The 56,109-nt window shown below is 69.8% G+C and carries 56 protein-coding genes (1 of these 56 only partly in view); 27 read left to right on the top strand and 29 right to left on the bottom strand.

Annotation, left to right across the window (positions count from 1 at the left end):
• The first annotated feature begins 165 nt into the window (after positions 1–165).
• The 4 genes from dapD (at position 166) to QH270_RS34200 (ending at position 3,942) form a co-directional block, all read left to right on the top strand.
• Positions 166–1,116, top strand: coding sequence for a 2,3,4,5-tetrahydropyridine-2,6-dicarboxylate N-succinyltransferase (dapD, locus tag QH270_RS34185; RefSeq protein ID WP_280348949.1), 951 nt, complete (start codon positions 166–168; stop codon positions 1,114–1,116).
• A gap of 124 nt (positions 1,117–1,240) precedes the next feature.
• Entirely contained in the window at positions 1,241–2,320 is a 1,080-nt protein-coding gene (locus QH270_RS34190; protein WP_280348951.1) for an NAD(P)/FAD-dependent oxidoreductase, read from the top strand.
• Positions 2,269–3,189 carry an RNA polymerase sigma-70 factor gene (locus tag QH270_RS34195; RefSeq protein WP_280348953.1) on the top strand — a complete coding sequence of 307 codons (921 nt, stop codon included), beginning with the start codon at positions 2,269–2,271 and terminating at the stop codon, positions 3,187–3,189. The genes QH270_RS34190 and QH270_RS34195 overlap by 52 nt, the downstream gene beginning before the upstream one ends.
• A gap of 93 nt (positions 3,190–3,282) precedes the next feature.
• On the top strand, positions 3,283–3,942 hold the full coding sequence (locus QH270_RS34200; protein ID WP_280348956.1) for a molybdopterin-dependent oxidoreductase: 660 nt from the start codon (positions 3,283–3,285) through the stop codon (positions 3,940–3,942).
• On the opposite strand, the gene QH270_RS34205 is transcribed toward QH270_RS34200, so the two are convergent.
• On the bottom strand, positions 3,943–5,364 hold the full coding sequence (locus QH270_RS34205) for an acyl-CoA synthetase (protein ID WP_280348958.1): 1,422 nt from the start codon (positions 5,362–5,364) through the stop codon (positions 3,943–3,945).
• A gap of 116 nt (positions 5,365–5,480) precedes the next feature.
• On the opposite strand from QH270_RS34205, the gene QH270_RS34210 reads away from it, so the two are divergent.
• On the top strand, positions 5,481–6,332 hold the full coding sequence (locus QH270_RS34210; RefSeq protein WP_280348960.1) for an oxygenase MpaB family protein: 852 nt from the start codon (positions 5,481–5,483) through the stop codon (positions 6,330–6,332).
• Here the strand turns inward: QH270_RS34210 and pruA are convergent.
• From pruA to QH270_RS34240, 6 genes are all read right to left on the bottom strand, one after another.
• Complete coding sequence (gene pruA / locus QH270_RS34215) at positions 6,329–7,960, bottom strand: L-glutamate gamma-semialdehyde dehydrogenase (RefSeq protein ID WP_280348962.1); 1,632 nt, start codon at positions 7,958–7,960, stop codon at positions 6,329–6,331. The two genes, QH270_RS34210 and pruA, sit on opposite strands and share 4 nt — an antisense overlap.
• A 200-nt stretch (positions 7,961–8,160) precedes the next feature.
• Positions 8,161–9,954: a serine/threonine-protein kinase gene (locus QH270_RS34220; protein ID WP_280348964.1), complete on the bottom strand. Its 1,794-nt coding sequence runs from the start codon at positions 9,952–9,954 to the stop codon at positions 8,161–8,163.
• 74 nt (positions 9,955–10,028) lie between these two features.
• Positions 10,029–11,669 (bottom strand): GMC oxidoreductase, encoded by a 1,641-nt coding sequence (locus QH270_RS34225; protein ID WP_280348965.1) that lies wholly within the window; start codon positions 11,667–11,669, stop codon positions 10,029–10,031.
• A gap of 123 nt (positions 11,670–11,792) precedes the next feature.
• The gene (gene dapC / locus QH270_RS34230; protein WP_280348967.1) at positions 11,793–12,884 is read right to left on the bottom strand and encodes a succinyldiaminopimelate transaminase; all 1,092 of its coding nucleotides are present in this window, start codon (positions 12,882–12,884) and stop codon (positions 11,793–11,795) included.
• Positions 12,881–13,204 (bottom strand): ferredoxin, encoded by a 324-nt coding sequence (fdxA, locus tag QH270_RS34235; protein ID WP_110036615.1) that lies wholly within the window; start codon positions 13,202–13,204, stop codon positions 12,881–12,883. The genes dapC and fdxA overlap by 4 nt, the downstream gene beginning before the upstream one ends.
• A 109-nt stretch (positions 13,205–13,313) precedes the next feature.
• Entirely contained in the window at positions 13,314–15,914 is a 2,601-nt protein-coding gene (locus tag QH270_RS34240; RefSeq protein WP_280348969.1) for a bifunctional FO biosynthesis protein CofGH, read from the bottom strand.
• A gap of 152 nt (positions 15,915–16,066) precedes the next feature.
• On the opposite strand from QH270_RS34240, the gene QH270_RS34245 reads away from it, so the two are divergent.
• A complete protein-coding gene (locus QH270_RS34245) occupies positions 16,067–16,567 on the top strand; it encodes a PH domain-containing protein (protein WP_280348970.1) in 501 nt (166 codons plus the stop codon).
• Positions 16,568–16,614: 47 nt separating this feature from the next.
• Positions 16,615–18,411, top strand: a complete 1,797-nt coding sequence (locus QH270_RS34250; RefSeq protein WP_280349043.1) for a PH domain-containing protein — start codon at positions 16,615–16,617, stop codon at positions 18,409–18,411.
• A 6-nt stretch (positions 18,412–18,417) separates the two neighbouring features.
• Here QH270_RS34250 and QH270_RS34255 read toward each other — a convergent pair whose 3' ends face one another.
• The 4 genes from QH270_RS34255 to QH270_RS34270 form a co-directional block, all read right to left on the bottom strand.
• Positions 18,418–18,930 carry an SRPBCC family protein gene (locus QH270_RS34255; RefSeq protein ID WP_280348971.1) on the bottom strand — a complete coding sequence of 171 codons (513 nt, stop codon included), beginning with the start codon at positions 18,928–18,930 and terminating at the stop codon, positions 18,418–18,420.
• 105 nt (positions 18,931–19,035) lie between these two features.
• Entirely contained in the window at positions 19,036–20,253 is a 1,218-nt protein-coding gene (locus QH270_RS34260) for an RNA polymerase sigma factor (protein ID WP_280348973.1), read from the bottom strand.
• Complete coding sequence (locus tag QH270_RS34265) at positions 20,250–20,585, bottom strand: YciI family protein (protein WP_280348975.1); 336 nt, start codon at positions 20,583–20,585, stop codon at positions 20,250–20,252. Before QH270_RS34265 ends, QH270_RS34260 begins: the two co-directional genes overlap by 4 nt.
• Before the next feature lie 114 nt (positions 20,586–20,699).
• Positions 20,700–22,214 (bottom strand): MFS transporter, encoded by a 1,515-nt coding sequence (locus tag QH270_RS34270; RefSeq protein WP_280348977.1) that lies wholly within the window; start codon positions 22,212–22,214, stop codon positions 20,700–20,702.
• Positions 22,215–22,371: 157 nt separating this feature from the next.
• On the opposite strand from QH270_RS34270, the gene QH270_RS34275 reads away from it, so the two are divergent.
• The gene (locus QH270_RS34275) at positions 22,372–23,091 is read left to right on the top strand and encodes a TetR/AcrR family transcriptional regulator (protein WP_280348979.1); all 720 of its coding nucleotides are present in this window, start codon (positions 22,372–22,374) and stop codon (positions 23,089–23,091) included.
• 6 nt (positions 23,092–23,097) lie between these two features.
• Here the strand turns inward: QH270_RS34275 and QH270_RS34280 are convergent, their stop codons facing one another.
• The 4 genes from QH270_RS34280 to typA form a co-directional block, all read right to left on the bottom strand.
• Positions 23,098–23,532, bottom strand: coding sequence for a hypothetical protein (locus QH270_RS34280; protein ID WP_280348981.1), 435 nt, complete (start codon positions 23,530–23,532; stop codon positions 23,098–23,100).
• A 57-nt stretch (positions 23,533–23,589) separates the two neighbouring features.
• The gene (gene mshB, locus QH270_RS34285; RefSeq protein WP_280348982.1) at positions 23,590–24,477 is read right to left on the bottom strand and encodes an N-acetyl-1-D-myo-inositol-2-amino-2-deoxy-alpha-D-glucopyranoside deacetylase; all 888 of its coding nucleotides are present in this window, start codon (positions 24,475–24,477) and stop codon (positions 23,590–23,592) included.
• A complete protein-coding gene (locus tag QH270_RS34290) occupies positions 24,474–26,195 on the bottom strand; it encodes an ABC transporter family substrate-binding protein (RefSeq protein ID WP_280348984.1) in 1,722 nt (573 codons plus the stop codon). The genes mshB and QH270_RS34290 overlap by 4 nt, the downstream gene beginning before the upstream one ends.
• A 150-nt stretch (positions 26,196–26,345) precedes the next feature.
• The gene (typA, locus tag QH270_RS34295) at positions 26,346–28,250 is read right to left on the bottom strand and encodes a translational GTPase TypA (RefSeq protein WP_280348986.1); all 1,905 of its coding nucleotides are present in this window, start codon (positions 28,248–28,250) and stop codon (positions 26,346–26,348) included.
• Between the two features lie 124 nt (positions 28,251–28,374).
• Between typA and QH270_RS34300 the strand changes: the two genes are divergently transcribed.
• Both QH270_RS34300 and QH270_RS34305 read left to right on the top strand, forming a co-directional pair.
• A complete protein-coding gene (locus tag QH270_RS34300; protein WP_167456179.1) occupies positions 28,375–28,551 on the top strand; it encodes a hypothetical protein in 177 nt (58 codons plus the stop codon).
• 51 nt (positions 28,552–28,602) lie between these two features.
• Complete coding sequence (locus QH270_RS34305) at positions 28,603–28,899, top strand: 4a-hydroxytetrahydrobiopterin dehydratase (RefSeq protein ID WP_110036626.1); 297 nt, start codon at positions 28,603–28,605, stop codon at positions 28,897–28,899.
• 3 nt (positions 28,900–28,902) lie between these two features.
• Here the strand turns inward: QH270_RS34305 and QH270_RS34310 are convergent, their stop codons facing one another.
• On the bottom strand, positions 28,903–30,183 hold the full coding sequence (locus QH270_RS34310) for a mannosyltransferase (RefSeq protein WP_432420474.1): 1,281 nt from the start codon (positions 30,181–30,183) through the stop codon (positions 28,903–28,905).
• Between the two features lie 318 nt (positions 30,184–30,501).
• Between QH270_RS34310 and QH270_RS34315 the strand changes: the two genes are divergently transcribed.
• Positions 30,502–31,221 carry an Rv1157c family protein gene (locus QH270_RS34315; RefSeq protein WP_280348988.1) on the top strand — a complete coding sequence of 240 codons (720 nt, stop codon included), beginning with the start codon at positions 30,502–30,504 and terminating at the stop codon, positions 31,219–31,221.
• 97 nt (positions 31,222–31,318) lie between these two features.
• Positions 31,319–31,681: a hypothetical protein gene (locus tag QH270_RS34320; RefSeq protein WP_280218518.1), complete on the top strand. Its 363-nt coding sequence runs from the start codon at positions 31,319–31,321 to the stop codon at positions 31,679–31,681.
• Positions 31,682–31,685: 4 nt separating this feature from the next.
• On the opposite strand, the gene QH270_RS34325 is transcribed toward QH270_RS34320, so the two are convergent.
• The 3 genes from QH270_RS34325 to QH270_RS34335 all read right to left on the bottom strand — a co-directional run bounded on the left by QH270_RS34325 (position 31,686) and on the right by QH270_RS34335 (position 34,445).
• Positions 31,686–32,396 (bottom strand): DUF1906 domain-containing protein, encoded by a 711-nt coding sequence (locus QH270_RS34325; RefSeq protein ID WP_280348990.1) that lies wholly within the window; start codon positions 32,394–32,396, stop codon positions 31,686–31,688.
• A gap of 160 nt (positions 32,397–32,556) precedes the next feature.
• A complete protein-coding gene (locus QH270_RS34330; protein WP_280348992.1) occupies positions 32,557–33,705 on the bottom strand; it encodes a hypothetical protein in 1,149 nt (382 codons plus the stop codon).
• Positions 33,706–33,863: 158 nt separating this feature from the next.
• Positions 33,864–34,445 (bottom strand): CHAP domain-containing protein, encoded by a 582-nt coding sequence (locus tag QH270_RS34335; protein WP_280348994.1) that lies wholly within the window; start codon positions 34,443–34,445, stop codon positions 33,864–33,866.
• Positions 34,446–34,828: 383 nt separating this feature from the next.
• On the opposite strand from QH270_RS34335, the gene QH270_RS34340 reads away from it, so the two are divergent.
• Positions 34,829–35,563 (top strand): helix-turn-helix domain-containing protein, encoded by a 735-nt coding sequence (locus tag QH270_RS34340; RefSeq protein WP_280348996.1) that lies wholly within the window; start codon positions 34,829–34,831, stop codon positions 35,561–35,563.
• Between the two features lie 45 nt (positions 35,564–35,608).
• Complete coding sequence (locus tag QH270_RS34345; RefSeq protein ID WP_280348998.1) at positions 35,609–36,343, top strand: helix-turn-helix domain-containing protein; 735 nt, start codon at positions 35,609–35,611, stop codon at positions 36,341–36,343.
• Between the two features lie 10 nt (positions 36,344–36,353).
• Here QH270_RS34345 and QH270_RS34350 read toward each other — a convergent pair whose 3' ends face one another.
• On the bottom strand, positions 36,354–37,073 hold the full coding sequence (locus tag QH270_RS34350; RefSeq protein WP_280349000.1) for an SDR family NAD(P)-dependent oxidoreductase: 720 nt from the start codon (positions 37,071–37,073) through the stop codon (positions 36,354–36,356).
• Positions 37,074–37,124: 51 nt separating this feature from the next.
• On the opposite strand from QH270_RS34350, the gene QH270_RS34355 reads away from it, so the two are divergent.
• The gene (locus QH270_RS34355; protein ID WP_280349002.1) at positions 37,125–37,676 is read left to right on the top strand and encodes a MarR family winged helix-turn-helix transcriptional regulator; all 552 of its coding nucleotides are present in this window, start codon (positions 37,125–37,127) and stop codon (positions 37,674–37,676) included.
• Here the strand turns inward: QH270_RS34355 and QH270_RS34360 are convergent, their stop codons facing one another.
• On the bottom strand, positions 37,677–39,107 hold the full coding sequence (locus QH270_RS34360) for an MFS transporter (RefSeq protein ID WP_432420476.1): 1,431 nt from the start codon (positions 39,105–39,107) through the stop codon (positions 37,677–37,679).
• Positions 39,108–39,175: 68 nt separating this feature from the next.
• Between QH270_RS34360 and QH270_RS34365 the strand changes: the two genes are divergently transcribed.
• Together QH270_RS34365 and QH270_RS34370 are read left to right on the top strand one after the other, a co-directional pair.
• A complete protein-coding gene (locus tag QH270_RS34365) occupies positions 39,176–39,667 on the top strand; it encodes a MarR family winged helix-turn-helix transcriptional regulator (RefSeq protein WP_280349003.1) in 492 nt (163 codons plus the stop codon).
• Positions 39,668–39,677: 10 nt separating this feature from the next.
• A complete protein-coding gene (locus tag QH270_RS34370) occupies positions 39,678–40,007 on the top strand; it encodes a hypothetical protein (RefSeq protein ID WP_280349005.1) in 330 nt (109 codons plus the stop codon).
• On the opposite strand, the gene QH270_RS34375 is transcribed toward QH270_RS34370, so the two are convergent.
• Positions 40,004–40,258: a hypothetical protein gene (locus tag QH270_RS34375; protein ID WP_280349007.1), complete on the bottom strand. Its 255-nt coding sequence runs from the start codon at positions 40,256–40,258 to the stop codon at positions 40,004–40,006. The two genes, QH270_RS34370 and QH270_RS34375, sit on opposite strands and share 4 nt — an antisense overlap.
• Positions 40,259–40,713: 455 nt before the next feature.
• Positions 40,714–41,832: a DoxX family membrane protein gene (locus QH270_RS34380; protein WP_280349009.1), complete on the bottom strand. Its 1,119-nt coding sequence runs from the start codon at positions 41,830–41,832 to the stop codon at positions 40,714–40,716.
• A 93-nt stretch (positions 41,833–41,925) separates the two neighbouring features.
• Between QH270_RS34380 and QH270_RS34385 the strand changes: the two genes are divergently transcribed.
• Complete coding sequence (locus QH270_RS34385; RefSeq protein WP_280349011.1) at positions 41,926–42,531, top strand: class I SAM-dependent methyltransferase; 606 nt, start codon at positions 41,926–41,928, stop codon at positions 42,529–42,531.
• A gap of 166 nt (positions 42,532–42,697) precedes the next feature.
• Here QH270_RS34385 and QH270_RS34390 read toward each other — a convergent pair whose 3' ends face one another.
• The 3 genes from QH270_RS34390 to QH270_RS34400 form a co-directional block, all read right to left on the bottom strand.
• Positions 42,698–43,651, bottom strand: coding sequence for an alpha/beta fold hydrolase (locus tag QH270_RS34390; protein ID WP_280349013.1), 954 nt, complete (start codon positions 43,649–43,651; stop codon positions 42,698–42,700).
• A gap of 243 nt (positions 43,652–43,894) precedes the next feature.
• Complete coding sequence (locus tag QH270_RS34395; protein ID WP_280349015.1) at positions 43,895–44,104, bottom strand: hypothetical protein; 210 nt, start codon at positions 44,102–44,104, stop codon at positions 43,895–43,897.
• Between the two features lie 148 nt (positions 44,105–44,252).
• Positions 44,253–44,615, bottom strand: coding sequence for a VOC family protein (locus QH270_RS34400; RefSeq protein WP_280349017.1), 363 nt, complete (start codon positions 44,613–44,615; stop codon positions 44,253–44,255).
• A gap of 460 nt (positions 44,616–45,075) precedes the next feature.
• Between QH270_RS34400 and QH270_RS34405 the strand changes: the two genes are divergently transcribed.
• Positions 45,076–45,396: a hypothetical protein gene (locus QH270_RS34405; protein ID WP_280349019.1), complete on the top strand. Its 321-nt coding sequence runs from the start codon at positions 45,076–45,078 to the stop codon at positions 45,394–45,396.
• Between the two features lie 20 nt (positions 45,397–45,416).
• Positions 45,417–45,872, top strand: a complete 456-nt coding sequence (locus QH270_RS34410) for a VOC family protein (RefSeq protein WP_280349021.1) — start codon at positions 45,417–45,419, stop codon at positions 45,870–45,872.
• A gap of 55 nt (positions 45,873–45,927) precedes the next feature.
• On the opposite strand, the gene ychF is transcribed toward QH270_RS34410, so the two are convergent.
• Positions 45,928–47,007 carry a redox-regulated ATPase YchF gene (gene ychF, locus QH270_RS34415; protein ID WP_280349023.1) on the bottom strand — a complete coding sequence of 360 codons (1,080 nt, stop codon included), beginning with the start codon at positions 47,005–47,007 and terminating at the stop codon, positions 45,928–45,930.
• Between the two features lie 80 nt (positions 47,008–47,087).
• Complete coding sequence (locus QH270_RS34420) at positions 47,088–48,005, bottom strand: quinone oxidoreductase family protein (protein WP_280349025.1); 918 nt, start codon at positions 48,003–48,005, stop codon at positions 47,088–47,090.
• Between the two features lie 163 nt (positions 48,006–48,168).
• Here QH270_RS34420 and QH270_RS34425 point away from each other — a divergent pair, with 163 nt between their 5' ends.
• From QH270_RS34425 to QH270_RS34455, 7 genes are all read left to right on the top strand, one after another.
• The gene (locus QH270_RS34425) at positions 48,169–49,011 is read left to right on the top strand and encodes an AraC family transcriptional regulator (RefSeq protein WP_280349027.1); all 843 of its coding nucleotides are present in this window, start codon (positions 48,169–48,171) and stop codon (positions 49,009–49,011) included.
• Positions 49,012–49,015: 4 nt separating this feature from the next.
• Positions 49,016–49,426, top strand: coding sequence for a VOC family protein (locus QH270_RS34430; protein ID WP_280349029.1), 411 nt, complete (start codon positions 49,016–49,018; stop codon positions 49,424–49,426).
• A gap of 125 nt (positions 49,427–49,551) precedes the next feature.
• Complete coding sequence (locus QH270_RS34435) at positions 49,552–51,804, top strand: carbon starvation CstA family protein (protein WP_280349031.1); 2,253 nt, start codon at positions 49,552–49,554, stop codon at positions 51,802–51,804.
• 98 nt (positions 51,805–51,902) lie between these two features.
• Positions 51,903–52,073 carry a YbdD/YjiX family protein gene (locus tag QH270_RS34440; protein ID WP_280349047.1) on the top strand — a complete coding sequence of 57 codons (171 nt, stop codon included), beginning with the start codon at positions 51,903–51,905 and terminating at the stop codon, positions 52,071–52,073.
• Between the two features lie 156 nt (positions 52,074–52,229).
• A complete protein-coding gene (locus tag QH270_RS34445) occupies positions 52,230–53,909 on the top strand; it encodes a DNA-3-methyladenine glycosylase 2 family protein (protein ID WP_280349049.1) in 1,680 nt (559 codons plus the stop codon).
• Positions 53,910–53,932: 23 nt separating this feature from the next.
• Positions 53,933–54,487, top strand: coding sequence for a methylated-DNA--[protein]-cysteine S-methyltransferase (locus QH270_RS34450; protein ID WP_280349033.1), 555 nt, complete (start codon positions 53,933–53,935; stop codon positions 54,485–54,487).
• Between the two features lie 50 nt (positions 54,488–54,537).
• A complete protein-coding gene (locus QH270_RS34455; protein ID WP_280349035.1) occupies positions 54,538–55,179 on the top strand; it encodes a YczE/YyaS/YitT family protein in 642 nt (213 codons plus the stop codon).
• 18 nt (positions 55,180–55,197) lie between these two features.
• Here the strand turns inward: QH270_RS34455 and QH270_RS34460 are convergent, their stop codons facing one another.
• Positions 55,198–56,109: the 3' portion of an aromatic ring-hydroxylating oxygenase subunit alpha gene (locus QH270_RS34460; RefSeq protein WP_432420475.1), read on the bottom strand. It continues 261 nt past the right edge of the window; the window shows 912 of its 1,173 coding nt (coding positions 262–1,173); its start codon lies off the right edge, out of view; it ends in the stop codon at positions 55,198–55,200.

The following is a 56,109-nucleotide window of genomic DNA, read 5'->3' on the forward strand; positions in this document are numbered from 1 at the left end:
GGGCGCCCCAGAATCCCCGGCCCCGGGTTACCGGGCCCCCCCCGGGCCCCCCCTCACCCGTAAGCGCGCCCCCGCCGGGGGGGGGGGGCCACCCCCGCCCGCCCCCCGGGGCGCTGTCCGGGGGTGGCCGACACAAACGCGCGCGCACCCGGCAAAATGACCGCTGTGAGTATTCAGGGAGCAACCGCAGTCGGAATCGCCAATGTGACCTCGGACGGCACCGTCCTCGACACCTGGTACCCCAGCCCCGAGCTGGGCGAATTCACCGAGACCGGCTCCAAGCGCGTCGACGCGGCCGAGGCGGGCGAATTCGCCGAGCTGCTCGGCACCGACGCGGCGCGCGGTGTCGAGGTGATCGCGGTGCGCACCACGATCGCCGATCTGTCGGCCGCGCCGGTCGACGCGCACGACGTGTACCTGCGCCTGCACCTGCTCTCGCACCGCCTCGTGCGGCCGCACGGGGTGAACCTCGACGGACAGTTCGGCCTGCTCAGCAATGTCGTGTGGACCAACCACGGCCCGTGCGCGGTGGAGGGCTTCGAGCAGACCCGGCTGAAGCTGCGGGCGCGCGGCCCGGTGACGGTGCTCAGCGTCGACAAGTTCCCCCGCATGGTCGACTACGTGGTGCCCACCGGCGTGCGCATCGGCGACGCCGACCGGGTCCGTCTCGGCGCCCACCTGGCCTCCGGCACCACCGTCATGCACGAGGGCTTCGTGAACTTCAACGCGGGCACCCTGGGCAATTCGATGGTGGAGGGCCGCATCTCGGCCGGTGTCGTGGTCGGTGACGGCTCCGATATCGGCGGCGGCGCCTCGACCATGGGCACCCTGTCCGGCGGCGGCACCACGGTCATCTCGGTCGGTGAGCGTTCGCTGCTCGGCGCCAACGCCGGTCTCGGCATCCCCCTCGGCGACGACTGCGTCCTGGAGGCGGGCCTGTACCTGACCGCGGGCACCAAGGTCACCGCGCCCGACGGCACCGTCGTCAAGGCCGCGACCCTGGCCGGCCGCAACAACCTGCTGTTCCGCCGCAACTCCACCACCGGCGCCGTCGAGGTGGTGCCGCGCACCGGCACGGGCATCGAGCTCAACGCCGCGCTGCACGCCAACGACTGAGTCGTTCTTCCCGGCGGCCCCGCACTCACCGAGTGCGGGGCCGCTGTGATTCAGCTCACCGTCACGAATCCCCGCGCTGCCGCATCCCATGATCGAGAAGCGGAATCCACAGCAGGAGGCTGAGATGAACGTCGTGGTGGTCGGAGCGGGATACGCGGGGGCGGTGGCGGCCAACCGGCTGGCAAAGAAGGTGACCGACGCGCGGATCACCGTGGTGAATCCCCGGCCGGATTTCGTGGAGCGGGTGCGCTTGCACGAACAACTCGCCGGGACCGGCGCGGCGGCGACGCCGCTGAGCGAGGTGCTCGCCGCGGGCATCACGGCCAGGCTGGCCGGCGTGGACAAGATCGGCGACGGCGTGGTCACCCTCGACGACGGCGACAGCCTCGACTTCGACCACCTCTTCCTCGCGGTGGGCAGCACGGTCGACCCCCTGCCCGGCACGATCGGCATCGGCACCTGGGAGGGCGCCGAGCAGGCCCGCGCGGCACTGGGCGCTCTGCCCGACGAGGCGGCGGTGACCGTGATCGGCGGCGGGCTCACCGGCATCGAGACCGCGGCGGAACTCGCCGAATCCCGCCCCGAGCTGCGAGTCCGATTGGTGGGCACCGAGATCGGCCCGAGCCTGTCCGCCGGTGGGCGGCGCCGGGTGCGGAAGGTGCTCGACCGGCTGGGGGTGGACGTGGTCATCGACGAGGTCGCCGCGATCACCGACGGGCGGGTGCTGCTGCGCTCGGGCGCGGGTCTCGACACCGCGCTGACGCTGTGGGCCGTCATCGGCGCCGTGCCCACGCTGGCCGCGCGCAGCGGCCTCGCCGTCGACGCCGACGGCAGGGCACTGGCCGACCCCTACCTGCGCAGCGTGAGCGATCCGCGCGTGTTCGCCATCGGCGACTGCGCCGCGGTTCCGGGCGCGCGGATGGCCTGCGCGACCGCCGCGCCGCAGGGCGCGCACGCCGCGGATACCCTCGTCAGGATGATCGCGGGACGCGAACCACGGCCCTACTCCATGGGATACAGCGGCCAGGCACTGAGCCTGGGCCGGCGAAACGCCCTGGTGCAGACCTCCCGCCGGGACGACTCGCCGCTGCCGGTGTCCTACGCGGGCCGGGCCGCGGCGTTCACCAAGGAACGCGTCGTCCGGTACGCGGCGTGGAGCGCGCGCTCGGGCATCAGCGTCTGGCTGCCGGGCCCGCGCGCGTGACACCGGCCGACGAGTTCGCCGAGAATCGCGGACTGCTGTTCTCGATCGCCTACGAGATCCTCGGCTCGGTCGTCGACGCCGAGGACGTGCTGCACGACAGCTATCTGCGCTGGTCGACCGTCGACCACGCGCGGGTCGAGCATCCGCGTGCCTATCTGGCCCAGATCGTCACCAGGCAGGCGATCGGGGTGCTGCGCGCGGCCGCGCGACGCCGCGAGGAGTACGTCGGGCAGTGGCTGCCCGAACCGCTCGCGGCGCCGTCGGACGACGGGGCCGAGCACGTGCTGACCGGCGAGGCGGTGACCACCGCGATGCTGCTGGTGCTCGAGACCCTGACCCCGCTCCAGCGCGCCGTGTTCGTGCTCCGCGAGGTCTTCGCGTTCAGCTACGCCGAGATCGCCGCGGCGGTCGGCAAGTCCGAAACCGCGGTGCGGCAACTCAATCAGCGTGCCAGGGCGCGGGTGCACGAGAAGCGGCACACGGCCGTCGCGACGCCGGAACAGGCCCGCTCGGTCGTCGAGCGATTCTCGGTCGCGGCCGCGACCGGCGACGTGCAGGCGCTGATGGACGTGTTGGCGCCCGACGTGGTGTACCTGGCCGACGGCGGCGGCGTGGTCAGCGCGGTTCGCCGACCGGTCGTCGGCCCCGACAAGGTCGCCAGGCTGCTCATCGGCCTGTTCCGCAAGGGCGCGCGGATGGGCGAACTCGGCGTGCACTTCGGCGTCTACAACGCCATGCCCTCGGTCGCCGCGACCATCGACGGCGTCCTCGATCAGGTGACCTCGGTCGAGGTCACCGGCGATCTGGTCACCGCCGTCTACTGCGTCCGCAATCCGGACAAGCTCGGGGCGGTCCGGATCCCGACCTGAGACCACGCTCACCTCGCCCGCCGAACCCTCGACTCGCTCCCGTTCGAGGGGCTACGCTCGACTTATACGGAACCGTATATTTGGAGGATCGGCATGACACTCCCCCCTGGTCAGCGGGCCATCGACGGATTTCCCCGCTTCGGAACGCATCTGCATCATCCGCCGCCGCCGGTTCCCGCGGAGCCGACGCTCGAGTTCGGTGGCGCGGTGGACGCGCCGTTCACCCTGACCCTCGACGAGCTCGCCACACTGCCCCGGCGTGAACTCGTCGCCGATTTCCACTGCGTGGCGGGTTGGTCGGCCACCGACCTGCGCTGGACGGGGATCCCGTTCGCCGAGTTCTACCGCTCGCGAATAGAGCCGATGCGCGCCGGGACGATCAGCCACGTCGTATTCGAGGGCCTGGACGGATTCCAGTCGGTCGTCCAGCTAGCGGACGCGCTGGGCGAGGACGTGCTCATCGCCGACCGGCTCGACGGGCGACCGCTGAACAGCGACCACGGCGCGCCGCTTCGGCTGGTGAGCCCGAGCCAGTACGGGTTCATCAATACGAAGCACCTGTGCCGCGTCGAATTCCACACCAGCGAGCCGCCCGACCCGGACCGGTTCTCGCCGCTGGCCGGGCATCGCCGAGCGCGGGCGTGGGCGGAGGAACGGCACCGCTATCTGCCCGGTCGCCTGGTGCGGCCGATCTACCACCGCCTGATCGAGCCGATCCGGCGGATGAGTGCCAAGGGCAGCACCGAGTCCTGATCAGCCGAGCAGCTTCTTCTGCACCTTGCCCATCGCGTTGCGCGGCAGGGAGTCGACGAAGCGGACCTCGCGCGGGCGCTTGTGCGCCGAAACCTGCGCACCCACATGGGCGATCAGTGCGGCGGCGTCGGCGGCACCGTCCCTGGCGACGACGAAGGCCACGATGCGCTGGCCGAGGTCGTCGTCGGGCAGGCCCACCACCGCCGCCTCGGCCACGGCCGGATGCCCGAGCAGCGCGGTCTCGATCTCGCCCGCGCCGATCCGGTAGCCGCCGGACTTGATCAGGTCGATGGACTCACGCCCGACGATGCGGTGGAAACCGTCGGGGTCGACGACGGCCACGTCGCCGGTGCGGAACCAGCCGTCCTCGGTCCAGTCGGCGGCGGTGGCGTCGGGCCGATTCAGGTAGCCGCTGAACAGCATCGGGCCGCGCACCTGCAGCCCGCCGATGCTCTCGCCGTCGTGCGGGACGGGCGCGCCGGACTCGTCCCGCAGCCGGGTCTCCACCCCGCGCACGGGCGTGCCGACCCAGCCGGGCCTGCGTTCGCCGTCGGCCCTGGTCGAGAGGGTGATCATCGTTTCGCTCATCCCGTACCGTTCCACCGGCGGCTGACCGGTGAGCTCGGCCAGCTTCTCGAACACCGGCACCGGCAGCGGCGCGCTCCCCGACACCAGCAGGCGGGCCTTGCCCAATTCCCTTGCCAGATCCGGCTGCTCGACGATCCGCGACCACACCGTCGGTACCCCGAAGTACAGACTGCCCCCGGCCGCCGCGTACGCCTCCGGCGTCGGCTTGCCGGTGTGGATCACCGGGCTGCCGACCCGCAGCGGCCCGAGCAACCCGAGGATCAGGCCGTGCACGTGGAACAGCGGAAGGCCGTGCACCAGCGTGTCTTTCCAGGTCCAGTCCCAGGCCTCGGCGAGCGCGTCGAGGCCCGCGGCGATGGCGGCGCGGCTGAGCATCACGCCCTTGGGCGCGCCGGTGGTACCCGAGGTGTAGAGGATGAAGGCGGTCGAGGTGGGATCGGGTTCGGGATAGCTGTGCCAGGACCGCGCGTGCAACCGCACCGGGACCACGGGCAGCGTGGTGCCCTCCGGCGCCGCGCCGAGCCAGGCCTGGGCGCCGGAATCGCGCAGGATGTGCTCGAGCTCGGCCGCGCCGGAGTCCGGCGGCACCGGCACGACGGTGACCCCGGCGATCAGGCAACCGACCACCGCGAGGACCGTGCGCACGGTCGGCTCCGCCAGCACCGCCACGCGGTCGGCGCGGGCGATCCGTTCGGCCACCGAGGTCGCCGCACCCAGCAGATCGGAGCGCGAGAGAGTGGCATCATCGATGGTGACGGCGTCGGGGATGTCGGCCCCGGCGGCGACGGCGATCGGATTCAGCGAGGCGAGCAGCAGCGGCGGACCGTAGGACATCCGTCCACGCTAACGCGACGAGGTTCTCCCGCGCCGCGCCGCCGTCCGTTGACACCCCGCCGACGTGATGAGACATTCTTCGTATAGTTCTCTCACCGATGAAAATGGGGTCAACGATGACCATCCTCGCTCGCTCACGTTCGCGTCAGAACGAACCGGCGGAATTCGATATCAGGGACTACATCGACGGAGCCGCCGCCATCTACGGCGCGACCGCCAATGTGATCATGCAGCTGAGCCTGGCCCCGGTCGGTTACGGCGTCGCGGAATCACGGGTACACAGCGGCAGCATCATGCGACACCCGGTGAAGCGCACGCGCACCACCCTCACCTACCTCGCGGTGGCGATGCTCGGCGACGACGCCGATCGCGCCGCCTACCGCACCGCCGTCAACGGTGCGCACAAATACGTCCACTCCACCGCCGACAGCCCGGTGAAGTACAACGCCTTCGACCGGAACCTGCAGATGTGGGTGGCCGCGTGTCTGTACTGGGGTTCGGTCGACGTGATGGACCGCCTCCACGGCCCCGTCGACGACGACATCGCCGACAGCTTCTACGCCTACGCCCACTACCTCGGCACCACCCTGCAGGTACCGCGCGAGATGTGGCCCGCCGACCGTACCGCGTTCGCCGCCTACTGGGCCGAGAACCTGCCCGAGACCAGCATCGACGCCACCATCAAGGCCTACTTCGACGACCTGCTCGATCTGAAGATGATCAGCCCGGCGCTGCGGCTGCCGTTCGCCCGGTTCCATCGCTGGTTCACCACCGGCCTGCTGCCGCAGCACCTGCGCGAGGAGATGGGCATGACCTGGACCGAACGCGACGAGCGCCGACTCAACCGGCTGATGCGCGCCACGGGCCGGGTGTCGGAGCGGATGCCGCGGGTGATCCGCAACTTCCCGTTCAACGCCACCCTGGCCGACATGCGCCGCCGTCAGCGCAGGGGCAAGCCGCTGATCTAGTCCATGTGCGGGTAGCGGTAGTCGGTCGGCGGCACGAAGGTCTCCTTGATCACGCGCGGCGCCACCCAGCGCAGCAGGTTGGTCGGCGAGCCCGCCTTGTCGTCGGTACCGGAGGCCCTGGCGCCGCCGAAGGGCTGCTGACCGACGACCGCGCCCGTCGGCTTGTCGTTGATGTAGAAGTTGCCCGCGGCGAAACGCAGTGCGGCACCGGCCTTCTCGATCACGGCGCGGTCCCTGGCGAAGATCGCGCCGGTGAGGGCGTACGGGGTGGCCGTGTCGACTTCGTCGAGCAGCACGTCGAAGGCGTCGGGCGCGTTGTCGTCGTAGACGTAGACGGTCAGGATCGGGGCGAAGTACTCGGTGCGGAACGCCTCGTCGCGCGGGTCGTCGGGCAGCAGCACCGTCGGGCGGACGAACCAGCCGACACTGTCGTCGTAGGTGCCGCCCGCCGCGATGGTGATGCCGGCGTCCCTGGCGCGTTCGATCGCGGCCACGCCCTTGTCGTAGGCGCGCTGATCGATCAGCGCGCCACCGAAATTCGTGAGATCGGTGACGTCGCCGTACTCGAGCAGACCCACGGTGGCCAGGAACTGTTCACCCATCGTCCGCCACAGCGAGCGCGGCACGTAGGCGCGCGACGCCGCCGAGCACTTCTGGCCCTGATATTCGAAGGCGCCGCGAATCATGGCCGTGGACAGCGCATCCGGGTCGGCCGACGGGTGGGCCAGGATGAAGTCCTTCCCGCCGGTCTCGCCGACCAGGCGCGGATAGCCGTGATAGCCGGCGATATTCGCGCCGACCCGCTGCCACAGATGCTGGAATGTCCGGGTCGACCCGGTGAAATGGATGCCGGCCAGACGCGGATCGGCCAGTGCGACCTCCGACAGATTCCCGCCGTCACCGGTGACCAGGTTGATCACCCCGGGCGGCAGGCCGGCCTCGAGCAGGATCCGCATCGTCACCCAGGCCGCGAGAGTCTGTGTGGGCGAAGGCTTCCAGATCACCGTATTACCCATGAGAGCGGGCGCGGTGGGCAGGTTGCCCGCGATGGCGCTGAAATTGAACGGGGTGATCGCGTAGACGAAGCCCTCCAGGGGGCGGTGATCCATCCGGTTCCAGACCCCGCGGCTCGACTGCGGCTGCGCCTCGAGGAGCTGTCGCGCGTAGGCCACATTGAAGCGCCAGAAGTCGACGAGCTCGCAGGGCGCGTCGATCTCGGCCTGCACCGCCGACTTCGACTGGCCGAGCATCGTGGCGGCCGCGACGGTCTCCCGCCACGGTCCCGCCATCAGATCGGCGGCCCGCAGCAGCACCGCGGCCCGCGCGTCTAACGACATCTCCCGCCACATCGGCGCGGCCGCGGTGGCCGCCTCGATCGCGTCGCTCGCCTCCTCGTGCGTCGTATCGGTGCAGGTCCCCAGCACCAGCGACCGCTGATGCGGCGCGACGATCGCATGCCGTTCCCCCGCCCCGGCGCGCTGCTCACCGCCGATCACCAGCGGCACGTCCACACACTCCCCCGCGACCTCCGCCAATCTCTTCCGCAGCCGCTCCCGCCCCGCCGTGCCCGGCGCATACGACTGCGCGGGCTCGTTCACCGGCACCGGAACCTCGGAGACAGCGTCCATACCTCGAGGCTATCGCCGATCCCCCATGATCGCCCGCAGGCCCAGCCCGCGCGGGCGAGCGACAAGCGGCCCCGTGTGTCGGTGTTCGAGCGGCGGCGTACGTGCGTAACGGGTGTTCAGCCAGCCCAGGGCTTCTGCCCAGGGCCTCCATTTCCGCCACCGGCAGCGGCCGTCCCGAGCCGGTACGGCCGGGTGGGCGCTCAGAACGGGGCAGCGGTGAACCAGTCGCCCCGAATGGTGTCGTAGGGGGCGCCGCCGACCTCGATGACGACCGGGTGGAGGGCGCCGTCGACGGTGCGCTGGACGGCGAGGGTGAAGGGTTCGTTCGGCCGGGCACCCCAGGCGGTGACGGTGCCGTTCGCGACCACGCGGGTGGTGGTGGGGTCCGGGGCGCCGTGGCGATTGAGGTAAGTGTCGGCGTCGGCCGCGGTGGCGTACTCGGTGTACCAGGCGGTGCGGTTCGCGGAGTCGGTGCAGGTGATCTGGCGGACCGGGACCGGGTCGCCGGGCTGGACGACCACCGCGCCGGTCGGGAAGCAGCGCGCCCCGCTCCACCCGGTGGCCGTCGGGTCCTTGGGCAGGACGCCGGCGTAGCTGTGGTAGACGGAGCTGTGTTCACCCCAGGTGGGCGGTGGCGCGATCCGGCCGGGGCGCACGAACTTCCAGTAGATCGCCCCCACCCCGACCACGCCCACCCCGGCCACCATCGCCAGCACGAGCAGACCCACCGCGAGCGCCCGCCACCGCGCCGACACCGCCTTCGGCGACGTCCGATCGACCGAGCCAACGGAACGCGGCTCGAGCCGACCGGCCGCCACCGCGTTCCCGTCCCCGTAGCCCGACAGCCGCGACGCCGCGTACTCCGGCGGCCCGATACGCGTCGCGGCGGCATCGAAGCGAGCTCCCTGGACCGGCGCAGGTGCCCACGAGCCAGCGGACGGTGCGCCTTCCCGCACGGTCACGCGATCTCGGATGCCATCAGCACCTACCCCGTCGGCAGGCGGTGCCGAGGCATCCCGGCCTCCGAACTGCCCCGGCCCGCCGCTCGATCCATCCGGGCGAGCCGCTGCGGCGCTCCGCCAACCAGGAACCGAAGGCTCGCGCGGCCCCGCAGCCAGCGGGAGGCCGGTCGTCACCGCCGTGTCACCGACGCGCGCCGAGGTCAGTGCGGCGACCGCCGATTCCGCGAATTCGATACAGCTGTCGAATCTTTCGGCGGGATTCTTCGCGAGGGCGCGGGCGATCACCGCGTCGAGTTCGCACGGCAGACCGGGCACCGCGCCGGAGACCGGCGGGACGGGCTTGCTCAGGTGGGCCGCGACCACCGCGCCGGGATTGTCGGCGGGGAACGGACTTTCGCCGGTGAGCAGGGTGAACAGCGTGCAGCCGAGGGAGTACTGGTCGGACCGGTGATCGACGGAGGCGCCGGAGAGCTGTTCCGGGGAGGCGTAGGCGAGGGTGGCCAGGAAGGCGCCGGTGCGGGTGAGCTGGCGGGCGTCGCCGCGCAACCGGGCGATGCCGAAATCGGTGAGCAGCACGCGGTCGCCCGACCGGGCCGCGGCCAGCAAGATGTTGGCGGGCTTCACATCCCGGTGCAGCACGCCGCGCTCATGGGCGTAGTCCAGAGCGTCCGCCGTCTGGGCGATGATGGAGGTCGCACGGGCCGGGTCGAGCGGCGTGCCGCGGAAGACCGAGGCGTCGGATCCGTCGACGTACTGCATGGAGATCCACATCAGCCCGTCCTCGACCCCGCGGTCGAGCACCGAGACGATGCCGGGATGATCCAGGTGCGCCGACACATCGGCCTCGCGTTCGAACCGGCCGCGCACCTCGGGATCCGAATACAGTTCGCGATTCAGCAGTTTCAACGCCACCTGCCGCGGCAGCCGCGGATGCGCGGCCAGATAGACGGTGCCCATCCCGCCACGGCCGAGCCGCCGGTCGATCCGATACCCGGCGAACACCGTGCCCGCGCCGAACTCCACCCCGTGCATCCGTGACGAGCCTTTCGATCCTGTATCGCTCCCGACTGCCGGACCCTAGCCGATCCGGCAGCCGGTGCGCGAGGTCAGCTCAGGTCGTCGGCGATGATGCGTTCGATATTGCGTTCGGCCAGCGCGGTGATGGTGACGAACGGGTTGACGCTGGTGTTGCCGGGGATGAGGGCGCCGTCGATGACGTAGAGGCCCCGATATCCGTGCAGGCGACCGTAATTGTCGGTCGCCTCGTTGAGCACGCAGCCGCCGAGCGGGTGATAGGTGAAGTCGTCACCCCAGGTCTTGTAGACGCCGAACAGGTCGGTCCGGTAGATCGTGCCCTCCTTGCTGTTGATCTTGTCGAAGATGCGCTTGGCCGCGTTGATCGAGGACTGGTTCCAGGAGGTCTGCCAGTTCAGATCCACCTTGCCGGTGCCGGAATTGAAGGTGAACTTTGCCCGGTTCGGGTTCTTGGTGATCGCCAGATACAGGCTCACGTACGTCTCCAGCCCGGCCGGGAACGGCGCGACCTCCGCGAAGGCGGGGCCGCCCGCGTCGGCCCAGTTGTCGATGCCGAGGCAGGGCATGGACGACTGCAGGCTGCCGGTGGCGTCCCACATGTGATTGGCCCGCCCGACCATCACATTGCCGTTGTTGCCCCACTTCTGGCCGACCGCGTCGGACAGGTCGCGCAGGTTTCCCTTGGCCTTCATCGCCACCAGCAGCTTGCTGGTGCCGACGCTGCCCGCGGCGAAGAAGACCCGCTCCGCGACAACCTTTTTGGTGGCCGTCGTGCGCCCCTGGGTGTCGATCTGCGCCATCTCCACCTCGTAGCCGCTGCCACTCGGCGTGACGGCGGTGACCATGTGCTGGGCCGCGATGGTCACCTTGCCGGTGCCGGTGGCCGCCGCCAGGTAGGTCTTGTCCAGCGACCGCTTGCCCGCGTTGTTGCCGTAGATCACCTCGCCGGCCAGCGCCGAGCGTCGCACCGTGTTCGCCTGCTCCTTCTTCATGTACTCGAAGTCGTAGACGTTGGGCACGAAAGTCCATCCGAAGCCGGATCTTTCGGCGTGCTTGCGCCCCACCCGCGCGAACTGATAGCACTCCGCCGACTCGAACCAGTTCTTGTCGATGTGGTTCACGCCGAGCGCGCTGTTGGCGCGCGGGTAGTAGGTGGCGTACATCTCGTCGGCGTTCACCGAGGGCAGGATCGCGCCGAAGTTCTCGCGCTTCGGGGTGACCGCCATCCCGCCGTTCACCAGCGATCCGCCGCCGACACCGCGCCCCTGGTAGACGCGGATGCCACCGAAGTTCTCGGAGTCGAGCACACCGGTGTAGCGGTCGATGTCCTTGTTGTACGAGCCGCCCATGAAGTAACCCACCGGCTGGTCGGTGGTGTCGCGCAGCCAGTAGGACCGGCCGTCGGGTTCCAGGACGGGACAGAAGATATCGCCGTCGGGCCCGGGCTTTGTCCACGACATGCCCATCTCGGCGATCAGGACGTCGACCCCGGCCTGCGCCAGGCGCAGCGCGGCGACCGAGCCGCCGTAGCCGCTGCCGATCACGAGGGCGGGCACGGTGTCGCCGTCGGCCGCGGGCGCCGCGGCGGCTACCGCCCGACTGCCCAGCGCCGCCGCACCTAGCGTGAAACCTGTTGCAGCTAGGAACCCGCGGCGCGAGATGCCCCCGGTGTAGCGGCTACTACCTGGCTTTTCATACAAGAATTCACGCAACGTGCGGCTCCTCATCGAGACAGCAATGAGAACCTGTTATACCGAGACTTGCAGTGAAACAAACCCATTTCGGATAAACGAAACCCCGGGCATCGCGATGCCCGGGGTTTGCGGAAGCGGCGCCTAGACCAGACGTTCGGCCGCGGCGGCCACCCGTTCGTCGGTCGCGGTGAGCGCGATACGCACGTGTTCCGGCGAGCGCGGGCCGTAGAAATCGCCGGGGGCGGCGAGGATTCCACGGTCGGCGAGCCAGTCGAGGGTGCGTCGGCACGCCTCGCCGCGGGTGGCCCACAGATAGAGTCCCGCGTCCGAATGGTCGATGCGAAAACCGGCCTGCAGCAACGCCTTTCGCAGGATGTCGCGGCGCGCGCGGTACCGTTCGCGCTGCCGGGCCTCGTGCTCGTCGTCGTTCAGGGCCGCGGTCATCGCGGCCTGGATCGGGAACGGCAGCATCATGCCCGAGTGCTTGCGCACCTCGAGCAGTTCGGCGACCAGTTCCGGATCACCGGCGACGAAGCCGGCGCGGTAGCTGGCCAGATTCGACGTCTTCGACAGCGAGTGGATCGCCAGCAGACCGGTGTGGTCGCCATCGCACACGCGCGGGTCGAGGATCGAGAGCGCCTCGCCTTCCCAGGTCAGGCCCAGGTAGCACTCGTCGGAGGCGACGATGGCGCCACGCTCGCGAGCGAACGCGACGACCTTGCGCAGATGCTCGAGCCCGAGCACCTTGCCGGTCGGGTTCGACGGCGAGTTCACGAAGATCAGGGCCGGATTCTGCGGCCCGATCTGGGTGAGACCGTCGGCCCGCCACGGCTTCGCGCCGGCCAGCAGGGCGCCGACCTCGTAGGTCGGGTACGCGATCTCGGGGATCACGACCAGATCGTCGGCGCCGAGCCCGAGCAGGCACGGCAGGCCGGCGATGAGCTCCTTGGTGCCGATCACCGGCAGCACCGCCGCCTGATCGACGCCGGTGATCCCGAACCGGCGCGCCATGGCGGCCACGGCCGCCTCGCGCAGTGCAGGGGTGCCGTGTGTGGTCGGATAACCGGGCACCTCGGCGACCGAGTTCAACGCCACCTGGATCAGCGGGTCGACCGGGTCGACGGGCGTGCCGACCGACAGGTCGACCAGCCCACCGGGGTGCGCGGCGGCCTTCTGCTTGACCGCGGCGATGGTGTCCCAGGGAAAATCAGGCAGCAGTGAGCTGACCCTCATTCTTCGGCCATGGGGGGCAGCGCCTTGATGAACGGCGGGTCGTAATCGACCACACCGACCTTGGTGGCGCCACCGGGCGAACCGAGCTCGTCGAAGAAGTCGACGTTGGCGTTGATGTAGCCGCTCCACTGGTCCGGGGTGTCGTCCTCGTAGAAGATCGCCTCCACGGGGCAGACCGGCTCACACGCACCACAGTCAACGCACTCGTCGGGTTGGATGTACAGCATGCGGCCACCCTCGTAGATGCAATCCACGGGGCATTCCTCGATGCACGCCTTGTCCTTCACGTCAACGCACGGTTCAGCGATGATGTACGGCACTGCCGTTCTCCTAGTCTGTCCTCACCTGCGGTGGTACTCCGCCACCCGAAACCCTATCCCGAGACCACACCTCAGTCCCAGGTCAGCCTGCCCTAACTCACACTCTCGATCAGCCGATCGAGAGCGGCAGCGGGGCTGGTGCCGCGTCCACCCGGCCGTAGACCGTGGTGCGCTGGCGCACCGGGCGACCGATCCCCTGGGCGACCTCGGCCAGTTCGGCCACGGTCTTGGCGGAGCCGTGCTGGGAACCGGCCATCCGGGAGATGGTCTCCTCCATCAGGGTGCCACCCAGATCGTTGGCGCCGCCGGTGAGCATCACCTGGGTGCCGACCGTGCCGAGTTTCACCCAGCTGGTCTGGATGTTGTCGATGCGGCCGTGCAGCATGATGCGGGCCAGCGCGTGCACCGCGCGGTTGTCCCGGTTCGTCGGGCCCGGCCTGGCCGCGCCCGCCAGGTACAGCGGGGCGCTCTGGTGGACGAACGGCAGCGGCACGAACTCGGTGAACCCGCCGGTCTCGTCCTGGATGCCGCGCAGCACCCGCAGGTGGCCCACCCAGTGCTTCGGATTGTCCACGTGGCCGTACATCATCGTCGAGCTCGACGGGATGCCCAGCTGGTGCGCGGTGGTGATCACCTCGATCCAGGCCGAGGTCGGCAGCTTGCCCTTGGTGAGGACCCAGCGCACCTCGTCGTCGAGGATCTCCGCCGCGGTGCCGGGAATCGAATCGAGTCCCGCCTCCTTCAGCGCCGAGAGCCAGTCGCGGATGCTCTGGCCGCCGCGCGAGGCACCGTTCACGATCTCCATCGGGCTGAACGCGTGCACGTGCATCCCGGGGACGCGGGCCTTGATCGCCCGCACCAGATCGGCGTACCCGGTGACCGGCAGTTCGGGGTCGATACCGCCCTGCATGCAGATCTCGGTGGCGCCGTCGACGTGCGCCTCCCAGGCCCGGTCGGCGACCTCGTCGGTGCTGAGGGTGAAGGCGTCGGCGTCGCCCTTGCGCTGGGCGAACGCGCAGAACCGGCAGCCGGTGTAGCAGATGTTGGTGAAGTTGATATTGCGGTTCACCACGTAGGTGACGTCGTCACCGTTGACCTCGCGACGCAGCGAATCCGCCAGCGCCGCAATGGCGTCCAGGTTGACACCGTCGGCGGTGGCCAGCGTCAGGTACTGGTCGTCGGTGAGGCCGGCCGGGTCGCGCTCGGCCGCGCGCAAGGCCTCGAGCACCTCGGAGTCGAGCCGCTCCGGCGCGGTGGTGGCCAGATCGCGGGCGTGTTCGCGGATGGTCTCCCAGTCACCGAACGCGCCGACGACCTCCTGGCCGAGGCCGGAGTCGCTGCGGCTGTCGGTATTGCGGCCCTCGGTGTCGATGGCGGTGTTCAGGTCGACGCGGCCCACCGAGTCCCACGACTCGTCCGGCTCCTGCCAGGGCAGACCCACCGGCAGCGCGTCGGGGCGCGCCAGCCCGGTCGCCGGATCGGTGAGCGCGGCGACGTGCGCGCCGATGCGCGGGTCGATCCACGGATGCCCGGCACGCACGTACTTAGGATGCGCGGAGGTGCGCTCGACCAGGGTGTATCCGGCGGATTCGGTGATCTCGCGCAGGGTGTCCAGGTTCGGCCACGGACGTTCGGGGTTGACGTGGTCGACGGTGACCGGCGAGACCCCGCCCCAGTCGTCGATACCGGCGTCGATCAGCGCGCGGCAATCGCTGTGCGAGACCAGGTTCGGCGGCGCCTGCACCGGCACGTCGGGGCCGAGCAGCAGACGCGTCACCGCGACGGCGGCCAGGAACTCGTCGACCTCGGCGTCGGGCGTATCGCGCATGGCGGTGTCGTCCTTGGCGCGGAAGTTCTGCACGATCACTTCCTGGATGTGCCCGAACTCGCGATGCTGGCGGCGGATCGCCATGATCGACTCGGCGCGCTCGGCCATGGTCTCGCCGATGCCGACCAGGATGCCGGTGGTGTAGGGCACCGAGAGCCTGCCCGCGTCGGTGATGGCGCGCAGCCGCACGGCCGGGTCCTTGTCGGGGCTGCCGTAGTGGCACTGGCCCTTCTCGGTGAACAGCCTGGTCGAGGTGGTCTCGAGCATCATGCCCATCGACTGCGCGACCGGCTTGAGCCGCGCGATCTCGGCCCAGCTCATCACGCCCGGATTCAGGTGCGGCAGCAGCCCGGTCTCCTCGAGCACCAGGATGGAGACGGCGCGCAGGTAGTCCAGGGTGGAGTCGTAGCCGCGCTCGTCGAGCCACTGCGCGGCCTCGGGCCAGCGGTCCTCCGGCCGGTCGCCCAGGGTGAACAGGGCCTCCTTGCAGCCCAGCGCCGCGCCCTGCCTGGCGATCTCGAGCACCTCGTCGGGTTCGAGGAACATGCCGTGTCCCTCGGCGCGCAGCTTGCCTGGCACCGTCACGAACGTGCAGTAGTGGCATTTGTCGCGGCACAGCCGGGTCAACGGGATGAACACGTTGCGCGAGTAGCTGATGGTGCGTGGGCGGCCCGCCGATTCCAGGCCGGCGTCACGGACCCTGGCCGCGCTGGCACACAGGTCGGCGAGATCGTCGCCGGTGGCGTGCAGCAGGACGGTGGCCTCGTCGACATTGAGGGTGACGCCGTCACGGGCCCGGCGCAGGGCCCGGCGCAGGGCGGCGGGCGTCGGCGGCGGCAGTGGAACGCTCGGCAGCGGAAGGTCGGTCACCCCGTCGATCATGCGCTACTTCTTTCCGGAACGTGCGGTCGGCTGGTCACGGACCCGTGGATGGGCGTGCGGCGGACGTCCCCGTCGCCACCACAACCCACCAGGCGACCGCGCGTATTCCCGAGCGGGGAGAACTCGACCCGCCCACATGCCACGATGGGGGTATGCCGTTGCCGCGCTCCACCATCCTGGCCGAACCGGCCTGGCGTCCGAGTTCCAGAGCCAAACTGCTGTGGGCGGTGGAGAACGCGATCGCGGTTCTCGTGCTGTGCGCGCTGCTCGTGGTGTGGTTCGTCCTCGACGCCGAGCACCGCGGCTGGCAGGTGGCCGCGGCCCTCGCGCTGGTCGTGCTCGCCGTGGGCGGGGTGGTCGTCGTACCGCTGTGGCGCTACGCCGTGCATCGCTGGGAGGTCACCGACGAGGCCGTGTACACGCGGGTCGGCTGGCTGGATCAGGAGTCGCGAGTCGCGCCGATCTCGCGCGTGCAGACCGTCGACACCGAGCGCGGGCCGCTGGAGCGGATGCTGGGGCTGGCGACGGTCACCGTCACCACCGCGTCCTCGGCGGGCGCGGTGAAGATCAGCGCGCTCGATCTGCCCGTCGCCGAGCAGACCGTCGCCCGCTTGGCCGCCATCGCCGCCCAGCACCGCGGAGACGCCACGTGAGTGCGCCGAGTACCGAGCAGCTCGAATGGCAGCGTCTCGATCCGCGCATGCTGCTGGTGTATCCGGTCACCGAGGTCGTGAAATACATTCCGGTGCTGCTGGGTTCGATCATCGTCGGCACCACCAGCGGCAACCCGCTGTGGGGCCTGATCCCGGTCCTGTTCGTCGCCGCGGCAGGCGTGGCCCGCTACTTCACCACCTCGTATCGCATCGACGCCGATCACGTGCGCCTGCGCACCGGCATCATCCAGCGCAAGACGTTGTCGGTGCCGCGGCCGCGGATCCGTTCGGTGGACGTCGAGGCCGATCTGCTGCACCGGGTGCTCGGCCTGGCGGTGCTGGAGATCGGCACCGGCGCCCAGGCGGACAAGGGCGAGGGATTCAAGCTCGACGCACTCGACACCAGCCAGATCCCCGCACTGCGCGCCGAATTACTCTCCCACACCGGGCAATTCACGCCGGGGTCGTCGACCGAGGGCGCGGCGCCACACGTGGCGCGGCCCGACGCGGCGGCCGAATCGGGGCGCGAGATCGGGCACTGGCGGGCCGCGTGGGTGCGCTACGCGCCGCTGTCGCTCACCGGGCTGGCGATCGTCGCGCCGATCGCGGGCCTCGGCGCGCAGTACGGGCTGATCGACGTGGTGTCGGAGTCGGCGGCCGTGCGCCACCTCGACGACGACAGCGTCTCGATCGTGGCGATCGTGATCGTCGGGTTGTTCCTGCTCGCGGTGGTCCTGGTGAGCCTGGCCGCGTGCGCCCAGTACCTCGCCACCTGGTTCGGCCTGCGGGTGATCGACAACGGCGCCACCCTGCACCTGCGTCACGGCCTGTTCACCACCCGCCAGATCACCCTCGACCTGGCCCGTTTCCGCGGCGCCACCCTCAGCGATCCCCTCCTGCTGCGCGCCGCCGAGGCCGCCCAGCTGGAGATGATCATGACGGGCGAGAACCCCCGCCAGAAGATCCTCCCGCAGGCCCCGCGCACCGCCGTCGAACGCACCCTCGACGAACTGTTGCGCACCCGCCGCCGCCCGGATACACCGAAGCACGACCCCGGGCACCGTGAGTCGACGCCATCGGCCGCGCCTAGCCAGTGGTCGCGCGGCGCCGAGCAACACGAGGCCGCAGGCCGCGTACAGCCGACGCACGACACCGAGCACCACCAGACGACCCCATCGGCCGCGCCAACCCAGTGGTCGCGCGGCGCCGAGCAACACGAGGCCGCAGCCTTCGCACAGCCGACGCACGACAGCGGACGACCCGGGGCGACGTCAGCGGCCGCGCTCGATGGACCGTCGCTGACCAAGGGGTACGCGGCCGATGGCGGCGTGTCGGCGAATCATGCTGCGCCGCAGCCGATCACCGGAGCGACGCTCGGGACCATCGAGCTCGTGCGGCACGGTCCGGCCGCGCATCGCAGGCGGTTCACCAAGGCCGCCTGGCCGGTGGCGGGCGTGGTCGTGGCGCTGGTGGTGCTCGCCGTGGTCACCGGGCCGTTGCCGATCGGGGTGTGGGCGATTCCGGTGGTGTTCGCCGTGGCCATGGCCGCGCTGGCCGAGGACCGGTACCGCAGTCTCGGGCATCGCGTCCTGCCCGGCAGCACCGGGCCCACCTGGCTGATCACCCGCCGGGGCAGCCTCGACCGCCACCGCGACTGCCTGGAATCCCCCGGCATCATCGGCTGGACCATCCGCCGCACCTTCTGGCAGCGCCGTGCCGGCCTGGCCACCGTGGTCGCCGCCACCGCCGCGGGCAAGAAGGCGTACCTGGTCGACGACATCCCGTTCGACCAGGCCGTCGCCCTCATCGAGGCCGTCTCCCCCGGCCTGCAAGGAAACCGCTGACCGGGATCAGGCGTCGTACTTCGCGAACGGCAGGCCGGTGCCGGTGGTGATCAACCGCGGCAGGCTCTGGGTGATGTAGTAGGTCCAGCCGCGGGAGCAGGCGTCGAAGCACTCGGATTCCGCGGCGGTCAGGCCCCTGTGCGTGAAGTGCAGGGTGGTGCCGGTCCGGTCCGCGGTGATCTCGAAGACGACGTCGGTGCCCGTCCACTCGTCGCGGTCGTCGACGAAGCTGAGGTCGGAGTCGACGACGTGCCAGACCACCCGCTCGCCCGGCACCACCTCGGTGATCCGGAATCGGCTGAACCGGATGCCGTCCTTGTTCGTCCTGGCCGTCTCGCCCGCGTAGTGGATGTCATCGGTGAAGATGAATTCGTCGCCGACGGCGGCGGTGTCACCGATGATGTTGCGATTCCACCATCCGCGCACATCGGTGACGGCGGCGAAGACCTCTTGCGGCGACTGCCTCACCGACATCGTGGCGCTGAGGTACTCGGTGTTCGACTGCTCGGTGTTCGACATTGTTCTCGCCTTCCTCTCGGGTGGTTTTGCCCCACCGACGAAGGAGAACGCGCGGGATAGACATCGGCGCGAAAAAACTTCCGCGAGCTTCGGGCAGCGGACGCCTCAGCAGCCGCGGAGGCGTTCTCGCAGGTAGCGACGCTCGGCATCGGTGGGCGCGAGTTCCAAGGCCGCCTCGTAAGCCGCGGCGGCCTCGGTGAACCGCCCGTCGCGGCGGAGTAGGTCGCCCCGGGTCGCGGGCAACAGGTAGTAGCCGTCGAGGCGGCCGGACTCGGCGAGCGCGTCGACGAGGGCGAGACCGGCGGGGATCCCGTCGGCCATCGCCACCGCCACGGCGCGATTGAGATCGACCACGGGCGAGGGAGCCATGCGCGCGAGTTCGCCGTAGAGGGCCGCGATCTGCGGCCAGTCCGTGGCGGCCGCGTCGGGCGCGGTGGCGTGGCAGGCGGCCACTGCGGCCTGCACTTGATACGGGCCGGGTCGGCCCATGGCCAGCGCGTCGTCTAGCGTCCGCACACCTTCGGCGATCAGCGCGCGATCCCAGCGGGATCGGTCCTGGTTCTCCAGCGTGACCAGCACACCGTGGTCGGTGCGGCTGTCGCGGCGGGCCTCCAGCAGCAGCATCAAGGCCAGTACGCCCTGCGCCTCGGGTTCGGTGGGCAGCAGCCGATCCAGCACGCGCGCGAGATGGATCGCCTCGGCTGTCAGCCCGCGGCTTCCCTCCTGGTCGTCATAGCCCTGGTTGAAGATCAGATAGAGCACGGCCAGGACGGAATGCAGCCGCTCCGGCAGCAGTTCCGGGGGTGGCACGCGATAGGGAATGCCGGCCTCGGCGATCTTGCGCTTCGCCCGCACCAGGCGCTGCGCCATCGTCGACTCGGCCGTCAGGAACGCCTTCGCGATCTCGGCGGTGCTGAGTCCGGCCAGCGTGCGCAACGTGAGGGCGACACGCGCCGGGAACGGCAGCGCCGGATGGCAGCAGGTGAAGATCAGCCGCAACCGCTCGTCGGGAATGCTGTCGTTCGGCGGCTCGAGCGGGTCCCGCGCCAGCACGGCCAACTGGCGCAGCTTGGCGGCCGCGACCGTGTCCCGGCGGAGCCGGTCGGTCGCGCGGTTGCGCGCCGTCGTCATGAGCCAGGCGCCAGGACGGCTCGGCACCCCGTCCCGCGGCCAGGTCGTCAAGGCCGCGGCGAACGCCTCCTGCGCGCAGTCCTCCGCGAGATCCCAGTCCCCGGTGTACCCGATCAGGGTGGCGACCACCTGACCCCACTCGTCGCGATACGCCGCGGCCACCGCCGCGCGAACAGCCTGTGGTGCGGTCATTCCCAGACGGGGCGGATCTCGACGCAACCCCGGCGCGCGTACGGATGCCGCGCCGCGATGGCGATCGCGTCGTCGAGATTCGCGCAGTCGATGATGTCGATCCCGCCGACGAAGTCCTTGGTCTCCGCGAACGGCCCGTCGGACACCAGCGTCTCGTCGTCGCGCACGCGCACGGTCGTCGCGGCCGCCACCGGGCGTAAGCGCGCGCCGCCGAGGCTCGCGCCGCGCCGCGCCACCTCGTCCGAGAAGTCCTGATACGCCGGATCGGCGGCGATCTCCTCCATGGTCGGCGAAGTCGTCTCGTCGTCGCAGATCAACAACACGTACTTCATGCCGTCATCATGCCCGACCGGCCGAACCCGATCCAGCGCCGACGAGGCATCGGGCCAGGTCGAGTGGCGTGTTACGCCGGCCCGACCTGGCCCGATGCCGGTGGCGATCAGACGTCAGACAGCCGCCTTCGCCAGCTCTGTCTCCTGCTCGCCCGCACCGGCTTTCGCGTCCCGCATGAGGATCACCGCGAGCACGGCGGCGGCCACCGAAGCCAGGGCGCCGACGCCGAAGGTCACCTGCATCGCGGTGCAGAAGGCGTCGCGAGCCAGGCCGATGACGGTGTCGTCGCCGGTGCCGATGGCGCCCGCGATCGACTCCCTGGCCGCGCTCGGCGCCGAGTCCGGCATGGCACCGGCGAACGTGCCTGCCAGGATCGCGCCTAGCACCGCCACACCCAGCGCGGCACCGGCCTGCTGGATCGTGTCGTTGAGCGCGGAGCCGACCCCGGCGTGATCCTCGGGCACGGTACTCATCAGCGCCCCGATGGCCGCGGGCATCGCCAGGCCCCCGCCGGCGCCGAGCAGCGCCATCGCCACGGCGGGCAGCGTGAAGCTCGCGCCGGCGTCGAGGGTGGCCAGCACCGCGAATCCGCCCGCGATGACGATCAGTCCGGCGATGGTGACCAGCCGCGGCCCGACCTTGCCCACCAGCAGCGCGCCGCAGGCATTGGCGATGAGCAGGGTGACCGCCATCGGCGTGAAGGCGAGCGCCGTCCGCATCGGCGAGTAGTCGAGCACGAACTGCAGGTACTGGGTGAGCACGAGCACCAGACCGCCATTGGCGAAGGTCACCAGGACCAGCGAGAAGCTCGACCCGGTGAAGGTGCGATTGCCGAACAGCTGCAACGGGACCATCGGCTCGTCGGTGCGCATCTCCCGGATCACGAAGGCGCCGAGCGCCAGCAGGGTGACGGCGAATCCGGTGAGCACCCCGCGATCGGTCCAGCCCGAGTGCGGCACGGCGATGATGGTCCACACCAGCGCGGTCATGCCGAGGATCGAGGTCAGCATGCCGGGGAAGTCGGGCTTGCGCCACGGGCCCTTGGATTCGGGCATCAGCACCAGCGCCGCGATGATCGCGACCACCACGATCGGCACGTTCAGCACGAACACCGAGCCCCACCAGAAGTGGTCGAGCAGCACGCCGCCGACGACCGGCCCGCCGACCATGCCGACCGTCGCCACGGCACTCCACGCGCCGATCGCCTTCGGACGTTCCTCGTCGTCGAACACGGTGATCAGGATCGAGAGCGTGCTCGGCATGATCAGCACGCCACCGATGCCCATCAGCGCCCGGCCCGCGATCAGCAGCTCCGGGCTGCTCGCGTAGGCGGCCAGCAGCGACGCAGCGCCGAAGAGCACCAGGCCGATCACCATGACCAGCCTGCGGCCGAAGCGGTCGGACAGGCTGCCCGAGGTGAGCAGCAGGCCGGCGAAGACCAGCAGGTAGGCGTCGATGATCCATTGGATCTGCTGGGCGCTCGCGCCGAGATCGGTGGCGATCTGCGGGATCGCGACGGTGAGGACCATGTTGTCCACGACCAGCACGAGCGAGCTCAGGCACAGCACGATCAAGATCAGCCAGCGCCGTGGATCGCGGAGCGCTCCGCCCGCGGAAGTCGTGTCCATCTCGGTCTCCTCTCGACAGTCTCCGCACAGTGTGCGGCGTATTCGAACACTGTACTGTCACCGCACGGCGTTCGCAATAGGCACGGTGTTCGCGCTCCGCACAGTGTTCAGTCGGGAGCTATGCTGTGCGGACACGACCCAGCACAGGAGGCACCGGATGGAGATCGCATCGGTATGGACCAGGCCGGCGCGGGAACGTCGCGATCAGCCCACGCTGAGCCGGGACCAGATCGTCGCCGAGGCGATCGCCCTGCTCGACGCGGAGGGCTTCGACGCGCTGAGCATGCGCAAGCTGGGAGCCCGGCTCGGGGCGGGCGCGACCTCGCTCTACACCCACGTCGCCAACAAGGACGAACTCCTCGAACTGGTCGTCGACCAGGTCATCCGCGAGGTCCCGTGCCCCGAGCCGGACCCGGCGCACTGGCGCGAGCGGGCGCACGAACAGGCCGACGGACTGCGCGCGACCCTGCTGGCGCATCCGTGGATCAGCATCGTGTTCAGCAACGCGGCACTGACCTATCTGGGCCCGAACATGATGCGGCTCACCGATTCGATGCTGGCCATCGTGGAGGCGGGTGGCTTCGACGACGCGACCGTCGACGTCACCACGAACACACTGTTCCGGTTCATCATGGGCTCCACGACCAACGACGCCGCGATGCTGATGACGGTCACGCGCAGCGGCCTACCGCCCGAGCAGTGGGTCGACCGGGTGATGACCGCCAGCATCGCCGCGTCGACCGAATACCCGCGACTGCACCGCCGCTACGTCGAGCAGCGGCCGCAGGTGGTGGCGGAGGCGGCGGCCGGGCAGCTCAGCCTGTTCACCCAGTCCATCGACCTGATCCTGGACGGTGCGGAGGCCGGCCGCGCCTGAGCGGCCTCAGTTCGACCGCGCCGCACCGGGATTGGCGCGGAAATAGAGATAGGCCATGGGCGCGAGCACCCCGCAGGCGAGCAGCAGCAGGGTGCGCCCGTCGCTGGCGAGCATCACGTCACCGCCGGGCCCGCGCGAGGAGCAGACGAGAAAACCGAAGACCCACACCACGATCGGGGCGAAGGTGAAGCCGATCCGGTCGGTCACCGACTCCATTCCGTACACCAGCGCCACATTGATCGGCGCCGCCAGCAGCGCCGCCACCGGCACCGCCACCGCGCCGACGTACAGCGGCAGGAACAGCACCTCCACCGCCAGGGTGAGCAAGGCGTCGACGCACAGCGCCGTCACGATCAGCGCCGTGATCAGCGGCTCCAGGCGAGACGGCAGCCGCATCCGCAGGACGGCGGTCGGCGCGGGCTGATCGGAGTCGGTGACCATGGGGCGAGTCTATTCGGCGGCACGCGGCGATCGAGGGGGCCGTGTCGTCGCGGCGGGTCAGTCGAGACCGGCGAACAGATCGTGTTCGAACCCGTCCGCGCCGACGGCCCCGCGCGTGCCGCGCACCAGCGTGAAGTGCTCCTCCGGCAGCACCGGCAGCGCGATGTTGTTGGACAGCGCGAACTCCCGGCCACTCGGCGCGACGGTCACCTGGGTGGCGTGCGCGCGCATGGCGGCGCGTTTGGCGGCGAGCGCGTCGGAGACGTCGACGACCGTGGTCACCCCCGTCGTCGACATGGCCGCCAGCTCCGCCTCGACCGGCAGTCGCCAACCCGCAGGCAGCGCGCCGGGCAGCCCGTCGACGGTCCGGCGGGCCAGCGCGGCGGTGTGCTGACGCAGCAGGTCGCCGTCGGTGACGGTCCAGTAGAACTTCGGGACGTCCCAGCCCCGCTCGGCGGCCGCCGCCACGGCCGCGGTGGTGATCTCGTGCGCGCGGACGTGGTCGGGATGGCCGTACCCGCCGCGCGGATCATAGGTCACCACCACCCGGGGGCGCAGCTCCAGCAGCACCGCGACGAGCGCGTCGACCGCGGCCGCACCGGAATGCACGAAGGCCCTGGGGTTTTGCGCCGACGGTGTGCCCGCCATGCCGGAGTCGCGCCAGCGGCCCGCGCCGCCGAGGAAGTACGGCTCGCCGGCGTCCAGCGCCGCCAGCGCCGCGGTGAGTTCGGCGATGCGATAGCCACCGAGCTGATCGGCCTCGCCGGCGATCAGGCCGGCCCAGCGCTCGCCGATGACCTCGCCCTCCTCGCCGAGCGTGCAGGTCACCACGGTGACCGGCACGCCGCGCCTGCGGTAGTGCGCGATGGTGCCACCGGTGGTGAGGGTTTCGTCGTCGGGGTGCGCGTGCACCAGCAGCAGTCCGCCGGTCTCGCGATCGGTCATGGGAGCCTCCGCCATTGCGCCGTGTCACCGAAGATGCCGACCTGGATCGCGCCGGAGAGCGAGACACCGTCGACCCGGGGGCCCGCCGCGGCGACGACATTGTCCTGCACGATCGGCAGCACCGTCGACAGCTCCCACAGCCGGGGCTCGGCCTCGGCCAGCACCCGCGGCACGTCGATCCCGCGCAACGCCTCGTCGATCGAGGGTTGCAAGCCGGGATCGCAGACGCCGCCGAGATTGCTCGGCGCCTGGCGGTAGGCCTCGGTGGCGGCGAGCACCTTGCCGTCGGCGTCGCGGAGCTCCGGCGGCGGGCAGCCGTAGCGGGAGGCCAGCACGGTGGCCGGATCGTCACCGGCCAGTTCCCAGCCGACGATCGCGTCGACGCCCGATTCGGTGAGGTCCTTGCCGTAGAGCTCGTCGGCGGCCAGCCCGCGCACGGTGGCATCGATACCGGCACTGCGCAATTGGTCGGCGGCGGTGTTGGCCACCGCCAGCGCCGTGGTGTCCTCGGCGACGGCCCCGATCCGCACCGACAGGCCCTTGCCGTTGCGGGCCACCGAACGTGGTTGCGGCGCGGGCGACGTGGGCGAGCCGGTCTTGGGCGGCTCCGGTGCCCGGCCGAAACCGGCCTCGGCCAGCAGCGCGAAGGCCTCGTCGGTGCTCAGGCGCGGCGGGGCGGTCGGCACGTAACCCAGGCTCGACGGCGGAAGTACCTGCGCGCGTGCGGGTTCCACCCAGCCGCCGGTCTGCGCGCCGACGGTGGCCAGCAGCGCGGGATCGAGCAGCGCGAGCACCGCCTTGCGGACCCGGGCGTCGGCGAGATCGCCGGAGCGGCCGTTGAGCGCCAGTTGCAGCTCGCGTGCCTGCGGCATGATCGTGGTGCGCACCGACGGGATCGCGGCCAGCTGCGCCTGCGTCGCCACCCCGCCGTGCACCAGCGCCATCTGCGCGTCGCCCGTGCGCAGCGATTCGGCCAGCTGCGAGGGGGTTCCGCCGCGGCGGAACAGGATCTGGTCCGGCGCTGCGGGCGTGCCCCAGAAGCGGTCGTTGCGTTCGAGCAGGATCTCGTCGCGGCCACGGTCGACCGACTTGATCGTGAAGTTGCCGCCCGAGACGGGAATCCGGTCGACGAGCCCGCTGGTGAACCCGCCCGGCGAGTCCTTCACCAGGTGCGAGGGCAGCAGATTCGAGAACAGTTCGCGCCAGGCCGGATACGGCTGGGTCAAGGTGACGGTGACCGTCTTGCCGCCGCCGGAGGACGCCACGTCCGAGATCAGCCGGTACCCGGCCGGATCCACCACGCCCGGCTGGGTGGTCATCTGCTGCCACAGGAACCGGAAGTCCTCGGCCGCGATCGGGGCGCCGTCGGACCAGTTGGCCTGGTTGCGCAGCGTGTAGGTGATCGTGAACGGTTCCTGCGCCGTCACATCCGCGGATTCGATGAGCGAGGCGTCGGGCACCCGGTCGACCACCCCGGGCTGCGCCGCATTCGGCACCGGCCGGAAGGGGCTCGGCAGCACCATCGAACTCACCGCGTTGGTCGCGGGCGACTGATCCGAACGCAGATGCGGATTGAAGCCGATGCCGATGTCGTCGATCGCCACCACGACGGTGTTCTTGCCCGGCTTGGCCTGGGTGGTCTTGGGCGAATCGGTGCTCTCGATCGGCGGTGGTGGATTCGCGGTGCATCCGGCGAGGACCGCCGTCGAGGCCGTCATCGCCATCACCGCCACGCGCCACCTCGCGCGTCTGACCCCCGAGCTCACTCTGGCACCCTACCTCGCCCATCTGTGCGGAGCCCGGCACCGGACTCCGTGGAAAACGACAGTGGGACGGTACCGAAGTACCGTCCCACTGTCAGAACTCGATCAGGAGTTGCTCACCGCGCGGTCGCGCGCCTTGCGGCGCGACAGATCGCGGGCACGCTCGTTGGCGCCGAGCACCACCTTGCGCACGCGGACCACCTCGGGGGTCACCTCGACACACTCGTCACCGGCGCAGAACTCCATCGCCAGTTCGAGATCGAGCTGCAGCGGCTTGGCCAGGGTCTCCATCACGTCGGCGGTCGCGCTGCGCATGTTCGTCAGCTTCTTCTCGCGGGTGACGTTGATGTCGAGATCCTCGGCGCGCGGGTTGATACCGACGACCATGCCCTCGTAGGTGTCGGCACCCGGCTCCACGAAGAACTGGCCGCGGTCGGCCAGCTGGATCATCGCGAACGGGGTGACCGTGCCCGCGCGGTCCGACACCAGCGAACCGGTGTGGCGGGCGCGGATCTCACCGGCCCACGGCGCGTAGCCGTGGGAGACGGCGTTGGCGATGCCGGTGCCGCGGGTCTCGGTGAGGAACACGGTGCGGAAGCCGATCAGGCCGCGCGAGGGGACGATGAACTCCATGCGCACCCAGCCCGCGGCGTGGTTGCTCATCTGGACCATCTTGCCCTTGCGGGCGGCCAGCAGCTGGGTGATGGCGCCCAGGTACTCGTCGGGGCAGTCGATGGTGAGCTCTTCGAAGGGCTCGTGCACCTTGCCGTCGACGGTCTTGGTGACCACCTGCGGCTTGCCGACGGTGAGCTCGAAGCCCTCGCGGCGCATCTGCTCGACCAGGATGGCCAGCGCCAGCTCACCGCGGCCCTGCACCTCCCAGGCGTCGGGGCGGCCGATGTCGAGCACGCGCAGCGACACGTTGCCGATCAGTTCCTGGTCCAGGCGCGACTTCACCATGCGGGCGGTGAGCTTGTGCCCCTGCACCCGGCCGACCAGCGGCGAGGTGTTGGTGCCGATGACCACCGAGATGGCGGGCTCGTCGACGGAGATGCGGGGCAGCGCGACGGGATTCTCGATGTCGGCGAGGGTGTCGCCGATCATGATGTCCGGGATGCCCGCGATGGCGACGATGTCACCGGCGACGGCGACCTCACCGGGCTGACGCTCGACACCGATGGTCTGCAGCAGCTCGGTGATCTTGACCTGCTTGGCGCCCTCGGCGTTGATCCAGGTGACGTTCTGACCCTTGCGCAGCTCGCCGTTGTGCACGCGAACCAGGGCGAGACGGCCGAGGAAGGCCGAGGCGTCGAGGTTGGTGACGTGGGCCTGCAGCGGGGCCTCCGGGTTGCCCTTGGGCGCCGGGATGTTGTTCAGCAGCACCTCGAACAGGGCGTCGAGGTTCTCGGCGTCGGGCGCCTGACCGTTCTCCGGGCGCTCCTTGGAGGCCTTGCCCTCACGACCGGAGGCGTAGAGGACCGGCAGGTCCAGCGCGAGCTCGGCGGCTTCGGCGGCCTCGTCGTCGAGGTCGGAGGCCAGGTCGAGCAGCAGGTCGTGCGACTCCTCGACGACCTCTTCGATCCGGGCGTCCGGCCGGTCGGTCTTGTTCACGACCAGGATCACCGGCAGCTTGGCCGCGAGCGCCTTGCGCAGCACGAACCGGGTCTGCGGCAGTGGGCCCTCGGAGGCGTCGACGAGCAGGACGACACCGTCGACCATGGACAGGCCGCGCTCGACCTCGCCACCGAAGTCGGCGTGGCCGGGGGTGTCGATCACGTTGATGACGGTGACGGAACCGTCGGGATGGTGCCGGTGCACGGCGGTGTTCTTGGCGAGAATGGTGATGCCCTTCTCGCGCTCCAGGTCACCGGAGTCCATGACTCGGTCGACCAGCTCGGCTCGCTCGGCGAACGCGCCCGACTGACGAAGCATGGCGTCGACCAGCGTCGTCTTGCCGTGGTCGACGTGGGCCACGATGGCGACGTTGCGAAAATCGCGTGTAGACGACACGCCTCAATCCTCCTGCTGTTGGTGTATTGGCGCGCATTCAACTGGCATCGCGGCCTGTTACACCCTACCGGTACCGGAGTGGCACGCACGTGTCAGGCTTTGTACTTAGGCTACGCTAACTCCTATGGGCAAGGTGAAGGCGAAGAAGGTGTCCAGCCTGAAGCCGAAGAAAAAGTGCTGCAGGAAGAAGACGCGCTGCTTCAAATGCCCCGTCGTCATCATGCGGATGAAGAAGGCCGAGGCCGCCGGAGTGTGCGGTAAAGATCTCAAAAAGGCCCTCAAGCACGCACGCGCCGCCTAGGCGTGACGACGGGCGATGCGCGCTGCCCGCGGCAGGCGTAGAACTGCGGGTATGGGTACTCCGAAACCGGCACTGCTCTCCGACCCCGAGATCACCATCGCCCTGGCCACGCTGCCGGAATGGTCCCGCGAGGGCGACGCGATCACCCGCACGGTGAAGGCCCCCACCTTCCTGGACGGCATCGAGATCGTCCGCAAGGTCGCCACCGCCGCCGAGGCCGCCGACCACCATCCCGACATCGATATCCGATGGCGCACAGTACGTTTCACCCTCAGCACACACTCGGCGGGTGGACTCACCGCGAACGACACCACGCTCGCGCACACCATCGACGAGATCATCGGCTGAGCGTCAGGCCGGAACCTCCACCGCCCGCCGCCGGGTCAGGCCGCGCGCCTGCGCCCGCAGGGTGTCGCGGCCGCGCCAGACCAGCCAGCCGAGCAACGCGAACACGGTGAGCACGTCGACCGCGCCGAGCCAGGCCAGCGGCCACGGGCGCGGGATCGTCCAGATGGTCGGCTGCGCGAACGACAGCACCCACGGCACCCCGATCACCATCGTGACCACCCAGAATCCGGCGATCAGCCGGGCCGTGCGCTCGGCCCGCAGCGGACCGTAGAGCAGCCACAGCACGGTCGGGATCAGCCACACCCAGTGGTGCGACCAGGAGATCGGCGAGATCATCAGCCCGAACAGCTGCACCAGCACCAGGGTGCCGAGCCGGTCGTCGGCGCCGAGTGTGCGCCAGGCGAGGAAGGCCAGCACCGCGGTGACCAGCACGCCGGCGATCCACCACGGCCCCGACTGCACGTCGTGGCCGAGGATCCGGCTCAGCGCGCCGCGCAGCGACTGGTTCCACACCGAACCAACGGGGCCGATCCGGTCGGCGTCACCGAGCAGCGTGCCGAAATAGCGCTTCGCCTCGCGGGCGTTGATGAGGAAGCTCACAGCCACCGTCAGCCCGAACGCCGCCGCCGACCACAGCACCGTCGCCCAGCGGCGCCGCGCCACGAAGTAGAGGCCGGTGATCGCGGGGGTCAGCTTGATGCCCGCGATCACGCCGACGAGCGTGCCCGAGATCCACCACCGCGCGCTGCGCACCGCGAGCATCGCCCCGAACACCAGGAACACATTGACCTGGCCGTAGTCGATGGTCGTGCGCACCGGCTCCAGCCACACCCCGAGCGCGGTCCAGCCGACGGCCGCGGTGATCCAGCGGGTCCGCTTGGCCCGCTCGGCACCGAGCAGCAGTTCGAAGCTGATCCGGATGACGCCGTAGAGCGCGGCCACCGTCGCCAGCATCCAGCCCACCGCGACCGCGGTGAAGGGCAGATAGTGCAGCGGGAAGAACACCAGCGCCGCGAACGGCGGATAGGTGAACGGCAGCGGGAAGTCCGGCGTCTCCTCCGCGTAGGTGAAGTCGTAGAGGCGATCGGTGAGCAGCGCCGCCGACCCGTCCACATAGACGTGCAGATCGACGACATTGAGCCCGTTCTCGGCGAACAGCATCCAGCCCAGCCGGGCCAGCACGGACAATCCGAGCAGCGCGAGAGCCCATCGGAGGTGTCGGTTCAATGCCAGACTTTCGGTCGTGTGGGTGGCGTCAGCGCCGCGTCGCGTTGCTTCGATCACCTTAACCGGGCGCCCGCGCGGGCCCGCGCGCACGGGTTGACGGCCCGGCGCGCGACACCATCGGTAACATTTGCATCAACATCCCCAGCTGTAACACCCGTGGGGGCTAGCGTCGATGAACACGGTTCGCCTGTTGTTCGCCGCCACCGGGCCGGGCGGCTGTACAACACGGCGGCGATGTCCTTAGAGTGACCCCGACATCGAAGGGCTCGACACCCTCGCCCCATTGGCAACATCGAGGTAAGGACGGCTGGACAAGTGCTTCGTAGCCGAGGATCGCGGATCGCAACGACCGCATTCGCCATTGCGGCCGGCGCCATGCTCGTCGCGCCGGCGTCGACCATCGCCGCTCCGGCGCCCGCGCCGCAGGCCGCTCCGATCAGCGTCCCGATGGTGCCCGAGGGCGTCCCGGTGGACGCGCTCGCCGCGTTCGCGCCCGCCGTCGCGGGCCTGATCGCCGGCCCCGCCGACGTCGCGAGCCCGCAGACCGCCCTGCTCGATCAGGCGCGCGCGCTGCTCGCCACCCTGAACCTGCCGCCCGCCATCAAGGCGACGCTGGAGCGGATCATCACCTTCCTCGACGGCAGCGGCGGCGGTGGCCCGGAGATCCCGGAGGACGGCCCGGCCATCGCGCAGTTCCTCTACCCCACCATCGGCAAGGGCTGCATCGGTGACGGCGCCGACTCGGTCGGCACCGCACTGGCCGTCGCCGGTCCCGCGCAGCTGCCCCCGCCCGGCCCCGCCGCCGGACAGGCCGGTTTCGTGTTCACCGCGCTCGGCACCAAGGCGCCGACCCCGAACCAGAACCCGCCGATGACGGTGCAGTGGCTCAACATCGACACCCGTCAGTCGGCCGTGCAGACGCTGACCGACGAGGCCAAGATCAACCCCGGCGGCCCGGCCACCCTCTCGGCCATCGCCGACACGGGCCACGGCCGCGTCGTCGCGGTCGTCTCCGGGTCGCTGACCACGCAGGCCGAGGGCGCCGCCCCGCGCACCTGCAACTTCCTGCCGACCCTGGGCTTCTTCACCGTCTAGGTCACCGACACACCGAGCCCGGTCCACCCGCCAGGGGGACCGGGCTCTTGTCGTTCACGGGTTCACGCGGGCATCCCGATGTGGTAGACCGAGAACCATGGCGACCACACGAGTTTCACCCCGCGACACTCGGTCGATCCGGAGCCGGAAGTCCAGCCGGTCCATTCTCTCGTATCGGTCCGAAGGCTCGATCCTCTCGATCGGCTCGGCCTATTCGATCCTCTCGATCGGCAGCGTCGGATCGGTACTGTCGGTCGGCTCGGTCGGCTCGTTCGGGTCGCTGATCTCCTCCGGCTCCTTCGCGAGCATCGGGTCGGCGCTGTCGGGCCTGTCCCGCTGGTCGCTGCTGTCCTGGCGCGGCGTGCTCGCCGAACCCGAGGGGCGGCCGACGCTGCGGGTCGTGCCCGACGACGAGCCGGACATGCGGGTCGCCGGGGCGACCTGCCACTGCCAGACCTAGCGGGTCACCACTGGCCGTAGTCCTCGGCCAGCGCGTTGTTCAGATCGATGCCGACACCGTCGATGTCGCGCTGGTCGATCTCGAACTGGTGCAGGTGGGCGCTCGGGTGCACGTAACCGTCCGGCGTGCCCCAATCGTGTTGCCAGAACCAGGAACCCAGGCCCGCGTCGATGGCGCGGTCGATGGTCGGGGTGTTGGCGTAGATGCCGACCAGGTCGGGGCCGAGGACCGCCTGCCAGCCCTCGATGTAGGGCGCGATCATCTCCTCGAATTCCTGCTCGCTCGGATTGTCGTCGATGGAGGCGTAGATCGGCGCGGTGTCGGGGCCGCCCGCGGCGGTGTGCAGGGCCCAGCCACGGTCGGCGTGCTGCTTGCCCGCCTCCAGGCCCCCGCGCCAGTCGGCCGTCGGACCCTTCCCGAACTGATAGTTCGACACGATCGAGAGCCCGTGCCGCCACAGGTCCTCGACCTCGGCGGCCTGCAGCGGCTTGCCCGCCATCCATTCCGCGCCGGGACGGCGATCGGAGACGTAGCGGATCACCCCGATGTGCCCGGCGGCCTTGATGGCGGCGGCCGACGGCACGCCCGCGGCGTAATCGATGAGGGTGCCGAGCGATTGCGCGGCGGCGGGCGCGCTGGACAGCCCGAGGCCGACCGTGGCCGCGGCGGCCGCGAACCCGAAGAACCCGCGCCGGGTCACCGGAACAGAACGCATCTAAGGACTCCTTCGCGCAACCCGACCTTCAACCGGCAGCGTGCCCGGCGCGCCTTCCCCGATCCCGCGCGCCGGGAGCCTCGAACGTTCACTCATTGCACCACAACCACACAGGAACCGCTAGAACCAAAGGTCACATTCGTCCCAGTGGTCACACGGGTCAGGTGGCCCCGTCGATCGCGGCGCCCACATCGATGGTGCGGCCCGTCGGGTCGGCCAGCTCGGTGCTGACCACGGCGACGACCTGGGCCACCACCTGCTTCTTGATCCCGGCCAGCCGGGCCAGGGTCGCCGCGCGCAGGCCCTTCGCGGTGAACTCCAGGGAGATGTCCTCGAGCGCGGGCGGCGGCACGTCGATCACGATCTGCAGGGGCTCGGCCGCCCTGGCCGTGAGAACCAGCGGAATCCGCAGGTCGGCACGGTAGTGATTGGCCTTGAGCACGTCGACGGTGATGTCGAGCCCCACGGGCAAGGTCATGTCGAAGACTCGCGGCGCGCCCGGCTCGCCCAGCCCGCGATCGGTGACCCGCGGCTGTTCGATGGCGCCGCGCACGGTGACGGTCGCCGCGCCGCGCGGCCCCTCGGACAGCGGGCCGACCGCGATCTGGCTGCCCGCCATCTGCGCGACCACGTCGTGCACCCGATCCCTGGTGACGATCCTGGTGAAGAACCGGAGGCCGAACTCACGGAAGTCGATCCACTCGAAGACGCTGTCGTTGCGGTGCGGCGAGCGGTAGCCGTCCAGGATCGCCTCGATGTCGAAGACCCGCTCGGAACGGACCTTCGGATCACCGACGATCGCGTTGACGCGGTTGGCGACCTCACGCTGCACCAATCCGGCGATCGGATCGAGCAGCATCTCCCACGCGGTGTCGATGGCCTCGGCGCGCAGCGTGAAGCTGACGTCCTTGGCGGTCACCGGGGCCACGTCGATGACCACGAGCAGGGGTTCGGCGGTGCGCGCGTGCAGCGTCAGCCCGATCTCCACTACGGCGGCCAGCTTCAGCTTGCGCCCGCCCAGCACGAGTTTCACGGCCAGCGTCAGCGGGATACGGACGCCGAAGGCGAGCGCGTCACCGGGGTTGCGGGTGACCACCGGGGTGCCGAGGGCTCCCTCGGCGGCGAAGCCGGCCAGTCCGGCCGGGCCCAGCGAGAACGGCCCGATCTGTACGCCGCGCCCGGTCATTCCCGACACCGCCGCCGCGATCCGCTCCTCGGTGACCGCGTAGGTGACGAAACGTTCGCCGAAATCGGCATACTCGATCCACATCGGGTCTCGCCGTGCCTCCTCGGTCACCTTCGCGTGCACCCAGTCATCGTGGCACAACGCCTCCGTCCTGCCGATGAGGGGGAAGCAGGACGGAGGCGCGGCAGTGGCGCTGCCGGGCGCCACCGACTCCATCGTACGGGCACCCGCCTGGTACCGCCGTCCAGGAGCTGAGCAGTTGTCTTGAGCGACAATCGATTTCAGAAACGCCCGTAGCCGACGAGATCAGTGGTCTCCGACACGTCGATCGTGCGGACCCGCACGGCACCCATCTCGTTGCCGCCGATCGTGGTGATCGCGTCGCCGTCGACCTTCAGCACGATGTTGGTGTGCTGACCCAGCGGACTCGACGGCCCGTACAGCACGACATCGCCGAGGCGGGGCCGATAGCCGACGTCACCGGGGGTGAATCGGCCGACGTTCTGGTAGTACTCGGTGAGCGTGTACACGCCGGGAATCCGCCAGGAGCCGGAGTTCGGATTGGCCAGCGGCCGCCCCGCCTCGCGCATGGTCCAGCTGACGAAATCGGCGCACCAGGCCTCGTCGACGCCCTCGGCGTACTTCGTCCCGGCGCCGGGGTTCTCGTATTCCCGGCGCAGCACCTCGACCAGGGAGAGTTGCTGTTCGTCGAGGTGTTCGGAGTCCAGCGCGGGGAACGGCTCGCCCCAGTCGTGCTGCCACCACACCAGCCCGACGACGACAACCGCGGTCGCCGCGAGGAATCCCGAGATGCCGAGCACCCAGCGGCCGAGCCGGCCGGTCGGTTCCTGAAGTTGCGTCATCGCCCCCCGCTTTCGATCTGTCTTCTGCACTCTAAGACGAACCGGAAGCCTGCGTGGTTCCCGACAGCTGTGCTCCGGAGCGGGCCGGGTGGGCTTTCGAGTACCGGGTGGACCCCTGCGCCACCCGGGCATCGGCTCGCTACCGCGCTCTCGGCGCGCACTGCGTGCGTGCCGTCCCCTCCGGCGACGTCCACGCACGGGGCGCGGACGTGGTCTCGAACACGTACCGCTCCGGAACACACTGACCCGGCCGTCGCCATGCGACCAACCGGTAGCCGTGCGATCATCCGCCCGGCTGTCAGAAATTTTTGCTAACGCTTTACTGTCGGTCAAGCTAGACGACTGTCCCAATTTGTCCCAGCGACGCGAACGAGGAGCGTGCGATGGAAGACCCGCATCCGCCGATCGCCCGCTACCTGCGCGAACGCCGCGAATCGCTGGGTCTGACGAGGGCCGCGCTGAGCGCGATCGCCGGTGTCTCGCCCGGTCTCATCCAGAAGATCGAGCAGGGGACCCGGGCGCCGACCCTGGAGGCATTGCTCGCGCTGTGCGCCGCCTTGCAGATCCCGGACCCCTTCCGGGACCACCTGGTGTCGATGTCGCTGTCGGATCGGTACGACAAACCGGCCCCGCCCGCGCTACCGGTGCCGGCGAGCGATCAGCTCCTGCTCGACAGCTTCGCCCATCCGGCCAGCCTGCAGTCCTTCCCGACCTTCGATGTCCACGCGGTCAACCACGCGTGGACCCGGCAGTTCCCCGGCTTGGTCCCCGGCACGACCCTGCTCGAATGGATGCTCCTCGACCCGGCGGCCCGCACCGTGGTCGTGGAGTGGGAACGCCAGATCCACGCGAGCGTCTACAGCTTCCGGGTGATCGGCCCCGGCCTCGTGCCACAGGCGCGCATCGCCGAACTGGTCGAGTCCTGCTCGCGCGCACCGGAGTGGAACCGGCTGTGGACGACCGAGCCGCCCCCGCCCCACGGCATCGAGAATCCCGAGCTGCTCGTGCGTCACGTCGACACCGGCGAGCCGACCACGCTGGCCCTGCACAACCTGGATTTCGGGCTGCCGCGGCGACCGTGGGCGCTCGTCCTCATGGTGCCGCGTCCAGCGACCTGACACCGGCCCGTTGCCCCGCCGACCGAGAAAGAGGATCATCGCGACGTGGAGAATCCACACCCGCCCATCGCACGCTACCTGCGCGAACGCCGTGAGTCAGCCGGGCTGACCCGCGCCGCGCTCAGTGCCGTGGCCGGGATCTCGCCCGGGCTCATCCAGAAGATCGAACAGGGCACCCGCACCCCCACCCTGGAGGCGCTGGCCGCGCTGTTCGACGCGCTGAGCGTGCCCGAGGCGATGCGCGACCATCTCGTCTCCCTGTCGATCAGCAGCCGCTACGACCCGGCGGCGGCACCGCTGGTGCGCCCCGCCGATCAGGTGCTGCTCGACGGGATCACGCACCCGGCCAGCCTCCAGATGCACCCGACCTTCGACGTGGTGGCCACCAACGCCGCGTGGCGACTGCTGTTCCCCGGCCTGGAGACCGGCATGTCCATGCTCGAGTGGATGCTGCTCGACCCGCGCGCCAAGGTGGCGCTGATCGACTGGGAACAGCAGGTGCACATGTGCGTGTACGCCTTCCGGCTGATGGGCCCCGGTCTGGCCACCCAGCAGCGGCTCGACGAGATCATCGAGACCTGCGAACACGCGCCCGAGTGGACGAAGTTCTGGACGAGCGAACCGGCGACCCCCACCACCACCGACGACCCGCTGATGTACTTCCGCGACCCGCTGACCGGCGCGACGACGGCCATGACCGTCCACTCCCTCGGCGCATCCCTGATCCCCCGCCGGGAGTGGTCCCTGGTCGTCTACGCGCCGAAGCGGGTCGAGGACTGACCGCCGGCCGTCAGCGGGTCGTCCACTCGCCACCGTTGACGGCGACGGTCTGTCCGGTGATCTGACGTGCGCCGGGTGAGGCCAGGAAGCGCACGGTGGCGGCGATGTCGGCCGGGGCTCCCGCGCGCTTGGTCATCGCCGCGTCGAGCAGGGCCGCTCGGCGTTCCCCGGAGAGCTTGTCCCGGAAGAACTCCGTGTCGGCGATATAGCCCGGCGAGACGATGTTCGCGGTGATGCCGCGGCCGCCGACCTGCCGGGCCAGGTCGACATTCCACGACGCGACGGCCGCTTTCGCGGCTCCGTATGAGCCCGCCCCCTTGTCCGCGGCGATCGAACCGATGGTGATCACGCTCGCCCCGCTCGGCATGGCGGGCAGCAAGGCCGTGGTCATCAGGACCGCGGTCATGAGGTTGCTGTCCAGGTTGCGCCGCCACGCCTCGGCGACCTCGCCCAGGTGCTCGGGGGCCGGGTGATCGAAATCGGTGTTCCCGCCCGCGTTGTTGACCAGCACATCGACGGCGCCGACAGCCCGCGCCACGGCGGCGGTCTGTTCGGGGTCCGTGCCGTCGAGCGTGATCGCCCTGACAGCGCCCCCGATTTCCTTCGCCGCCCGGTCGAGGACATCCCCGCGACGGCCCGTGATGACGACATCACAGCCGTCGGACGCGAATCCGGCGGCGATCTCGCGGCCGATCCCCGTGCCGCCGCCTGTCACGACAACAGTGCGCATGCTGCTACCTCCTGCTACGTTTAGACCTAAACGAGCGTAGCAGGAGGACCCGTGGCCGACGCAACCCCGAACGACCCCGTCGACGCGATCGCCGCAGCCTGGGAGCGGGAACTCCCGGGCGTGCCGGTGCGCTCCATCGGCATCGTCACCCGGGTGTGGCAGATCGCGAAACTGCTCGGCGACGACCGCGCCCGCCTCCTGCGCGCCCGGCAGGCCGACACGGCCACGCTCGACCTGCTGTCCACCCTCCGCCGCCACGGCGAGCCGTATCGGATGACGACCCGCGAGCTGGCGGCGGCCTCCCTCATCACCGCCGGTGCGATCACCCAGCGCGTCGACCGCGCGGTGGCACAGGGCCTCGTCGTGCGGACCGGACGGCCGGACTCGCGAACCGTCGACGTCGAGCTCACCCCACTCGGACACGCGACCGTCGACGATCTCGTCGCCGCCGTCCTGACGCGCGAGTGTGAGCTGCTCGACGGGATCTCCACCGACGAGCAGTCGCACCTCGAAGACACGTTGCGGCTACTCCTGCGGCACCTTTCGGCACTGCTCGGCGACGATTCCCGGCCCGGCCACGTCGGCCACCGGGACAAAGGCTGACTACTCGGGCTTGCGCGCCGGGATGCAGAGGGTCAGCGCGATGGCGACGACCGCGCCCGCGATCGCGATGTAGAACGCGGTGTGGAAACCCTCGCGGGAGGGCAGGGTGTGCTCACCGAGCCGCATGGTCATGTGGGCCAGGACCACGCCCATCACGGCGGCCGACGTCGAGGTGCCCACCGAGCGCATCAGCGAGTTCAGGCCGTTCGCCGCGGCGGTCTCGGTGATCGGCACCGCGCCCATGATCAGCGCGGGCATGGCCGCGTAGGCGAGGCCGACGCCGCCCGCCACGATGATCCCGGCCACCACGATCTGCCAGACGCTGTCCATCAGCACCACCGCGAACAGATAGCCGAGGCCGATCACGGCCGAGCCGAGCGCCAGGGTGAGCTTGGGCCCCTTGGCCGCCGACAGCCGCGCCGAGACGGGCGAGAGCAGCATCATCACCAGACCACCCGGCGCCATCGCCAAGCCGGCCACGACCATCGACAGGCCGAAGCCGTACCCGGTCGCGGTGGGCGCCATCAGCAGCTGCGGGAACGTCAGCGACATGCCGTAGAGCGCGAACCCGACGGCGATGGAGGCCATATTGGTGAACAGCACGCGCGGCCGCGCCGAGACCCGCAGGTCGACCAGCGGCGCGGACTGGCGCAGTTCGTAGCAGCCCCAGAGCAGGAAGCTGACCAGCGAGGCGGCGAACAGCCCGAGGATCGACGGGCTGCCCCAGCCCCAGTCGGCGCCCTTGGTGATGCCGACCAGCAGCGCGAGCAGCGCGATCGAGAGACCGACGGCGCCGCCGAAATCGAAGCGCGACGGCGTGCGCACCGGCGACTCGGGCACGAAGAAGAACACCAGCACCGCGCAGACGACGCCGAGCCCCGCGGCGGTCCAGAACAGCATGTGCCAGTCCGCGTTCTGGGCGATCACCGCGGCGAACGGCATGCCGACCGCGCCGCCGACACCGAGCGTCGCGCTCATCACGGCCATCGCGCCGCCGACCCTCCCGGCGGGCAGTTCGTCGCGCATGATGCTGATGCCCAGCGGAATCGCGCCCACCGCCGCGCCCTGCAGCGACCGGCCGACGAGCTCGGGCAGCAGCGAGGAGAAGCTCGCGCAGATCACCGAGCCGACGATCAGGAAGCCGAGGTTGGCGATGAGCACCAGCCGCTTGCCGAACATGTCGCCGAGCTTGCCCGCGATCGGCGTGGAGACCGCACCGGCCAGCAGCGTCGCGGTGACCACCCAGGAGGCGTTGGAGGCCGAGGTGTTCAGCAGCGTCGGCAGCGTCGGGATGATCGGGATGACGAGCGTCTGCATGAGCGAGACGACGACGCCGACGGTGCTGAGCACCGCGATGAGCACGGCCGGCGTGACGCCGCGTGTTTCAGGGGTGGCCGGCGTGACGTCGGCGGTGGATACAGACACGGATATGTACAGTACACATCATGTGTATGGTGCACAATTTTGCGGCAGGGTCACCCACCCGACATAGTTGGCGCATGTCCGATTCCGGCCTCGACGACGACACCCCGTTCACCCGCCTGGTGTTCGAGCTGAACCTGATCGCGCGCCACCTCCCGAGCACCCCGCGACGCCCCGGTTTCCAGCTCGACCGCTCGGCGTTTCTCATCCTCACGCGCCTGGAGCTCGAGGAACCGCTGAGCCTGCGTGAACTCTCCGAGGCGTTCCAGCTCGACATCTCCACGATCAACCGCCAGGTGGGCGCGATGCTCAAACAGGATCTGGTGGAGCGGGTTCCGGATCCCGAGGGCGGCGTCGCCCGCAAAGTGCGAGCGACCGCCCAGGGCCGGGCCTGCCTCGCGGCCGATCAGCGGCACCGCGCCGCGGGAATCGGCGCGGTCGTCGCCGACTGGGACGCCGACGACGTCGCCCAGTTCAGCAGGCTGATGGGCAAATTCAATCGCTCGGTCGAGCGAATCGAGCGCAACCCGTGGCCGAGACCGCCCCGCAGGGACCACGAGGCGCGCTAAGCTGCGCCGCGTGGTCACTCAACGGTCTTCCCGCCCGAGCTGGCTCGCCTGGGACAACTACTTCGTCGGCGTCGGCGGATTGGTCCTCGGCCTGTGCTTCGGCGTCTGCGCCGCGCTGATCGCCGGACCCGGCCGCAACCTCGCGGCGATCGTCCTCGTGGTGCTCGCCGCGCTCTGCGTACTGCCCGCGTTGCTGCGCGCCCTGGCCGAACTCGAGGTCCTGTTGCGGCTGGTGGTGCTCGCGCTCGGCTTCACGCTGCTGCTGCCCGCGATCCTGGTGAGCGCGGACGTGCGCGACTGGGCCGCCGAGCGCTGGGAAAGGGCCTGGAAGAAGGGCTAGATCTGGTTGCGCGGCACCGCGAGCAGCATCTGGATCGTCTTCTGGATGAACTGCGCCGACTGCCAGGTGAGGTAGGCGCCCGCCGCGCCCGCCGCGCCGGCGGCCGAGGAACCGGAGGCCGAGCCGGACGCGGAACCCGTCGCCAGATCGGCCGACCCGGAGGCCGAACCCGAGCCGGGTAGCGCCGCGGCCGGCGCCGCCGCTCCCAGCAGACCGATCGTCACCGCGACCCCGACCAGGGCGACCCGCACGGCAAACGGTTTGGACGTCTCACGACCCGACAACATCAGTTACGACCCACTCTCCGAAAAGCACTGCGAATACGCAGTATTCACGCCGACAGCATCCGATGCGCCCGATTCGCACGGATTGACCGTCGCGCGGGGTTCTCGTGGTGAATTGTCCGGCGAACCATCCCGACCCGTGTTCATTCTCCGCCGTGCCGGGGCGACCCGACAGACCGAGGATCTCGGGGCAGCGGGCCACGCTCGAGTTCTGGACCCGGCGGGAGTCCGCCGACCCGCGCACCGGGGACAGGCCGAGATGAGATACGGCGCACCGGGATTCCGTCCGTCGGCCCGCCGACACCGGGCCGGGACAGATCGTCTCGGCCCGGTGTCAGGTGGGGCAGCGGCGACTCCGGGGGTTTGTCACCGCCACCCGTGTGCCCTGAGCGGAAGCGAGGATCACCCAGGGCTGGCTCAGCTCAGCGGTGGCGGGTGTCGCGCGCGGCGTCGGCCAGGTGCTCACGCGCCGATTCGGCGAGGTGAGCACCGCGATCGAGAGCCGCTTCGACGAGGTGCGAGCCCCGGTCGCGGACGGTGTCGACGAAGTGCGGGCCGCGGTCCCCGGCGAGTCCGTTCTCGCGAGCGAGTTCGGCCAGCCGGGCACTGGTCTCCCGGGTGGCGTCGCCGAGCCGAGGGCTACGGTCCTTGGCGACCGCGGCGAAACGCGAACCACGGTTCCGCACGGTGTCGCTCAGTTCCGGCCCACGGTCACGCGCGATGTCCGCCAGCCGCGAACCGCGTTCACGCACCGCCTCGCCGAGTTCGGGGCCGCGTTCCTTGGCGACCTCGGCCAGGTGCGAGCCGCGCTCCCGGACCGCGTCACCGAGCTCCGGCCCACGGTCACGCGCGAGGTCGGCCAGGTGGGCTCCGCGTTCCCGCACCGCCTCGCCCAGCTGGGGTCCACGCTCCTTGGCGACCTCGGCGACCTGCGCACCACGTTCCCGCACCGCCTCGCCCAGCTGCGGGCCGCGCTCCTTGGCGACCTCGGCCAGGCGGGCACCGCGCGACTTCGCGGCCTCGAGCAGCACGGTGCCTTCGTCGCGGGCCTGCTCGGCCAGGCTCGGGCTGCGGTCCACGAGCGAATGCACCGCGCGCCTACCCCGCCAGCCCAGCGACGGCTTGCCCTCGGTGTCGGCGGCCGCGATCAGCAGCCCGCCGAGCAGGCCGAGGTCCTTGAGGAAGCCGACCCGTTTCGCCGCCTTCCGGTCCGGATCGGTCTCGGCCCAGAAATCCTGTTCGGTCACTGTGCCCGGCACCACGGTCGCGGCCAGCACGAACGCGGCCGGTCGCGGCGCGCGCCCACTGAGCAGCAACAAACCCCCGGCGATCTGCGCGACGGAGTTGATCTGCACGACCCGGCTCGGATCCTCGGGCACTTTCGCTGCCAGCGCGTCCGGCAGGTGTTCACGGCCCTGATCGGCCAGCGCGCTCGCCGCGGCGAATCGCGGTTTCGGATTCATCAGCCCGTTCACTCCGCCCGCCACGAACGTGGTGGCCAGCAGTGTGCGGGCGACCCGCCGGAGAGGTTTGATCGGCATCGTCAGCTCCCTTTCGGTTACAACCTGGGGAAACGTCTCCCCCTCTCGCCTACCCGGTCCCCGGACGCACAAACAGCCGCTACCGTCGGTCCGGTGTCCGACACCACCGTCCGCTCCGCCTATCGCGCGATCCACGAGCTCTACATCGATCTGTTCGGATCGCCGACTCATATCGAACCCGCCGATGCCGCGTTCGTCCTGCGGCATCTCACCGAGGGTCCCGTCCTCGATCTGGGCTGCGGCCCCGGCCATTTCACCCAGGTGCTGCACGCCTCCGGCCTCGCGGCCACCGGCATCGACCTCGTCCCCGAATTCGTCGCGCATGCCCGCTCCCGATACCCCGGCATCCCGTTCCACGTCGACTCGCTGCGCGCCATCGACGCCCCACCCGCCACGATCGGCGGCCTCCTCGCCTGGTTCTCCCTCATCCACTTCACCCCCGCGGAATTGCCCGCGATCCTGGCCGAGTTCCACCGTGTCCTGGCCCCAGGCGGCCGCCTCGTCATCGGCTTCTTCGCCTCCGAGGAGCAGGTCGAGGTGTTCCCTCACAAGGTGACCGACGCCTACCGCTGGCCGGTCGACGACCTGTCCGAACTGCTCGGCGCCGCAGGATTCACCGAGGTCGAGCGGTGTCGGCGCCCGAGGGTGGGTGAGATGCGGCCGTACGCTGTGCTCGCTGTCGAGCGGGGTCGGAAGTAGGTAGGCCTCCGCCCGTCGAAGTTGCTGGGAAGTGCCGGCCGGTGCGGCCCGTAGGTGCCAGTGCTCCGGCGCCCGTGCTCGTTTTGCCCTACGTCCGTGCTCGTGCCCTGCTTCGGTCGGCGACCTGGACGGCGCAAGCGGCGAGTAGGACGCACTCGGAGTCGGCTCAGGCGGCGAGGGCGAGTCCGGAGCTCTCGACCCGGTCGGCGGCGTCCGCCCGGCGGACCAGGCGGGCGATGGCGTCGGCGACCTGGGTGGGCTGCTCGAGGATCACCGAGTGGCCCGCGCCCTCGATCATCACGAAGTCGGCGTAGTCGACCGCGGCGGCCATGGCGATCGAGTGCGACGGGGGCGTCATCAGGTCGGCGGAGCCGCACAGGACCAGGGTGGGAATGCGCGAGAGCGCGGGCAGCGCGTCGGTGCGGTCGAAGACCTTGAAGGCGCTCAGGAAACTGGCCATGGTGACGATCGAGGTCGCGTTGTGCATCGCCTCGGACAGTGCGAGCACCCGCGGGCTCACCTTGCGATCGCCGAACTCGGCGGCGCGCACGACCGGCGCGAAAACCTTGCAGGCCAGCATCTTCGCGTGCTGCATCAGCCGCGGCGCGCGCCGAACGGCGGCCTGGAACACGGAGATGATCGGGTTGCGCAGCAGCCGCCCGAACCCCGCGTCGGCCAGCCCGTTCGCCGCCGTCGCGACCAGCCCGACACCGACGATACGGTTCCCCACCTCGTGCCGGTACCGGCTGACGTAGGTCAACACCGTCATGCCACCCATCGAATGCCCGACCAGCACCACCGGCCCCGTCGGCGCGACCACGTCGAGCACCTCGTGCAGATCACGCCCGAGCTGCTCCAGGTTGTAGGTCTGGCGCGGCGCCACCGCCGACTCCCCGTGCCCACGATGGTCGTAGCAGACCACCTTGGCGCCGACGTGCTCGCGCAGCAGCGCGTCCCGCACATCGGTCCACGACTCGGTCCGCAGGCAGTGCCCATGAATCAGCACCACCGTGAGCTCCGCCCGCCGCGCACCGTACTCCCGCACCGCCAGCTCCACCCCGTCCTCGGTCGACACCGTGACACGCCGCTCCCCCGTCCGGGCGATTGTGCTGATCGACATCGGTGCCTCCTGTCCACGTGCGGTACAGGATCAACTCTCCCCCGGATCCCCACCCCTCATCAGGTCCCCGAGTGCTCGTCCCCGCCCCCGCAGGGTGCGCAAAACCCCACTCTGGTGTGACCGGCCCACATGCCGCGACCCACCGCCGAAGCGGTCTGGCACGAGGCCGCCCGCGTCGCCTCCGCGTTGGACCGAGGCGACCGCTGGTGGGCTGCGCGATGGTCCGGTGATGAACCGGGCCGGTCACGCGAGACAGATGAGGAAATCTCGGACGTTGACGCTGGGCGGAAGAATCCAGGGCAGGCAGGGCACCGCGGAGAAGCCTGCCATGGCTTCGTGCCGTTGTTCCGCCGCGGGGGCAGACGCCGGTTCGGCCGCGGCCACGCCCGCCCCGCCGGTGAGGACACAGGCGGTCGCCAGTGCCGCAGCCAACACACTCGATTTCTCGGTCATGACAACCTCGCTGTCGTAGTACCGGAAGTTCGAACACCCGTTGATCGGTGGCAACTGTACGTCGCCGAACCGACAGCAGGAACGGTCTCGAGGTCAGAATGTCGCGGGCGGATGGCACACCGTCCGCGACATTCGCCTGGCTGTGCCGCTAATTCACGGAACGCGCATTCACTTCGACAAGAATTCCGTCCGGGAGTTCACAGTAGATCAGCGTTCCCCGGTTGCCGGTGATCACATCGCTGACTTCGAGTCCGTGCGCTTCGGCCCGGCCCTTCGCATCGGTGACCTCCGCGACTGTGTCCACGTAGAACCCGAGGTGAAACCCCCGCGGATAACGGTCACCGTCGTTCTTCATGCGTTGCAGGACGAGAACGAAGTCCGCACCATCCGACAGAATCGCCATCGACGATGAACGCGGGTTCGACAGTAGATCGAGTCCGAACACTTCGACGAAGATTCGAACCGAGGCATGGACGTCGGAGACTTGCAGATCGAGATGATTGAGCCGCATTTCAATCCCTTTCAGGCAGCACGAATACACTGTCTGATGAAGGAACTCGCCGAAGATCGACGATGGGTTCCACCGCAGCGCGATGGTGACCGGGGCTCACCCAAACCGGTCCGCCTCTTTACATCGCCACGACCGTATCACACCGACACGCGACGAACCCAGGCCAATTCACCTCAGCTGCAACGAGTTACACGCTTACGCGGATCACGATCCCGAACTCGAATCCGTTCGTGGCGCCGACCTACGCCCGCGGCGCGTTCTTCCTCGACCAGTTGACCCCCGGACATGACACAGCGCCATGAGCTGGGCCTGAACACGGCTTCGACGCGATGCACGCCCCACCGGTCCGAGGGACAGCCACTGATCGCTCACACATTCGCCGACCCGGTCGGTGCCGAACACCGCGGGCCGACGGTTGGCCACCCGGCGGCAGCAGCCGGAAGCTACCCTCGGCGGCATCATGGAAACATCCACACAGGCAGGGCTACCGCGCTCCAAGGGATTCCGGATCGTCGCCGCGCTGGCACAGATCGTCCTCGGTGTCATCGCAGGATATCTGGTCGCCTGGGGCACCATGCGCGCTGTGCTCCACCTCGAGATCGCCACCGGTTGGACACTGCCCTGGCTGATGGACACCTGGCTGGTCCCCGTGGCCGTGACGGTCGGCTTGATCGCCATCGCCTGGGTCACGCTGCCGAAGCTCAGGATCGCCCTGGTCGCGGCGGCCGTGAGCGCCGTGGCGACCTCCGGTTTCTTCCTGTGGATCTTCCTGACGTGGTAGCAGGCCCATAGACTCGCGGCATGACCGTCAGGATGGACAACGTCGGCATCGTCGTCGAAGACCTCGCCGCGACAATCGAGTTCTTCCGCGAGCTGGGGCTCGAGCTCGAAGGCCAGGGCTTCGTGGCAGGCGAGTGGGCCGGGCGCGTCACCGGCCTGGGCGATCAGCGCGTCGAGATCGCCATGTTGCGAACCCCGGACGGCCACAGCCGCCTCGAACTGTCCCGCTTCGTCGAACCGGCAGTCATCGCCGATCACCGCCGAGCCCCCGTGAACGCCCTCGGCTACCTGCGCGTCATGTTCGCGGTCGACGACCTCGACGACACCCTCACCCGCCTCCGCGCCCACGGCGCCGAACTGGTCAGCGACGAAGTCGTCCGTTACGAGGACGCCTACCGGCTCTGCTACATCCGCGGCCCCGAAGGCATCCTCCTCGGCCTCGCCGAGCAACTCAGCGGACCAGCCGAATCGAACTGAGCTGACCCCGCCGGGCGAGACGACGACCGCGCCGCCCGCCCGAAATCAGCGCCGACTACACGTTGAAACGGAACTCGACGACGTCGCCGTCGGCCATGACGTAGTCCTTGCCCTCCATGCGGACCTTGCCCGCGGCCTTGGCCGCCGCCATGGAACCCGCCTCGACCAGGTCGTCGAAGGCGACGAGTTCGGCCTTGATGAAGCCGCGTTCGAAGTCGGTGTGAATGACGCCCGCCGCCTTGGGGGCCGTGTCGCCCTGGTGGATGGTCCAGGCTCGGGATTCCTTGGGGCCGGCGGTGAGGTAGGTCTGCAAGCCGAGGGTGTGGAAACCGGCGCGGGCCAGGGCGTGCAGGCCGGGCTCGGTCTGGCCGATCGACTCGAGGAGTTCGAGGGCGGACTCGTCGTCGAGTTCGAGGAGTTCGGCTTCGACCTTGGCGTCGAGGAAGACGGCGTCGGCGGGGGCGACGGAGGCCTTCAGCTCGGCGACCTTGGCCTCGTCGGTGAGGACGGATTCGTCGGCGTTGAAGACGTAGAGGAACGGCTTGATGGTGAGCAGCGACAGCTCGCGCAGCAGTTCGCCGTCGACCTTCTTGCCCGCCGCGAACAGGGTGGTGCCCTCGTTCAGGAACTCCTGGGCGGTCTTGGCGGCGTCGAGCAGGGGCTTGCGGTCCTTCTTGACCTTGGCTTCCTTCTCGAGGCGCGGGATGGCCTTCTCGAGGGTCTGCAGGTCGGCGAGGATGAGCTCGGTCTCGATGACCTCGATATCGGCGGTGGGATCGACGCGACCGTCGACGTGCACCACGTCGTCATCGGCGAACACGCGCACCACCTGGCAGATCGCGTCGGCCTCACGGATGTTGGCCAGGAACTTGTTGCCGAGCCCCGCGCCCTCGGAGGCGCCCTTCACGATGCCCGCGATGTCGACGAACGACACGACGGCGGGGACGATCTTCTCGGAACCGAAGATCTCGGCCAGCTTGTCCAGGCGCGGGTCCGGCAGCGGGACGACGCCGACGTTGGGCTCGATGGTCGCGAACGGGTAGTTCGCGGCCAGCACGTCGTTCTTGGTCAGCGCGTTGAACAGCGTCGACTTTCCGACGTTGGGCAGGCCGACGATTCCGAGGGTGAGGCTCACGAGGACCAGAGTCTACGCGGTGCGCACGGTCACGAGACCACCGGAACCCGCCCCGCACGCGCGGAGCGGGGCGACGGTGATCACGGAACCAGGACGACCTTGCCCAGGTTGGCGCGCTGTTCGATGACGGCGTGCGCGGCGGCCGCGTCGTCGAGGGCGAACTCGGCGTGCACGACGGGGTGCAGCAGGCCGGAGGCGTAGAACTGCCACACCTCTTGGCGCAGGTCCTCGTAGCGGGCGGGGTCACGCTGGGCGAGGCGCCCGATCCGGAAACCGGACAGGGTCTTGCCGCCCGCGAGCAGGTCCTCGGTGTCGATGAGCCCGCCGCCGGTGCCGTAGGTGACGACGCGGCCGCCCTCGGCGAGCGCGCCGAAGGTGGCGCCCAGCCCGGTGCCGCCGACGCCGTCGAGGGCGAAGTCGGCCTGCTTGGCGGTGAGGAGCTGGTCGTAGGTGACGACCTCGTCGGCGCCGAGGCCGCGCACGAAATCGGCCTTGGCCGCGTCGGACACCGCGGCGACGACCCAGCTGGCGCCGCGGACGCGGGCGAGCTGCACGGCGAGGTGGCCGACACCACCGGCGGCGGCGGTGACCAGGGCGGTCTCGCCTTCGCGGGGCGCGGCGGTGTCGAGCGCGCCGAGCGCGACCAGACCGCTGCGCATCAGCGCGACCGCGTCGACGGCGGACGCGCCGTCGGGAATCGCGGACGCCTGGTCGACGGGCAGCACGGCGTATTCGGCGTAGGCGTCGGCGCACAGGCCGACGACGCGGTAGCCGACCGCGTAGCCGTCGACCCCGTCACCGACCGCGACGACCTCACCGGCCACCTCGGCCCGCAGCTGCTGGGGCACCTCGGCGCTGATCCGCCGGATCGCCGACAGGGTGACGCCGATCGCCTCGACCTTCACCAGCAGCTCACCCGGACCAGCCACGGGCATCTCGGCCGCGACGACCTCGAGCACCTCCGGACCACCGCTGCGCTCGTACCGAACTCGCCGCATGACACCTCCTGAGATTGGGACGAAGGCGCAACGGTAACCGGCGGAGTGCGCGTTCCCACAGCTCCTGAGGCCGTGAGTGCTACATCTCACCGCCACGTTTCGAACGCGGAGAGCACCTTCTCGCCCTGGTCATCGGGGCGTTCCGCGGCGTAGCGTGGCGCTTATGGAGGCGTCCACGGAGGTGGTGACCGCGGCTCCGGCTCCGGTGCTGCGCGCGTTCATCGACCGCTACATCGGCTACCGGCTGACCGGCTTCGAGCCCGGCCTGCACCGCGGCCTGCCCTCACGCCACATGACCTTCATCGTCGCCGTCGGCCCCACCATCGACGTCATCGCGCACACCGACCCTCAGCAGGCCCCCGGCAGCTACCGGTGCGTGCTGAGCGGCCTTCAAGCGAGCCCGGCGATGATCGCGCACACCGGCTTTCAGGAGGGTGTCGCGATCGAGCTGACTCCGCTGGGCAGCCGGGTCCTGTTCGGCATGCCGGCCAGCGAGCTGTGGGATGTCTCGATCGAATGCACCGACGCCCACCGCGATCTCGGCGACCAGCTCGCGGATGCCGTGCAGTCGCAACCGGATTGGCCCGCCCGGTTCGCCGCCTGCGACCGGGCGCTCACCGCGGCCGCGCGTACCGAGTCGCTCGCCGGACCCGAGATCACCTGGGCCTGGCGCACTCTCGTGGGCAGCGGCGGCACCTGCGAGATCACCCCGCTGGCCGACCGGATCGGCTGGAGCCGCCAGCATCTGACCAGGAAGTTCACCGCCGAGTTCGGCGCGAGCCCGAAGCTGGCGGCCCGGATCATCCGCTTCGAACGGGCGCGGCGGATGCTGGCGAGCACCCCGTCCTATGTCTCCATCGCCCAGGTCGCCGCCACCTGCGGGTACTACGACCAGGCCCATCTGAACCGCGACTTCGCCGAGCTGGCCGGCTGTGCCCCCACCACCTGGCTCGCGGAGGAGATTCCATCCGTCCAAGACCCGGGCACCCAGGAAGCGCGAGGCTGAGGACATGGCTACTTCAACGAACACCCAGACCACGATCTGGCCGTGCCTCGCCTTCGACGACGCCCGCGCCATGGTCGAATTCCTCTCCAACGCTTTCGGTTTCGAGCAGGTCGCGCTGTATGCCCGCGAGGACGACGCGTCGGTCGTCGAGCACGGCGAAATGCGCTGGCCGGGTGGCGGCGGCATCATGTTCGGCTCCACCGGCCGCGACGACAGCCCCTTCGGCACCCGCCCGGCCGGCGCGGTCTCCCTCTACCTGGTGACCACCGAACCCGACGCCCTGCACGACCGCGCCATCGCCGCGGGCGCGACGCTCATTCGCGGGCTCCGCGACGAGGACTACGGCTCGCGCGGGTTCACCGTCGCCGACCCCGAAGGCAACCTGTGGAGCTTCGGCACCTACGCCGGCGAGTGAGTTCCTGAACAAAATTTCATCTTGCGCACGATGGGGCGTGAATCTCTCCGGCGTGGATGGGCCATCGGCTACGTTGTTCGATGTTTCACCCGAGGCTCTGCGCCTTATACCAGGAGAGTTGAGTCATGGCGACCATCGAATATCTGCGGACCGATCCGGATTTGCCTCCGGTCGGTGTCGTCGATCGCACGCCGATCACGCCCGCCAAGAAGGCCGTGTTCGCGGGGATCGCCGTACTCGGCGCCATCGCCTGGGCGGTCCTCGCGTTCGTCCGCGGCGAGTCGGTCAACGCGGTGTGGATCGTCATCGCGGCGGTCTGTACCTACATCATCGCCTACCGCTTCTACGCGCGGTTCATCGAATGGAAGATCACCAAGCCGCGCGACGACGTCGCCACTCCGGCCGAGATCTACGACAACGGCAAAGACTTCATGCCGATGGATCGCCGGGTGCTCTACGGCCACCACTTCGCCGCGATCGCCGGCGCCGGCCCGCTGGTCGGCCCGGTGCTGGCCGCGCAGATGGGTTACCTGCCGGGCACCATCTGGATCGTGGTCGGCGTGGTCCTCGCCGGCGCGGTGCAGGACTACCTGGTGCTGTGGGCTTCGACCCGCCGGCGCGGTCGCAGCCTCGGGCAGATGGCGCGTGACGAACTCGGCGCCGTCGGCGGTGTGGCCGCGATCGTCGCGATCCTGGCCATCATGACCATCCTGCTCGCGGTGCTCGCGCTGGTCGTGGTCAACGCGCTGGGCGAGAGCCCGTGGGGCGTGTTCTCCATCGCGATGACCATCCCGATCGCCCTGTTCATGGGTGTCTACCTGCGGTTCCTGCGGCCCGGCAAGGTCGGCGAGGTCTCCGCGATCGGCATCGTGTTGCTGCTGGCCGCGATCATCGGCGGCGGCTGGGTCTCGGAGACCGAGTGGGGCGCCGACTGGTTCACCCTCTCCCGCACCACCATCGCCTGGTGCCTGATCGCCTACGGCTTCTTCGCCTCGGTGCTGCCGGTGTGGCTGCTGCTCGCCCCGCGCGACTACCTGTCGACGTTCATGAAGGTCGGCACCATCGTCCTGCTGGCCGCGGGCATCCTGATCACCATGCCGGTCCTGAAGGCGCCCGCGATCTCCGAATTCGCCTCCAGCGGAACGGGTCCGGCGTTCGCGGGCAGCCTGTTCCCGTTCCTGTTCATCACCATCGCCTGTGGCGCGCTCTCGGGTTTCCACGCGCTGGTGTCCTCGGGCACGACGCCGAAGCTGCTGGCCAAGGAATCCAACGCCAAGATGATCGGCTACGGCGGCATGCTGATGGAGTCGTTCGTCGCCGTGATGGCGATCATCACGGCCTCGATCATCGATCAGCACCTGTACTTCGGCATGAACGCCTCGGCCGGGCTCACCGGCGGCACCGCCGAAGGCGCCGCCAAGTTCACCAATACGCTCGGCCTGTCCGGCCCGCCCGCGACGCCGGAGCTGTTCGCCGACGCGGCCTCCGATGTCGGAGAGAACTCGATCGTCTCGCGCACCGGTGGCGCGCCGACCCTGGCGGTCGGCATCTCCGAGGTGTTCCACCAGTTCCTCGGCGGCGAATCGATGAAGGCGTTCTGGTACCACTTCGCGATCATGTTCGAGGCGCTGTTCATCCTCACCACCATCGACGCCGGCACCCGTGTCGCGCGGTTCCTGGTCTCGGACGCGCTGGGCAACTTCGGTGGCGGGTTCAAGAAGTTCCGTGATCCGTCCTGGCGGGTCGGCGCGTGGGTGTGCTCGCTGCTTGTCGTCGCGGGCTGGGGCAGCGTGCTGCTGATGGGCGTCAACGATCCGTTCGGCGGCATCAACGCGCTCTACCCGCTGTTCGGTATCGCCAACCAGCTGCTCGCCGCGATCGCGTTGACCGTCGTGCTGACGATCATCGTCAAGCGCGGGCAGTGGAAGTGGGCCTGGATTCCGGGCATTCCGCTGGCCTGGGATCTGATCGTCACGATGACCGCGTCGTGGCAGAAGATCTTCTCCGCCGACCCCAAGCTCGGCTACTGGAAGCAGCACAGCCTGTGCCAGGCGGCCAAGGACGCCGGAAAGGGCTGCCTGACGGCCAAGACGCCCGAGCAGGTCGACATCGCGATCCGCAACACCTTCATCCAGGGCACGCTCTCGATCGTGTTCGCGGTGCTCGTGCTGATCGTGACCGTGGTCGGCGCGATCGTGTGCGCGCGGGCCATCCGCTCGGGCACGGTGTCGAGCTCGGAGACCGAGGAGCAGCCGTCGAAGATCTTCTCGCCCAGCGGCTTCCTCGCCACCTCGGCGGAGAAGGACGTGCAGAAGGAGTGGGATGTGCTCATCGCCGAGGGCAAGGTGAGCGCGCCCGGATCGGCGCACGTGTCGTGAGTGTGTCGCGGGATGTGGAGGGCCGGTTCGTCGGACCGGCCGTCCGCACCCGTACCGATTCGTCGCCCCGCGCGCTGCTGACCCGAGTGTGGGGCGGCGTGCGCGGGGTCGCCCGGTGGTACAGCGCGATCAACGGCGGGCAGGACTACCAGCGGTACGTCGATCACCTGCGCCGCAACCATCCGGATTGCCCGGTGCCGAGCGAGAAACAGTATTGGCGCGACCGCTACGACGAGGCCGAGCGGAATCCGACCACCCGCTGCTGTTGACACCGATGCCCGGCCAGGTGCCGGGCATCGGCCGGTTCCAGGTGATCTCGATCCATGGGACCGGCCCACGGTTTCAGCGGGCAGGCGATCGTGGCCGATTTCCGCTAGCTTCGCGGTCGCGGGCGCGGCATCGTTGACCTCGTGACGATCACCGCGATGGACTTCGAGCGCTGCTACCGGGCGGTTTCCACCAGGGACGCCCGGTTCGACGGGCAGTTCTTCACGGCGGTGCGCACGACCGGCATCTACTGCCGGCCGTCGTGCCCCGCGCTCACCCCCAAACGAGCCAATGTCTCGTTCCTGCCCACCGCCGCGGCGGCGCAGCAGGCCGGGTATCGAGCCTGTCGCCGCTGCCTGCCCGACGCCGCACCAGGCTCCCCGCTGTGGAATGTGCGCGCCGACCTCGCCGCGCGGGCCATGCGGTTGATCGGCGACGGGGTGATCGAGCGCGGTGGCGTTCCCGCGCTGGCGGCGACGCTCGGCTACTCCTCGCGCCAGCTCACCAGGGTGCTCACCACGGAACTCGGCGCCGGCCCGTTGGCACTGGCCAGGGCCCATCGCGCGCATACCGCGCGGCTGCTCATCCAGACCACCGAGATGTCGATGTCGGACATCGCCTTCGCGGCGGGGTTCACCAGTATTCGCCAGTTCAACGACACCGTGCGCGAGGTCTTTGCGGTGAGCCCGACCGCGATGCGCACCGAGACGCGACGCTCCGCGCGCGCCGATGTCGTCGCGCCCGCCACACCCGGCGTCCTGACGCTGCGGCTCCCGTACCGGGAACCACTCGACACCGGCTGGTTGTCCTGGTTCCTGTCGGCACACACGGTGCCCGGAATGGAGCTGTGGGCGGACGGCGTCTATACCCGCAGCCTGCGCACTCCCCACGGACACGCGACCATTCGGCTCTCCTTCCAGCCCGGGCACGTCCGCACCGAACTCGCGCTGCGGGACATGCGCGACCTGGCGCCGACGGTGGCGCGAGTTCGCCATCTGCTGGATCTGGACGCGGATCCGGCGGGGATCGATGAGGCGTTGGGTGTCGCGGGTGGCGTCGGCGGGGCGGCGCACACCGCGCTCGGCATGGCGGCCGGCGACCACCGCCGATCGCCCGGAACCGCACTCGAATCGACGGCCGCTCCCGGCGGTCGCGAATCAGGCGGTGCCACACTCGGATCGACGGCCGCCGGCGATCACGCATCGGGCGGTGCCGGGCTCGAGTCAGCAGGGTCGGGCGGCGGCGCGGAGGTGGCGCGGGCGAGCGACGGTCTTCGTCTCGCACCACGATTCGACGGCACGCTGACCCCGGGGATCAGGGTGCCCGGATGCGTGGACGGTGCGGAACTGTTGTTGCGCACCATGATCGGGCAGCAGATCTCGGTGCGGGCGGCGGCGACGCACACCGCGCGACTGGTCGAGGCGCTCGGCGAGCGGATCGACGGGCCGGTGCCACTGCTGTTCCCGACTGCCGCGGCCGTGGCCGAACACGGCGCCGACGTGCTGACCGGGCCGACCCGTCGGGTCGCGGCCATCGTGTCCGCGGCGCGTGCCATCGCGGACGGTGAGTTGGTGCTGCACGCCGGGCGCACCGCCGACGATCTGCGCCGCGACCTGCTCGCGCTCGATGGTGTCGGACCGTGGACGGCCGACTACGTCACCATGCGGTCGCTGGCCGATCCCGACGTTCTGCTCGGCACCGATCTCGTGGTCCGCCAGGGTGCGGCGCTCGCCGGGGTCGACCTCTCCGACACCGTTCGCTGGGCGCCGTGGCGTTCGTATCTGTCCATGCACCTGTGGAAAGTCGCGCTCCTGCAGCGCGGCCTCATTTCCATCTGACCTCCGACCGGGAGCGAAATATCATGTCCACCAACACAACCCGTCACGCCGACGTGGCGACGGTCGGCACGCCGATCGGGCCGTTCACAGCTATCGTCGACGCCGACGGCGCGGTGCTCGGCTCGGGCTGGACTGCCGCGCCCGCCGATCTGGTCTCTGTGATCCACCCGTCGCTGCGCCCCGCCGACCTGCGACAACGTGACGACCTCGGCAGGGTCACCCGGGCAGTGCTCGATTTCCACGCCGGCGACCTCACCGCCATCGACACCGTCCCGGTCCGTCAGCACTCGGGCGAGTTCCTGCTCCACGCGTGGGATGTGCTCCGCAAGGTGCCCGCGGGCGAGCCGGTGACCTACACCGAGTTCGCCGGCCTGTCCGGTCGGCCCGCGGCGACCAGGGCGGCCGCCAATGCCTGCGCCCGCAATGCGGCGGCCTTGTTCGTCCCGTGCCACCGGGTATTGCGCATCGGCGGGGCGCTCGGCGGATTCCGCTGGGGACTCGCGGTGAAGCGGTGGTTGCTCGACCACGAGGGTGCGGCACATCCGATCGAGTTCCCGGTGGGTCAACCAGTCCAGTAATGAGCATCTGGCTCTTTTCCTCGGGTCCAGTTCTGCGGATGCTGAGACACATGCTCACTCGTCGCCTGGTCGCGCTGTACGTCGGCCTGTGGTTGTACGGGACGTCGATGGCGGTGATGATCCGGGCCGGGCTCGGGCTCGATCCGTGGGACGTCTTCCATCAGGGCGTCGCCGCGCACGTGCCGCTGAGTTTCGGCGCGGTGACGGCACTGACCGGCGTCGCGGTGCTGCTCGCGTGGATACCGCTGCGGCAGCGACCCGGGCTCGGCACGATCAGCAACGTGGTCGTGATCGCCGTCGCCGTGGACGTGGGGTTGTGGCTGATCCCGGCCGCCGAGGCGATGTGGGTGCGGGTGCTGGCCATGGTCGTCGCGGTGGTCGTCAATGCCGCCGCCACCGTGCTCTACATCGGCGCGGGAATGGGTCCAGGACCCCGTGATGGCCTGATGACTGGACTGGTCGCCCGCACCGGATGGCCGGTCTGGTCCGTGCGCACCGGCATCGAGGCCACGGTCCTGATCACCGGCTGGCTGCTCGGCGGCAGCGTGGGCATCGGCACCCTGGTCTACGCCTTCGGCATCGGGCCGCTGATCCAGCTGATGATCCCGTACATCGACGGCTGGCTGCCGGGATTCGAGCGAACGTCCGATGGCACCGCGACTACCGCCCCGGTGCCGGAACCCACCGCCTGATCCACACCACCACCCGGATCACTCCAGCGCGACACCCAGTTCGGCGGCGAAGGTCTTGATCATGTGCTGAACGCCGATCTCGTTGCGCCCGATGATCATGTGATCGTGCTGGCCGCGCCGCACGCCCTCACCGCACTGAGGCAGCATGGCGAAGTCCTCGTCACGGACCGCCGCGTGAACCTGGGCGTAGATGCCGTCATAGACGGCACGTTCCTCGTCGGTGGTGGCGGGCGTCCTGGACATCCAGCTGTGCCGCACGGTGCATCGGGTCGGCGCGCCCGCGGGCAACATGTCCAGGATCTCCACACCGACCGGGCTGTTCGCCAGGATCAGGTTGGGATAGATCCAGTAGATGACGCCCATATTCATCAAGGGGTCCCAGGTGCCGGTCGGGTCGCTGTCGAGCGCGGTGATCCAGTTGAACGGGAAACCCATTCGATGGTGGCGGCCGAACTCGTCGTGCGTCGAGGTGTCGGCGACTGTGTTCTGCCCGATCACGCTCTCACCGTGGACGAACGGGAAGTGGTAGCTCTCGGCGAACGCTTCCAGCGCCCCCTTCCAGCTGACCTCGGAGACGAACTCACGATCGTCGTGGTAACCGTAGGAGGCGTAATCGAGCTGCGCCAGTTCGGGTCCCATCGCGCCGAGATGGGCGTCGATGTCGATCGAACCGTCCGCGGTGAGCACCGCCCAGATGAATCCGTGGCGCTCCTGGCTCGGCAGTTCGACCAGCCCGTAGTCCTCGCGCCGCATCCCGGTGAAGCCCGCCTTGCCCGGAACCCCGGCCAGCTCACCGGTGTTCCGGTAGGTCCAGGCGTGGTACGGGCACGTGAAGCGGGTGGCATTGCCCGATCCGCACGCCGGTTGCGCACCGCGGTGGCGGCAGTAGTTCAAGAACACGTGCGCGGTCCCCGATCGATCCCGGGTGAC

It is taken from the genome of Nocardia neocaledoniensis (assembly GCF_029868625.1).
In the GTDB taxonomy this organism is placed as follows: Bacteria; Actinomycetota; Actinomycetes; order Mycobacteriales; family Mycobacteriaceae; genus Nocardia; species Nocardia neocaledoniensis_A.

Bases quoted from the DNA above. Each gene is read 5' to 3' on its own strand.
- QH270_RS34325 (WP_280348990.1), bottom strand. From the start codon at position 32,396: ATGCGTTCTGTTCCGGTGACCCGGCGCGGGTTCTTCGGGTTCGCGGCC.
- QH270_RS34190 (WP_280348951.1), top strand. From the start codon at position 1,241: ATGAACGTCGTGGTGGTCGGAGCGGGATACGCGGGGGCGGTGGCGGCC.
- QH270_RS34445 (WP_280349049.1), top strand. From the start codon at position 52,230: ATGGACTTCGAGCGCTGCTACCGGGCGGTTTCCACCAGGGACGCCCGG.
- QH270_RS34260 (WP_280348973.1), bottom strand. From the start codon at position 20,253: ATGACCGCACCACAGGCTGTTCGCGCGGCGGTGGCCGCGGCGTATCGC.
- QH270_RS34455 (WP_280349035.1), top strand. From the start codon at position 54,538: ATGCTCACTCGTCGCCTGGTCGCGCTGTACGTCGGCCTGTGGTTGTAC.
- QH270_RS34305 (WP_110036626.1), top strand. From the start codon at position 28,603: ATGGGTACTCCGAAACCGGCACTGCTCTCCGACCCCGAGATCACCATC.
- QH270_RS34290 (WP_280348984.1), bottom strand. From the start codon at position 26,195: ATGACGGCCTCGACGGCGGTCCTCGCCGGATGCACCGCGAATCCACCA.
- QH270_RS34420 (WP_280349025.1), bottom strand. From the start codon at position 48,005: ATGCGGCGAGTTCGGTACGAGCGCAGCGGTGGTCCGGAGGTGCTCGAG.
- QH270_RS34380 (WP_280349009.1), bottom strand. From the start codon at position 41,832: ATGCCGATCAAACCTCTCCGGCGGGTCGCCCGCACACTGCTGGCCACC.
- QH270_RS34245 (WP_280348970.1), top strand. From the start codon at position 16,067: ATGCCGTTGCCGCGCTCCACCATCCTGGCCGAACCGGCCTGGCGTCCG.
- QH270_RS34300 (WP_167456179.1), top strand. From the start codon at position 28,375: ATGGGCAAGGTGAAGGCGAAGAAGGTGTCCAGCCTGAAGCCGAAGAAA.
- QH270_RS34425 (WP_280349027.1), top strand. From the start codon at position 48,169: ATGGAGGCGTCCACGGAGGTGGTGACCGCGGCTCCGGCTCCGGTGCTG.
- QH270_RS34350 (WP_280349000.1), bottom strand. From the start codon at position 37,073: ATGCGCACTGTTGTCGTGACAGGCGGCGGCACGGGGATCGGCCGCGAG.
- QH270_RS34435 (WP_280349031.1), top strand. From the start codon at position 49,552: ATGGCGACCATCGAATATCTGCGGACCGATCCGGATTTGCCTCCGGTC.
- QH270_RS34335 (WP_280348994.1), bottom strand. From the start codon at position 34,445: ATGACGCAACTTCAGGAACCGACCGGCCGGCTCGGCCGCTGGGTGCTC.
- QH270_RS34410 (WP_280349021.1), top strand. From the start codon at position 45,417: ATGACCGTCAGGATGGACAACGTCGGCATCGTCGTCGAAGACCTCGCC.
- QH270_RS34315 (WP_280348988.1), top strand. From the start codon at position 30,502: ATGCTCGTCGCGCCGGCGTCGACCATCGCCGCTCCGGCGCCCGCGCCG.
- pruA (WP_280348962.1), bottom strand. From the start codon at position 7,960: ATGGACGCTGTCTCCGAGGTTCCGGTGCCGGTGAACGAGCCCGCGCAG.
- QH270_RS34205 (WP_280348958.1), bottom strand. From the start codon at position 5,364: ATGTCCTACGGTCCGCCGCTGCTGCTCGCCTCGCTGAATCCGATCGCC.
- QH270_RS34220 (WP_280348964.1), bottom strand. From the start codon at position 9,954: ATGCACGGGGTGGAGTTCGGCGCGGGCACGGTGTTCGCCGGGTATCGG.
- QH270_RS34210 (WP_280348960.1), top strand. From the start codon at position 5,481: ATGACCATCCTCGCTCGCTCACGTTCGCGTCAGAACGAACCGGCGGAA.
- QH270_RS34340 (WP_280348996.1), top strand. From the start codon at position 34,829: ATGGAAGACCCGCATCCGCCGATCGCCCGCTACCTGCGCGAACGCCGC.
- mshB (WP_280348982.1), bottom strand. From the start codon at position 24,477: ATGACCGATCGCGAGACCGGCGGACTGCTGCTGGTGCACGCGCACCCC.
- QH270_RS34240 (WP_280348969.1), bottom strand. From the start codon at position 15,914: ATGATCGACGGGGTGACCGACCTTCCGCTGCCGAGCGTTCCACTGCCG.
- QH270_RS34280 (WP_280348981.1), bottom strand. From the start codon at position 23,532: ATGGTCACCGACTCCGATCAGCCCGCGCCGACCGCCGTCCTGCGGATG.
- QH270_RS34405 (WP_280349019.1), top strand. From the start codon at position 45,076: ATGGAAACATCCACACAGGCAGGGCTACCGCGCTCCAAGGGATTCCGG.
- QH270_RS34390 (WP_280349013.1), bottom strand. From the start codon at position 43,651: ATGTCGATCAGCACAATCGCCCGGACGGGGGAGCGGCGTGTCACGGTG.
- QH270_RS34265 (WP_280348975.1), bottom strand. From the start codon at position 20,585: ATGAAGTACGTGTTGTTGATCTGCGACGACGAGACGACTTCGCCGACC.
- QH270_RS34250 (WP_280349043.1), top strand. From the start codon at position 16,615: ATGCTGCTGGTGTATCCGGTCACCGAGGTCGTGAAATACATTCCGGTG.
- QH270_RS34450 (WP_280349033.1), top strand. From the start codon at position 53,933: ATGTCCACCAACACAACCCGTCACGCCGACGTGGCGACGGTCGGCACG.
- QH270_RS34200 (WP_280348956.1), top strand. From the start codon at position 3,283: ATGACACTCCCCCCTGGTCAGCGGGCCATCGACGGATTTCCCCGCTTC.
- QH270_RS34365 (WP_280349003.1), top strand. From the start codon at position 39,176: ATGTCCGATTCCGGCCTCGACGACGACACCCCGTTCACCCGCCTGGTG.
- QH270_RS34275 (WP_280348979.1), top strand. From the start codon at position 22,372: ATGGAGATCGCATCGGTATGGACCAGGCCGGCGCGGGAACGTCGCGAT.
- QH270_RS34270 (WP_280348977.1), bottom strand. From the start codon at position 22,214: ATGGACACGACTTCCGCGGGCGGAGCGCTCCGCGATCCACGGCGCTGG.
- dapC (WP_280348967.1), bottom strand. From the start codon at position 12,884: ATGAGGGTCAGCTCACTGCTGCCTGATTTTCCCTGGGACACCATCGCC.
- QH270_RS34400 (WP_280349017.1), bottom strand. From the start codon at position 44,615: ATGCGGCTCAATCATCTCGATCTGCAAGTCTCCGACGTCCATGCCTCG.
- QH270_RS34255 (WP_280348971.1), bottom strand. From the start codon at position 18,930: ATGTCGAACACCGAGCAGTCGAACACCGAGTACCTCAGCGCCACGATG.
- QH270_RS34430 (WP_280349029.1), top strand. From the start codon at position 49,016: ATGGCTACTTCAACGAACACCCAGACCACGATCTGGCCGTGCCTCGCC.
- QH270_RS34395 (WP_280349015.1), bottom strand. From the start codon at position 44,104: ATGACCGAGAAATCGAGTGTGTTGGCTGCGGCACTGGCGACCGCCTGT.
- QH270_RS34320 (WP_280218518.1), top strand. From the start codon at position 31,319: ATGGCGACCACACGAGTTTCACCCCGCGACACTCGGTCGATCCGGAGC.